This is a genomic window from Nocardia citri, from assembly GCF_054065835.1.
Window position 1 is genome coordinate 230,687 of record NZ_JBSUQM010000005.1, and the last position, 57,671, is coordinate 288,357.

Below are 57,671 nucleotides of genomic sequence, written 5' to 3' on the forward strand. Positions count from 1 at the left end.
GCTCGAGCAGTTCCCGGGCTGTGCTGTGGTCATCTCTCACGACCGTTGGTTCCTGGACCGCACCTGCACCCACATCCTGGCGTGGGAGGGGGATAGCGACAACGAGGCGAAGTGGTTCTGGTTCGAGGGCAACTTCGAGGCCTACGAGGCCAATAAGATCGACCGCCTCGGCCTGGAAGCGGCCCGCCCGCACCGCGTGACCCACCGCAAGCTCACCCGCGACTGAGTGCAGCGTTCGGCGGGGCCAGTTGCTATGTGCACGACCCCGCCGGATTGGGTGGCTCAGCCGATTTGCCACAGCATATTCGGTTGAACCGGCCATTCAATCGCGGCCGAGCAGAGTTGTTGGGGCGGCGAGTTGTTCGAGTGAGCGTTTGCTGATGCGCGGCATCGCAGAGGCTTCCTCCCTGTTCGGTCCGTTCATAAATAAGGCCCGAGTTTCGACGCCACGATGTGGTGTGTGCATAAGTCCACGGCGATAAGGTCGGCGGCGTCATGCGTAGGCGCAGTCCGAGCAATCCACGATCGCCATTGCCGAAGACCCTTCGGCGCGGAGTCGCCGCACCGGGTTGCGGTCCCGGGCGGAGGCGATCACATCTATACATGACGATGTCGAACGGTCGTTCTTTCGAAGGAATTGCGGCGAACGGGCACGGCGCCGTGTCTTCATCGAAGGAAATACGGTCGGCCTACACCCTTCCAAAGATCTGACTATGGTGGGGTTCGTGCATGTGCAGGCGCAGTCCCGGCATTGGGTCGCTACCACCGCGATTGCGTCTACCTGACGTCGTCGGTCCGACCGGATGCTGTGCCGAGCTCAACCACCTCGGCAATCAAGCGGCGAACGCTGCGGTATCGGTGAACACCCTGCATTTCGAAGGGATTTCACCCACGCGTCAGCATGGCACAGCTACTCTCGGACCGGCGTCACTTTGTTGCGGAACCGAATCCGAGGAGTTGGCGAAAAAATGACGGTCTCGTCCGAATTGTCCAAAGCGGCGTGGGCCGCGGGTTTGCCGCAGTCGCTGCGCGGTGAACTCGCACCCCTCGAGGAGGCGTATTTCCGCCACGTCGACGCGGGCGATGTGGACTGCGCGATCACCGGGATCACCCAGATCTTCCGGCGGCATATGGAACTCGCGATGACTCGCCCCGTCGGGCGGGCGCTGGTGCGGGTCTACCATCCTGATGACGGCTCGGGCCTCGGCGCCGCGGTGCAGTTGGTCACCGACGATATGCCGCTGCTGGTGGAGTCGATCACCTCATCGCTGAGCCGGATGGGCGTCAGCGTGAGCGAGGTGATCCACCCGATCTTCGAGGTGACGCGCGATGCGGACGGACGGCTGACCAGCGCCGCGCCGCATGAGGTCGACAGCAACGGTACCGACGGCCTGCGCGAATCGTGGATGCACCTGCAACTGCACCCGTCGACCAGTAGGGCTCTGCTGGATCGGATCGAGCAGTCGATGCCGGATGTAGTCGCGGATGTGCGTCAAGTCATCGGTGATACCGAGGCCATCCAACAGGTGCAGAGCGGTCTGGCCGATGAACTGGAAATGGCGGCGAAGTCCGGCCACGCGCCGTTCCCGGAGACCGATCTGGTCGATACCGCGAATCTGTTGCGCTGGTTGGCCAGTGGCAATTTCACGGTGCTCGGCTATGCCCGCTACGGGCTCAGCGCCGAGCAAGGACAGACGATCTCGAATCCGCTGCCCGGTACCTGCCTCGGCGTGCTGCGCCCCGATGTCGGCACCGATTTCCGGGTACCGATCAACGCCGGTGACGGGCCGCTGCTCATGCTCACCCAGGGCCTGGTGCCCGCGACCGTGCACCGCTCGGTATACCCGTATTTCGTCGGCGTCGCCGACTTCGATGAGTCCGGCACGATCGTCGGCGAGCACCTGTTCATCGGTGTCTTCACCGTGACCGCGGTACATGAGAACGTCATGGATATCCCGGTGATCGAGCGCCGGGTACGTTCGGTGATCGAGGCGAGCGGCTTCGATCTGGATTCATTCTCCGGACAGGCCATGCTCGAGGTCATCCAGTCGTTCCCGCGCACCGAACTGTTCTCCTCTGATGCCGAGACCATGCGCCGTACCGCGACCGCGGTGCTGAATGTCGGTCTGCGCCGACAGGTTCGGCTGTTCCTGCGCTCGGACGGCTATGGCCGGTTCGTCGCGTGCCTGGTCTATCTGCCTCGGGATCGCTACACCACACGGGTGCGGTTGGAGATGCAGGAAATCCTGGTGCGCGAACTGGGCGGTGTCTCCATCGACTACTCCGCGCGGGTCAGCGAAAGTGAGCTGGCCAGTGTGTATTTCACGGTGCGCATGCCGGAGTCCGAGCTCGGGGTGCCGCGCGAATCGGCGGCCCAGGCCGATACCTCCGAGGCCAATCGCCTGCGCATCCAGAACCTGCTCGCCGAGGCGACGCACACCTGGGACGACCTCCTCAACGATGCGGTGAGCACCTCGACCGTGCTGGATCCCGGCGTCGTGCAGCGCTACGCCGAGGCTTTCCCAGAGGCGTACAAACAGGATTTCGCCGCTGAGCGCGCACTGACCGACGTGGTCCGGCTGGAGGGCCTCGCCGCGGGTTCGATCGACCAATATCTGTATCGCCGCGCGGACTCGGTGCCGGGTTCGTGGCGGTTCACGCTCTACATCGGCGGCAGCGGTATCTCGCTGAGCCAGGTACTGCCGGTGCTGCAGAGCCTCGGTGTCGAGGTGGTCGACGAGCGGCCGTATCAGATTCTGTTGGATCCGACCGTCGGCGATGACGGGGGAGAGCGCTGGATCTACGACTTCGGTCTGCTGGCGCGTCCGGAACTGCTGCGCAGTTCGCTGGACCGGGATCTGGACGCCGAACTGCTGGAGTCCTCGGCCAGAGCCGACGCGCTCGAATCGGAGGAGCGCGGCCTGCACGACCGGTTCACCGAGGCCTTCGAAGCGATGTGGTTCGGGCGTGCCGAAGCCGACGGGCTCAACGAACTCGTGCTGCGTGCTCGGCTGACGTGGCGTGCGGTATCGATCCTGCGGATGTACGCGAAGTACCTGCAGCAAGCCGACTTCCCGTACAGTCAGGCGAATATCACCAGGGTGCTGCTCGCCTATCCGGATATCGCGCGACTGTTCGTCGATCTGTTCACGGCGCGGTTCGATCCGGATACCGAATCAGCCGAGCACGCGGCCGACTTGGAGACCCGGGTGCGCGGCCGTATCGATGAGGTCGTCAGCTTGGACGCCGACCGGATCCTGCGTGCGATCCTCTCACTGGTCAAGGCGACGCTGCGGACGAACTATTACGTGACCGACGCCCAGGGAAATTCGCGCGGGTACATCTCGGTGAAGGTGGAACCGCGCGAGATCACCGAATTGCCCCGGCCGCGGCCGCAATTCGAGATCTTCGTGTATTCGCCGCGGGTGGAGGGTGTGCATCTGCGTTTCGGTCCGGTGGCGCGTGGCGGGTTGCGCTGGTCGGACCGGTTGGAGGATTTCCGCACCGAGATCCTGGGTCTGGTGAAGGCGCAGGCGGTGAAGAACGCGGTGATCGTACCGGTCGGCGCCAAGGGCGGATTCGTCGTCAAGCAGCCGCCCGCGGCCACCGGTGATCCGACCGCGGATCGGCAGGCACTCGGCGCGGAGGGCGTCGAATGCTATCGGACCTTCATCTCCGGTCTGCTCGATGTCACCGATAACGTCGACCGCGCGACTGGTGCGGTACTGCCGCCCGAGCGGGTGATCCGCCGCGACGGCGACGACACCTACCTGGTGGTCGCCGCAGACAAGGGCACCGCGACCTTCTCCGATATCGCCAACGATGTGGCCCAGCGCTACGGGTTCTGGCTCGGTGACGCATTCGCCTCCGGTGGTTCCGCGGGTTACGACCACAAGGCGATGGGCATTACCGCCAAGGGCGCCTGGGAGAGCGTGAAACGCCACTTCCAGGAGATGGATATCGATACGCAGACAACCGATTTCACCGTGGTCGGTGTCGGCGATATGAGCGGCGATGTCTTCGGTAACGGCATGCTGTTGTCCGAGCACATCCGGTTGGTCGCGGCCTTCGACCACCGGCACATTTTTTTGGATCCGGAGCCCGATGCGGCGACCTCGTTCCGGGAGCGGCAGCGGATGTTCGCACTGCCGCGCTCATCGTGGGCCGATTACGACACCTCGCTGATCAGCACCGGTGGTGGCGTCTGGGATCGCACTGTGAAGTCGGTGCCGATCAGCCCACAGGCGCGAAAGGCATTGGGGCTGGCCGACGATGTGGTCGCGCTGTCGCCGCCGGAACTGGTGCGGGCGATCCTGCTCGCGCCGGTACAACTGCTGTGGAACGGCGGCATCGGGACCTACATCAAGGCGAGCACGGAAACCAATGCCGAGGTCGGCGACAAATCCAATGACTCGGTGCGCGTCAATGGAAATCAGTTGCGGGTCAAGGTGATCGGCGAGGGCGGTAATCTGGGTGCGACCGCGCTCGGCAGAATCGAGTTCTGCCGCAACGGCGGCAAGATGAATACCGATGCACTGGACAACTCGGCCGGTGTCGACTGCTCCGACCACGAGGTCAATATCAAGGTGCTGCTCGACGGTGTGGTCAGCGCGGGCGGACTGCCCGAGGCCGAACGCAATCCGCTGCTCGCCTCGATGACCGATGAGGTCGCCCAGATGGTTTTGCAAGACAACGTTTCCCAGAACTTCCTGATGGGCATCTCCCGTGCCGAGGCGCCCCGGATGCTGAATGTGCACCAGCGGCTCATCGAAGATCTGGAGGCCCAACGCGGGGTGGATCGCGAGCTGGAGGCGCTGCCCTCAGAGGTGGAGATCAAGCGCAGGCTCGAAGAGGGCACGGGCCTCGCCTCGCCGGAATTGTCCAATCTCATGGCGCACGTGAAGCTTTCGCTCAAGGCCGATCTGCTCGAAACCGATCTGCCGGATATCGCGTACTTCGCCACTCGGCTGCCGGAGTACTTCCCGACACCGCTGCGCGAGCGCTTCGGCACCGCCATCAAGCGGCACCGACTGCGTCGCGAGATCACCACCACCATGGTGGTCAACGAGATGGTCGACTACGGCGGCATCACCTACGCCCATCGGCTCAGCGAGGAGATCGGCGCCAGTTCGACCGACGCCGTGCGCGCATTCGCGGCGGCCAGCGAGATCTTCGATCTACACGATATGTGGGCGCGAATCCGGGCTGCCGACGCCGCGGTATCGGTGCGCGACGAACTCGAGCTGGAAACCAAGCGGACGCTGGACCGCGCTTCACGCTGGTTGTTGAGTAATCGGCCGCAACCGATCGCGGTCGGCGCGGAGATCAACCGGTACAGCCGAGGCGTACGAGAGCTGGCACCGAGGGTGCCCGGCTGGCTGCGCGGCCATCACATCGCGACGCTGACCCATCAGTCCGCCGAGGTGATCGCCCGCGGCGCGCCGACCGACCTCGCGACCGAGGTCTTCGGGCTGTTGAATCTGTTCCCGCTGCTCGATGTGTTGGATATCGCGGATATCACCGATCGCAGCGGTGAGGAGGTCGGCTCGCTGTACTACGCGCTCAACGACCACCTCAAGATCGATTGGCTGTTGCAGGCAGTCAGCCACTTGGAACGCGGCGACCGCTGGCATGCGCTGGCCCGGCTCGCACTGCGCGACGATATGTACGGATCGCTGCGCTCGCTGACCCTCGACGTGCTCTCCGGCGGTGACCCGGAGGAGACAGCGGACGAAAAGATTGCATACTGGGAGTCGAAAAACCAGTCCCGGCTCGGGCGCGCTCGGGCCGCGCTGTCGGAGTTGTTCGAGTCCGGAACCCACGATCTCGCCACGCTGTCGGTTGCGGCGCGGCAAGTGCGAAGCATGGTGAGCGGGGTGGGCGCTCAATCGGAGGTACCGCGTTGACCAGTTCGCTGAACGGTAACGGAAGTGCGCTCGGTGGCAGCCTGCTGCTGCCGAAGCGCTTCCACGCCGGGGTAGACGTCAGGTGGTCGGACATGGATGTGTTCCAGCACGTCAACCATGCCCGCATGGTGACGCTGCTGGAGGAGGCGCGCATTCCGTGGCTGTTCGAGGATGGACGCCCGACTGCACCGCTGCGTGAGGGCTGTGTGCTGGCGGACCTGCGGGTCCGCTACCGCGGCCAGTTGCGGCACGAGGACACTCCGCTCGATATCGCCATGTGGATCGAGCAGTTGCGTGCGGTCGACTTCACGATCGGTTACGAGGTCCGGGCCAATGGCGCGGCCTCGGACTCGCCGCCCGCGGTGATCGCCTCCACCCAGATCGCGGCCTTCGACATGCGCTCGCAGCGCCTGCGTCGGCTCACCGATGCCGAACGGGACTACCTCGCCGAGTGGAAAGAGTGACGGCGTATTCGACTCGGTCACCTGGCAGTGGTGGAATGGTGACGTGGTGATGGCTGAATCTGGTTGCGGCGCAAGGATGGTGGCGCGCTGATGTCGGGACAACGGGTGCTCGACGTTTCCGATCCGGCCGAGCGGGAGAACCTGGCGACGTTTCTGACCCGGGCGGTGCGCTTGGACCCCGCGGCGGCGGTGCGTATGCGCCGTCGCGGGGAGCGATACGTATCTGCCTGGGTGGCAACGGGTTTCGAGGCGCTCGCGGTGCGCACCGTGGTCGCCGAACTCGGCGTCGACGATGTCACCGTCGGTGCCGATCTGGTGCTTGCCGGTTTGCCGTCCGGCAGCCCGATCGACCTCGGCTACTCGATGGATTCGGCTTGGCGCGGTGCGCTGCCGCCGGATGTCGGCTTCGAACATGTCGACGATGTGCCCGCGCGCACCCTCGTCGAACTCGCCGAACAGGGTGCGGCACTGGCCAAGGAGCACAGCAGCAGTCACGGCCCGCCCGCCTCCCTGTTGGACCAGACGGTACTCACGGTTTCCGCGGCCGAGGTTCGGGTGCAGGTTCCGATGCGCGTCGTATTCGCGCTTACCGCAATGGATTTCATTCCGCACTCGGGTGATAAGGCCGACTCGCGCCGCATCCCGTCCACCGAGATCGTTCGCGTCCGCGCCACCAAGACCTGGCTGCGTCTCGATGCGCGCTACGGCTCGGTTGCACGCCACCGAGGTGGTGGCATCCCGCTCACCCCGAGCTAGTCCCTTCGCACCTGCTGTGCGCGTGTGGGGGAGCAGAGCCCGAGAAGAAGTGCGGCTTCCCGGGTGTCGACCGCGGTACGGGATTCAGGACACGCCGAGCGGTCGCAGGACGGCGGTGGTGGCCGCGGTGGCCAGAATTACCACGATCATGGGTTGGTTGCGCCAGGCCAGCAGTCCACCCATGAGAACGCCTGCGGGGAGAGGGCCGCGATCGCCCCGATCAGGGCCGCGCAGCGTGTCGCGTGCTGGAGTCCGGTACAGGCAATCCGAGCCTGGAGACGTTGTGGGCGCTGTGCGTCGCCAGTGGACGCGCGCTCGTCGGCCCGATCGACAGACCGGTCGAATTGGTGTCCGGCGACTACATCGCCTACCCGGGCGACGCACCGCACGGGTTCGAGGCACTCGAACCCCGACACCCGGGCAACGCTGGTCGTCGAGTACACGTGATTGCCGACCGGCTCGTCCGAAGATCTCGGGGCGCGCAATCTCGCACTGATCTCATGCGTGAGCCTTTCGGAGGGTGCCGACGGGCGTCGGGCTGCCCTGTCGTCGAGGTTGTGCGCGGGCTCTTCGGGCCGTGCCCGCGAGCTTCAGGCTGCGCCTTCGCCGAGGTACTGCAACCACACCGGATCCAGCTCCGCGGTGGTCGACAACAGCCGCCAATGCGGACCCTTCGGTGAGACCAGCGGCGAACGCAATGTCCACCCCAGCTCGCTGAGCAGCTTGTCGGCCTTGCGATGGTTGCACGGCGCGCAGCTCGCGACGCAGTTCTCCCAGGAATGTTCACCGCCGCGGCTGCGTGGGATGACGTGATCGATGGTCTCCGCCTTACCACCGCAATAGCCGCAGCGGTAGCGGTCGCGATGCATGAGGGCGGCGCGGGTCATCGGGACGCGTGCCCGATAGGGCACGTGCACATAGCTGCGCAGCCGGATGACGGACGGAATCGTGACGGCGGATTCGGCGGAATGCACCATCGAACCCTCGGGGTCATGGTGGACGGTGTCGGCTTTATCGCAGATGAGAAGTACGACGGCGCGGCGCGCGGACAATGCGGTGAGCGGCTCGTAGGTGGCATTCAGAAGCAACACCCGGCGCTTCAACCAGCTCGCGGCCTCGTTCTGGACGGGCGTGAGGTGTGGAACGTGGTGAGCGGGCTCGTCGGTGCGATGGGCACCCGGATAGTGGTCGGACAAGATGTGCAGCGGAGTAGCCCCCGACCCACGATTGTGGACGTCGGCGGGCTGGAGTTGTCGGTGCGTCCTGGCCTCATGTGATCGGCCGTGCCGCTGCTTCATGGTGACCCCGGTTTCTTCGTAATCAAGATCATGTGGTATCTCGGCAGAGACTGCCACCCAGTTGACCATGGAACGCCCGCCATTGCACGGTGATTTCGCACAATGTCGGATGAACTGTGGTTGAAGGGCCGCCCGTTCGTGACGCGGGCACAATGGACGGCGGCAGATTGGCCCGATCGAGAGGACCCGATGAGTTCCGGCGAGCAGACAGCCACGTCGTTCTACGAGGCGATCGGTGGAGCGGAGACGTTCCAGCGGATCGTCGCGTCGTTCTATCGCGAGGTGGCGGCCGATGAGGTGTTGCGCCCGCTGTATCCCGAGCAGGATCTCGGACCGGCGCAGCGGCGCCTGCGCATGTTCCTCGAGCAGTACTGGGGCGGTCCGCGCACATATTCCGAGGAACGGGGACATCCGCGGCTGCGGATGCGGCATATGCCGTTCAGAATCGGTCCGGTGGAGCGCGACGCCTGGCTGCGCTGCATGCGCATCGGCGTGGCGGAGATCGAACCGGAGATTCTGGATGACGAACATCGCACGGCGTTGCTGGATTATCTGGAGATGGCAGCAAATTCGCTGATGAATGCGGCCTGGTGAGGCTTTCCGGAAGCTTCCGGGGCAGGCCGAGGGTTTCAGCTCTAGCCGTGTGACGCTGAATATTTGCCGGATGTTTATGAATATCGCTGAGCCTGGGCGAATTCACCGAAATTCTTTGGCACTATAGCGGATGTGACTGATACACCTGCCGTGCCGGCGTCGGTGGATCGCGCCGTCCAACCTTGGTGGCGGTCGGCCGTGTTCTACCAGGTTTATCCGAGATCCTTCGCGGACTCCGACGGTGACGGGATCGGCGATCTCGGTGGCGTGCGCGAGAAGCTCGGCTACCTCGAACTGCTCGGGGTGGACGCGCTCTGGATCTGTCCGGTGATGCGCTCGCCGATGGCCGACGGCGGCTACGACGTCGCCGATCCGCGCGATATCGACGCGCTGTTCGGCGGTATCGCGGCAATGGACGAGCTGATCGCCGAGGCGCACGACCGCGATCTCAAGGTCACCATGGACCTGGTGCCGAACCACACCAGTGATCAGCATCCGTGGTTCACCGCGGCGCTGGCCGCCGCACCCGGCAGCCACGAACGCGAGCGCTATATCTTCCGTGACGGCCGCGGACCGGACGGTGCCACGCCGCCGAACAACTGGCCGAGCATCTTCGGCGGACCCGCCTGGACCCGAATCATCGAGCCCGACGGCGCCCCCGGCCAGTGGTATCTGCACATCTTCGCGCCCGAACAACCCGATCTGAACTGGCAGAATCCCGAGGTAGCGGCCGATTTCGAGCAGACGCTGCGGTTCTGGCTCGACCGCGGCGTCGACGGCTTCCGCCTCGATGTCGCGCACGGTATGGCCAAACCGGACGGGCTGCCGGATATGGAGCGCGTCGAGACCAAGATGCTCGTGCACGACGACAGCGACCCGCGCTTCAACAATCCCCACGTGCACGAGATTCACCGCCGCATCCGCAAGGTGCTCGACGAATATCCGAACGCGGTCTCGATCGGTGAGGTGTGGGTCGATGACAACACTCGCTTCGGCGAATACGTCCGACCGGACGAACTGCACCTGGCCTTCAATTTCCGCCTCGTCGAGACGGAATTCGCCGCCGATACGGTGCGGGCCGCCATCGACAATTCGCTCGCGGCTGTCGCACCGGTGGGCGCCTCACCCACCTGGACGCTGTCCAACCACGACATCGAGCGCGAGGTCACCCGCTACGGCGGCGGACCCGTCGGGGTCGCGCGGGCCCGCGCGATGATCATGGTGGAGTTGGCGCTGCCCGGTGCGGTCTTCATCTACAACGGCGCCGAACTCGGACTGCCGAATGTGGACGATCTGCCCGAGGCGGTGCTCCAGGATCCGGTCTGGGAACGCTCCGGGCATACCGAGCGCGGTCGCGACGGCTGTCGGGTACCGATGCCATGGGAGGGCGCGGAGCCGCCGTTCGGCTTCACCGCGGCCGCGCAGTCCTGGCTGCCGATACCGCCGCAGTGGGCGTCCTACTCGGTCGAGGCGCAATTGGAGGCGCTGGACTCTACGCTGTCGCTGTACCGCCTGGCAATCGAATTACGCGGCGTCCGACGGGAATTCGCGGGTCCGCGGATCGAATGGTACGGCAGTCCGTCGGGTTGCCTGGCCTTCCGACGCCCCGGTGGACTGGTCTGTGTGCTGAATGCCTCGCCCGTGCCGATCGCGCTGCCGCCCGGTGACATACTGCTCGCCAGCGCCGCGCCGGTGAACCGACAGCTGCCCGCGAATGCCGCTGCCTGGCTGGTGTGAGCGAGCGAACCGAAGCCACTGCGCGCATCGCGCACGTATGGAGCCGAGCGCCGGTGAGGCGCGGTCGTGCGGACAACAACACGAGTTCGACCAGAGCGCGAACTACTACACACGATCGTCTACCGTAAGTCTCGTGAGTGAGCGAAGCGAGCGAACCATGTGCCAGCGCGCAATGCGCATGACGGAGCCGAGCGCTGGCGAGGCACGGTCATGAGCATTCTCGAGACAGTGCTGATCTTCCTCGGCATCCCGCTGGTGATCTACGGCGCGATCGCCGGATTGTCGTTCCTCGGCAAGCCACTGCCCGGCGAGAAGCCGGTCCACTTCGACCTCGGTCAGAAGTGGACCCAGCCTGCCGTGTTGTGGAGTGCGACCGACGAGGTGACCGGATCGGGCCACCACACCGCTGAGTCGCATGGGCACCATGCGGCAATCGAATCCACCGAGGTGGAGCTGATCGGAGGCCGGGCAAGTGGCAAGTTCTAATTGGCCCGCGGTAATCGAATCCGAACTGCCGCACGGATCGGTGGTCACCAGCAGCGGCCGCGTCTCCGGCGTGCACGAGGCCGGCGCGGTGTTCAAGGAGGCTCCGTTCAGCGATGACGAGCGGCTCGCCATGGACAACGTGCTCACCGAGGCGACCCGCGCGACCAAGGTGCGCTTCAACATCTACATCGGCGATCTCGGCGCGGATCCGGCCGCCGGTGCGGACGCGGTCTTCCCGTCGACCCCCGAGGCCGCGCGTTCGGTGCTTATCGCGGTTTCGCCCAATGACAAGGCCATCGAGGTGCGCTCCGGCCATGAGGTCGCCGATCGCGCCAACGACCGGGTCTGCCAGCTCGGCGTCACCGCCGCGCTGAGCTCGTTCCGGCAGGGCCAGCTCATCGACGGTCTGGTGTCGGCGATTCGGGTGATGGCCGCGGCCATCGGTCGCTGATCATTCCGCTTACGGCGCGTTCACCTCGGTCGAGGTGAACGCGCCGGTTGTGTTTCAACGCCAGCTGTCTCAGTCTCGGCTGTCGAAGGCGCGGGCGCGCAGCGAGCGTTCGATGCCCGCTTTGCCCTCGCTCACCAGACGGCGCAGGGCAGGCGGATGGTCGTCGGCGAGGAATTTGTCCGCCGTCGCGACGGCTTCCTCGCTGATCGCCCAGGCCGGGTAGAGCCCGACGACCACGGTCTGCGCGACCTCGCTGGAGCGGCGCTCCCAGACGGCGGGAATCTCGGCGAAATAGCGTTCCACGTACGGCGTCAGCAGCTCACCCTGGCCGTTGGGTGCGAAGCCGCCGACGATCGAGCGGGCGGTGATATTCGGGACCGCATCATCGGTCATCACCGTCGTCCAGGCCTGCTCCTTCACCTCGGCGATCGGCCGGGCGGTCGCCGCGGTGGCGGCGTGCCGCTTACCCGCCGCGGTCGGATCGTTGGACAACTCTGCATCGATCGTCGCGGTGGCGAGACCTTCGGCATCGATCTCACCGGCGGCGGCGAGCGCGGTGACGAGCCGCCAGCGCAGATCGGTATCGACGATCAGACCCGAGAGCCCGACCTTCGCCGGATCGCCGTCGAGCAGTTCGCGCAGCACCTCGGTATGCCAGGCCGACAGCTTGGCACCGGTGAGTGCGTTGACGAAGGCGAGTTGGTGATCCGAACCCGCCTCGGCTTCCCGGGCGAGTTCCAGCAGCCGGTTGGCGAATTCGGGCCAGCCGATGGTGGTGGCCCATTCCGGATCGGCGTAGCTGCCGATCGCGGTGTTGGCCTGCATCAGGAGTCGTTGCACCACACCGATTTCGGATTCGGCGCCAATGCCGCGCTGGACCAGTGCGACGAAATCGCGGGCCCGGAATTCGGCCTGCCTGGTCATCTCCCAGGCGGCCGACCAGGCCAGCGTGCGGGGCAGCGGTTCGGCGATATCGGCGATGCGGTTCACCAGCACGTCGAGCGAATCGGCATCCAGTCGCACCGAGCAGTAGGTGAGGTCGTCATCGTTGACCAACACGAACTTGCCGCGCGGCGCACCGACCAACTCGGGGACGTCGGTGCGCTGCGCGGCATCGAGATCGATTTCGACGCGCTTGGTGCGCACCAGCTTTCCGTCCTGGTCGTCGTAGACACCGATGGCGAGGCGATGGACGCGACGTTCGCCCGCACCGGGGGCGGCGCCCTCCTGCACCACGGCGAACGAGTTGAACTTGCCCTCGGCGTCGACCTCGAAGTCCGGTCGCAGGATATTCAAACCGGTGGTCTTGAGCCACTGTGCGCCCCAGCCGGACAGATCACGGCCCGAGGACTGCTCCAGCGCCGACAGCAGGTCGTCGAAAGTCGCATTGCCGTACGCGTGTTCGGTGAAGTAGGCGCGCAGGCCGGAGAGGAACGGCTCCAGACCGACATACGCGACGAGCTGTTTGAGCACCGAAGCGCCCTTGGCATAGGTGATTCCGTCGAAGTTGACCTCCACCGCGTGCAGGTCCGGAATATCCGCGGCTATGGGGTGGGTGGACGGCAGCTGGTCCTGCCGGTAGGCCCAGGACTTCTCCACATTCGCGAAAGTGGTCCAGGCACTCTTGTATTCGGTCGCCTCGGACTGGCACAGCACCGAGGCGAAGGTCGCGAACGACTCGTTCAACCACAGGTCATCCCACCACTTCATGGTGACCAGATCGCCGAACCACATATGCGCCATCTCGTGCAGGACGGTCTCGGCACGCCGCTCGTAGGACGCCCGGGTCACCTTGGACCGGAAGACGTAGTCCTCCAAGAACGTAACGGCACCGGCGTTCTCCATCGCGCCCGCATTGAACTCCGGGACGAACAGCTGGTCGTACTTGCCGAAGGCGTATGGCACACCGAAGTTATTGTGGTAGAAGCCGAATCCCTGCTTGGTCTCGGTGAACAGGCGCTCGGCGTCCATATGTTCGGCGAGTGAGGCGCGGCAGTAGATGCCCAGCGGGATGGTGCCGTGATCGTCGGTGTAGGCGTCGGTCCATTCCGTGTACGGGCCCGCGATGAGCGCGACCAGATAGGTGCTCATCCTCGGGGTGGTGCGGAACAGGTGTTTGCCGGGTTCGGCGAGCAGCGTATCGACCACGGCGGCGTTGGAGATGACCTTCCAGCTCGGTGCGGCGGCGACGCTGATATCGAAGGTGGCCTTCAGATCCGGCTGATCGAAGCAGGCGAACATGCGCTTGGCATCGGCGGTTTCGAACTGCGAGTACAGGTAGACCGCGTCATCGGTGGGGTCGACAAAGCGGTGCAAGCCCTCACCGGTGTTGGAGTATTCGCAGTCGGCCTCGACGACGAGTTCGTTGCGCTCGGCCAAGCCGGTGAGGGTGATGCCCTTGGATTCGTCGTAGTCGGCGACGTCGATCGACGTGCCGTTGAGGACGGCGGAGCGGACCCCGCGGGCGACGATATCGATGAACGTGCTCGCGCCCGCGGTCGCGGTGAAGGTGACCGTGCTGCGGGAGAAGAAGGTCTGCTCGCCCGGCTGCCCCGCCCCGTCGGTCAGGTCGAGCTCGATGCGATAGTTCTCGACCTGCACTGTCGAGGCGCGTTCGATCGCCTGGTCGCGAGTCAGGTTAGGTGCGGACATTGGACTCCTTCATGGTTCGAAGAACATGCGCGGGCGGCCCCCGGCGGGCACAACACTCACCACAATGCCACCTCGGTAAGGTTGCCCGCGTGGGACTTTTTCCCATAAACCCTATCGACCAGGATCGGAGCTGCGACGTGAAGCACATCCACGCCGGAAAGGTGCGCGACCTCTACCAGGACGGCGACACTCTGCTGCTCGTGGCGTCGGACCGGGTATCGGTCTACGACGTGGTGCTGCCCACGCCGATCCCGGATAAGGGCGCACTGCTGACCCAGCTGTCGAACTGGTGGTTCGAATACTTCAGCGACGTGCCCAACCACGTGGTCTCCGCGACCGAGGTCCCCGCGGAATTCGCCGGTCGCGGCATCCGCGTCAAGCCGCTGAAAATGCTGCAGGTCGAATGCATCGCGCGCGGCTATCTGACCGGGTCCGGGCTGAAGGAATACGAGCGCACCGGGACCGTTTCCGGCGTCGCACTGCCGCCCGGTCTGCGCGATGGCGACAAGCTGCCCGCGCCGATCTTCACCCCGACCAGCAAGGCGTCCGAGGGCCACGACGAGCCCATCACCTTCGCGGATGTGGTGAACCAGGAGGGCCGCGAGGTCGCCGAGCGGCTGCGCGACCTGACTCTCCAGATCTATACCCGAGGTGCCGCGCACGCCGCCGACCGCGGCGTCATCGTCGCCGACACCAAGGTCGAATTCGGTTGGGACGGTGACACACTCACCCTCGGTGACGAGGTGTTGACCTCCGACTCCTCCCGCTTCTGGCCCGCCGCCGAATGGGAACCCGGCCACTCCCAGCGCTCCTTCGACAAACAGTTCGTCCGTGACTGGTCCACCTCTACCGGCTGGAACAAGGAGTACCCCGGGCCGGAGATCCCCGCTGAGATCGTCGCAGCCACGCGCCAGAAGTACATGGAGGCGTATGAGCTGATTACCGGGCAGGCCTGGAGTGGTGTGCGCGCTGACGTGCGGTGCGCGGATTGATCGCCCGCGTGTGTAGGACCGGTCAGGCGACGTGTTCAGCCAGTCGGTCGAGGTAGGGGCGTTGGCCGGTGCCGAGCTTTTCGCGGGCGGTGGGCAGGTCGAACCATTCGGCGCGGTCGATTTCGGGGAAGGTGGCGAGGCGGCCGGATTTGGGCGGCCATTCCATTTCGAAGGTGCCGGGGACCACCGCGGCTGGGTCCAGATCGCCCTCGACGGCCCAGACGATGAGGTTCTTGGTGGATTTGCCGCTGCCGTAGCGCACTTCGCCCAACGGCACCCACTCGCCCTCGGGGACCGGCAGCCCGAGTTCCTCGAGGAACTCGCGCACCGCGGCCACCTCGGCACTCTCGCGCATCGGCTCGTACTCACCCTTCGGAATCGACCAGGCCCCCGCATCCTTGCGCGTCCAGAACGGCCCACCCATATGCCCGATCAGCACCTCGACCGCACCGGAGGTCCGGCGGAACAACAGAATCCCAGCACTGAATTTGCCTGCCACACCATGCAGTCTGCCGTCTCCCGCCACCCCGGCGCGCACAAGACACGGCGGATCCAGCCAAGACGGGTGGACGGCCGCGGCGTCGGGTATCCACTTCATCCAGGGATGAACACGCCCTCGGGCGTGGACGGCCCGGGTCGGCGCGCGTAGCAACCCGAACGGCCGCCGCCCCATCACCACGGCTCCGGAATCCGTCCAGCGACATCGAGAGCCAAGCCTGGATTCTCATCAGGGATGCTGGTCTGGCCGCATTCGGCTTACCTGGCAGTGTGCCGGACCGTGTCTGCTGGGTCAGCGGTGGTGGCGGAGCAGGGCGGCGCGCAGCGTCAGGTAGTCGCGTTCGGGGAGGCTGGTGGTGTGGCTGGCGGCACGGGTGTAGCAGGTGATGGCTATGGGAAATTCACGTGCCATTTCGTATAAGTGGCCGCGGACGGCGTCGAGGCGGTGGTTTCCTGCTAGTTGGTCTTCGAGGCTGTTGGCGAGGTCGAGGCCGGCGGCGGGGCCGTACACCATGGCCGTGGCGACGGCACGGTTCAGGGTGATCATCGGGTTCTTCGAGATGCGCTCGAATATGTTGTAGAGGGCCAGGATTCGACGCCAGTCGGTGTCCTCGGCGCGCAGCGCCTGCGCGTGTAGAACGGCGATTGCGGCCTGGATTTGATAGGGGCCGGTGAGACCCGAGGCGAGGGTGCTGGTCGTCAAGGTGATGCCCTCGGTGATCAGGTCGCGGTCCCACAGTCCGCGGTTCTGTTCGGCGAGGGGGATCAGTTCACCGTGTGCGCCGGTGCGGGCGGCTCGGCGGGAGTCGGTGAGCACCATGAGCGCGAGCAGCCCGGTGACCTCGGTGTCGTCGGGAAGTAGCCGGTGGATCGACCTGGTCAGCCGGATCGCTTCGTTGGAGAGGTCGGTGCGCTGTAGGTCGGGTCCGGCGGTGGTGGTGTGTCCCTCGTTGAAGATCAGGTACAGCACACGCAGTACCGCGCCGAGTCGCTCATGCCATTGCGCATCACCGGGCCGGGCGAATGGGCGGTCGAGGGTGGCCAGTTTCTTCTTCGCGCGTGTAATCCGTTGTGCCATGGTTGCTTCCGGCAGGAGGAAGGCGCTGGCGATCTCCGCGGTGCCGAGACCGCCGACCGCGCGCAGTGTGAGGGCGATGGCGCTCGCGGACGATAGTGCCGGATGGCAGCAGAGGAAGAACATGGCGAGGGTATCGTCGCGGTCGATGGCTCCCGCGTCGGGCACTTCGCGCTCGAAAACCGTTGTTTCCCTGCGCCGTCGAGCCACTTCGGCGCGCACCGCATCGGCCATCCGCCGCTGTGCGACCTGGATCAGCCAGGCACGCGGATTGTCCGGCGGCCCGTCGGCGGGCCATCGGGTCGCCGCCGCCAGCATCGCCTCCTGCAGGGCGTCCTCGGCGGCGTCGAAATCGCCGAATCGGCGGGTCAATGTGCCGAGGACCTGTGGCGTCAGCTCACGCAACAGGTCCTCGATGGTCGGTTCGCGCATGACGCCTATTGTTCGGTCGCCGGAGCACCCATCACCGCGCGCACCTCGATGTACTCACCGATCGGCTTACCGCCCGGTCCGGGGGCCGCCGAAGCCTGTGCGGCGATCTCCAGCGCACGCTCCGGATTTTCCACATCGACAATCCAATATCCGGCCAGGAACTCCTTGGTCTCCGGGAACGGCCCATCGGTGATCACCGGCGCGTCGCGCCCGTCCGAACTGACCAGCCGTGCCTCGTCCGGCCCCGCCAGGCCCTGCGCGTCCACCAGCTCACCGGATCTAGCCAGCTCCGCGCCGAGCGCCCGCTGGAAGTCGATATGCGCCTGGATCTCCTCCGGCGTCCATTCGGTGATCGGGATGTCGCAGTTGGCGGCGGGGCTATAGGTCTTGAGCAGCATGTATTTCATATCCGGTCTCCTAGCCTGCGGCACGCCCCGGTGGCGCGCTCGCGATGAGGTCGGAGTCGGCAACGTCGATTCGACACATATTCGATTGTGATCCGCATCACAGCGGCGTGGAGGTATCGGCGAGCCGTTGCGGATCGACCTGCTGGCCGATCAACTCCTTGATCCGATCGGTCACATCCCAGATGTTCACATTCATTCCCGCCAAGACCCGGTTATCGGCATCGAGCCAGAATGCGACGAACTGGCGCTTGTCCACAGCGCCGCGCACCACCACTCGCGCGTACTCGCCGGGCGCGGCGAATCCGGTGTACTCCATGCCCAGGTCGTATTGGTCGGTAAAGAAGTACGGCAGGCGGTCGTAGGAGGCCGACTTACCGAGCATGGTCTGCGCCGCGACCGCGGGCTGATTGAGCGCATTCGCCCAGTGCTCCACCCGAATTCGGCGCCCGAGCCGCGGATGCTGCGCGTCGGCGATATCGCCCACCGCCACGATATTCGGGTCACTGGTGACCAGGCTCGCGTCGACTAGGACGCCACCGTCGGTCGCCAGCCCCGCGTTCACGGCCAGCTCGATATTCGGCCGCGCGCCGATCGCGACGAGTACCGCATCGCCCTCGATCACAGTGCCGTCGGTGAGACGGACACCGGTCGCCAGATCCGACTCTCCATGATGAGTGGTGATCGACCCGGCCTGCTGAGTCGTGATCGCTTCGACCTGCGCGCTGAATCGCAGGTCGACGCCGTGGTCGCGGTGTAGATCCGCGAAGACCTGCCCCATCTCGGGGCCCAGCGCCGCCAACAGCGGCAGTTCGGCGGATTCGACAATGGTGACCGCTACGTCGGCGGCGCGGGCGGCAGAGGCCACCTCGAGTCCGATCCAGCCCGCCCCGATGATGACCAGCCGCCGGGCCGAGCCGAACAGAGTGATCAGGCTGTCGGAATCGCCGATGGTGCGCAGCGTGTAAACCTCGCGCGCGTCCATGCCCGGGATCGGCAGACGGCGCGGGGTGGATCCGGTCGCGAGTGCGAGCTTGTCGTAGCCGAGCGTCGAACCATCCGGCAGCGTCACGGTTTTCGCGCTCGGATCGATCGCGCCGACCTCGGTGCCGAGCCGGACGTCGATATGGTGATCGCGGTACCACTGGCCTGGCTCGACGGTGAATTCCTCGAGCGATTTCTTACCGGCCAGATGCTGCTTGGACAGCGGTGGTCGGTCATAGGGCAGATAATCCTCGGCGCTGATCAGCGTCACTGTTCCGGCGAAATCGTTGTTGCGCAGTGCTTGCGCCACTTTGGCCGCGGCCAGCCCGCCGCCGACGATGACGAAATGCTGATCGGAGGTCATGACGGACTCCTTTTCGGGAGAGAACCGGACGCCTGCGTGTCACCCTACTGGGACCCGAGGCCGCCTTTCCGGAAAATCGGTGTCCGGTCCGGGAACGAATCGCACGCCCGTGTGGTTGGCCACGAATAGTGACGCGGTGAATCCGCGCGATACGTGCGTGCGATGAGAGGAACAGGTCTGTGAGCGAGACGACCACGAAGAACGTTGCCGATTTCTGGTTCGACCCGCTGTGCCCCTGGTGTTGGATCACCTCTCGCTGGATCCTCGAGGTCGAGCAGGTCCGCGATATCGAGGCCCGTTTCCACGTGATGAGCCTGTCGGTGCTGAACGAGGGCAAGGAAGGACTGCCCCCGCAGTACGAGGAGTTGATCGCGACCGGCTGGGGTCCGGTTCGGGTCGCCATCGCGGCCGCGCAGGAGCACGGCGACAAGGTGCTCTCGCCGCTCTACACCGCGATGGGCACCCGCATCCACAACCGTCGTGAGGAGTACGCGCGCGACACCCGCAAGGAATCCCTCGTCGCGGTGATGGCGGATTCGCTCGCCGAGGTCGGCCTGCCCGCCGAACTCGCCGCGGCCGCCGAGAGCACCGAATTCGACGAGGCGTTACGCAAGAGCCATCACGCGGGCATGGACCAGGTCGGTCCGGATGTCGGCACCCCGACCATCCACATCAACGGCAAGGCTTTCTTCGGTCCGGTGCTGTCGCGGATCCCGCGCGGCGAGCAGGCCGGGAAGCTGTGGGACGCGGCGGTCACGCTGGCCGACTACCCGCACTTCTACGAACTGAAGCGGACCAGGACCGAGGACCCGGCCTTCGACTGACCTACGGCACGGGTTTCGGCGGCAACGCCGGAACCTCGCCGTAGCTGCTCGGGTACGGACCGGCCGGTGGCGCACCGGCCGGTCGGCTCGGCCGCAGGAACAGCTTGCCGTGCCTGCTGCGGTCGCGTAGGGCCCACATCCGCCAGGTCAGCACCGGATGCGACGACATGGCATTGCTGATCCAGACGAAAAAACCCTTCTCGACCGCGGCCCGGTCGGCCATCTCGTCGAACCCGACCAGTTTGTTCAGGTACTTGCCCGCGGCGAGGGTGCCCATGGCGCCCGGTGCGCCGACATGTCGGTTGCAGTAGCCGTGATTGTCGGCGGTGTACTCCTGGGACCGGATCAGCGAGCTACCGATGATCGGCAGTGACGGCGCCACGAACATGCCGAGCTGGCGCCAGTACGAGGTGTGCCCGGCCGCGATATGTCCGACCTCATGGCCGATGATGAACGCGAGAGCGTCGGGTTCGCGTGCGGCGCCACCGATTTCGAACAGATCGCTGTACACCGCGACAAAGCGGCGGAACCCGTGACCGGAGGCGAAGGCATTGATCTGGCCATTACCCAGCACGACATAGGCGTCGGGCACCTTGGCCATCCCGAATCGGGCCGCCGCCTCGACCACCAGCTGATAGCCCTCCGGAAATTGGGTCGGTGACATCTTGACGCCGTTGACCCGCATGGCCGCGTAGTTCATACCGCGCAGGAACCAGACCACGATCGGCGCGAAGACCAGGATGATCAGGTAAATGCTCGGCAGTTTGCGATCCAGGACCAGATCGATGCACGCCGCGATCGCGATCAGCATCGCGAGCGTGGTGATCACACAGACAACGACCAGCAGTGGAATCTCCCATGGGTGCCGTGCCGGCATGCCATAGGGGGACAGGCCGCGCGGTTGTCGCTGCGCGGGTGTACCCGGCGGGACCGGGGCGACGCCGTATCCGTATGGCGCGGGTGTGTACTGGGACGTGGGGATTCCGGGATACGGCGCCGCCGGGTGCGGCGACGACGGATACCCGGATGCTTCATTCGGTGCGGCGTTCGCGTTCCGAGCCTGCGCCCATCCGCCCAGAGCGGGATAGGGATCGGCGGGTCCGCCCGCCCACTGGGGCGGCTGGGAGTCGTGCGGCTGCATGCGATGAACTCTATTCATTTGCCGGGGACGAGGTTCGGGGCCGTCGGGTGGGTGGCACATCAGTCGATTCGCCGTGCGGGCTGACGGTGTTAATGGTGGCGGCGCGGCCCTCTCGTGGCATCGCGAAACCCGCCTGACACAATCGCTGCCATGCGCGTATACCTGGGTGCCGACCATGCCGGTTTCGAACTGAAGAATCACGTCAAGGCCCATCTGGAGCAGGCGGGCCACGAGGTCGTCGACTGCGGGGCCCTCGAATACGACGCACAAGACGACTACCCGGCCTTCTGCATCGAGGCGGCTCGCCGCACCGTCGCCGACCCGGGCAGTCTCGGCCTGGTCTTCGGCGGCAGCGGCAACGGTGAGCAGATCGCCGCGAACAAGGTGCCCGGCGCCCGCTGCGCCCTGGCCTGGAGTGTGGAGACCGCCCAGCTGGCCCGTGAGCACAACAACGCCCAGCTGATCGGCATCGGCGGCCGCATGCACTCCACCGAGGAGGCGCTGGCGATCGTGGACGCGTTCATCTCGACCAAATGGTCCGAGGAGCCGCGCCACCAGCGCCGCATCGACATCTTGGCCGAGTACGAGAAGACCGGTGTGCCCCCGGCGGTTCCGGCCTACTGACGCACACCACTGGAAATCCGCTGTCTCGCAGGCCACGGCGAGCCAGCGGGCCGGAGAGGATCTCGACCTGCGATGCCTGAGGGCCATACGCTGCACCGGCTCGCGCGGCTGCATCAACGACGCTTCGCCGGGGGAGTGGTGCGTGTCTGCAGTCCGCAGGGTAAGTTCACCTCCGGTGCCGCGCGCGTCGACGGACAGGTGCTGACGCGCGCCGAAGCGTGGGGCAAACACCTACTGCACCACTACGAGTCGGGTCTGGTCGTCCACGTGCACCTCGGGCTGTACGGGGTATTCACCGAGGTACCGCTGCCGATGGGTGAGCCGGTCGGTCAGGTGCGAATGCGGATCGTCGGTGACGCGTCGGCCGATGACCGCCGGTACGGCACCGATTTACGCGGTCCGACGGCCTGCGAGGTGTACACCCACGCCGAGGTGACGGCGCTGACCGAACGGCTCGGCCCGGATCCGCTGCGGCGTGGCGCCGATCCCGATCGGGCCTGGCGGCGAATTCATCGCTCGCGCAGGCCGATCGGCGGCCTGCTGATGGATCAGCGGGTGCTCGCCGGTGTCGGCAATGTGTACCGCGCGGAACTGCTGTTCCGGCACGGCATTTCGCCACAGCGACCGGGTACCGCGCTGACCGCCGCCGAATGGGACGCGATGTGGACCGATCTGGTCGCGCTGATGCGGGTGGGCGTGCGGGTCGGCAAGATGGTCGTCGTCCGCCCCGAACACGACCATGGCGAACCGTCCTACGCCCCCGATCGCCCACGCACCTACGTCTACCGTCGGCCCGGTGCGCCCTGCCGTCTCTGCGGCACACCCGTCGCGCACAGTGTGCTGGAGGGCCGAAACCTCTTCTGGTGCCACACCTGTCAGGCCAACTGAACCCGCCGTGACCGAGCCGCTACCGGAGGTAGCGGTGCACCATCTGTCAGAAGATGAGGACGGGTTTGATGGCCTTGCCCGAGGTCATATCCGTTACGGCTCGTCCGATCTCGTCGAACGGGTACCGGGTGATCAGCTTGTCGATCGAGAGTCGCCCGCTGCGTACCAGCGATACCAAAGCCGGTATGACGGTCTGGGTTTCGCTATCGCCGAGGGTGAGTCCGACGACCTTGCGGCCCGGCAGCATGGCGTTGACGTCGAGCGCTACCTCGGCACCGAACGGTGGTGCGCCGACGATTACCAGCGTGCCGCGGGCGGCGAGAACATCCGCGCCGGTGCGCAGTACGGCGGTATTCCCGGTGGTTTCCACGACAGCGTCGGCACCCCCGGTGATCTCGGCGGTCGCCGCCGCGATATCGCTCGTCGTCGTGTCGATTACGTGCGTGGCGCCGAGTTCCCAGGCCAGCTCGAGGCGTTCGGCGACCCTGTCGACGGCGATGATCGTCGTGGCCGGTGACAGCGTGGCCGCCATGATCGCGGACAATCCGACCGCGCCCGCACCGAGTACGACAATGCTCGATCCCGGACGAGGCTGTACGACGTTCCAGATCGCGCCGACACCGGTCTGGACTCCGCACCCGAGCGGGGCAATCGATTCCAGTGGCACGTCCGGGTCGACGACGATCATGCTGCGCTCGTCGACGAGCGCGAGCCGACTGAATGACGACTGCCCGAAAAAGTGCCCGCCCAAGGGTGTGTGGTCGCGAGTGATGGTGTGGCTGTTATCGGCTCGCGCACCGCCGATCAGGTTGAGCGGCAACCAGGTTGCGCAATAGGCCGGGTGCCCGTCGCGACAGTTCGCACACGCTCCGCACGAAGTGAACGACAGCAGTACGTGATCACCGGGGACGATACCGGTGACTTCGGATCCGACGCGTTCGACGATGCCCGCACCTTCGTGACCGAGGACACCCGGGAGCGGAAACGGCAGCCCGCCACTGGCGACACCGAGGTCGGTGTGGCACACACCGGCCGCGACCATGCGCACGATCGCCTCGTGCTGTCGTGGTTCATCGAGTTCGATCTCGGCGAGGGTGAACGGCGCACCGCCGGATTCGACGACGGCGGCCCGGGTGGTGGTCATGATCGGTTCCCTAAGTTTGTCGGTGTCTGGGGTTGGCGCCCTGGTTGCCCAGGGCGAGGGTTGGCTGATGATTGGTTGCAGCTGTCGTGACTCGCGAGGCAATGGCTGCCAACCGGGCCCTTCTGACGTCGGCCCGGCGTCTGGTCGACGTGGGCGCTGTTGCGTGACAACCAGCCCTTCGACACCAAGCCCCGCAACGTCAGCGCAGTCCCAGTCGCGGCCTGGCATCGTCACTGAGATTTCTGGCGGGTGATCGGCTCAATCGAGGGCTATGACAACGGATTTGACCTTGGTGTAGGACGTGAGGGCCTCGGGTCCGTATTCGCGTCCGAAGCCGGAATTCTTGACACCGCCGAACGGTATTGCCGGGTCGAGCAGGGCCCAGTCGTTGACCCAGACGATTCCGGCCTGCAATTTGTCGGCGACGCGGTGCGCGCGGGCGAGATCGGTGGTGTGCAGGCCGGATGCGAGTCCGTAGCGGGTACCGTTGGCCAGCGCGATCGCATCGTCCTCGGTATCGAATGCCTGCACCGTGAGCACCGGTCCGAAGATCTCCTCTTGCACCACTCGGGAGTGATCGGCGAGGTCCGCGATGACGGTGGGCTGGTAGTAATAACCGCCGTCCAGATCCAGGCGGGCACCACCGCACACCACCCGGCCGCCGTCCCGGCGAGCCAGCGCGACATATTCCTCGACTTTCGCGATATGCCGCTCCGCGGCCATCGGTCCTACCACGGTCGCCGGATCGCGAGGATCACCGACAGGTACGTTCGCGACGGCCTCGCCGAGGATGCCGACAACAGTGTCGTAGAGCGGCCGAGCAACCAGCAGCCGGGGACCGCCCATACAGAACTGCCCGGTATTGACGACGAAACCCTTGATGATCGCGGCGATGGCCTTGTCGATATCGGCGTCGGCGAACACGATGTGTGCGGCATTGCCGCCGAGTTCCATGGTCACCGGCTTCAGCGCCGCACCTGCCGTGCTCGCGGCGTACCGACCGATCTCGGTGGATCCGGTGAACGCGATTTTGTCCACGCCGGGATGTTCGAGCAGCGCCGCACCCACGACCGGTCCGGGGCCGGTGATCACATTGACCACACCCGATGGCACTCCGGCCTTTTCGAACAGCGTCGCCATGAACAGTGCGCTGAGCGGTGTTTCGTCGGCGGGCTTGTGAATGACGACATTGCCCGCGGCGAGTGCGGGCGCGATCTTCGAGCTCGACAGGATCAGGGGAAAGTTGAACGGCGTAATGGCGGCGACCACACCAATCGGATCGCGGCGAGTGTAGGCGAATGCGGGCAGCGGCGTGCGACGGGTGGCGCCGTCGATGGTCTGCGCGAGCGCAGCGCAGTACTCGTACTGTTCGACGGTCGTCGAGACATCCACCGCTCGGCACAGGGTGACCGGCTTGCCCACGTCGAGACTTTCCAGCCGAACCAAATCGTCGGCGTTCTCGCGCACGAGGTCGGCGATCCGGAGCAGTATGCGCGCTCGTTCCCGGCCAGTGCGACCGGCCCATTCGGCACCGGTGAACGCCGCGCGCGCGGCGGTGACTGCGTCGTCGACATCGGTGCGGTCGGCGTCGGCGACCGTACCGATGACCCGGCCGGTCGACGGGTCCACCACCTGGCGGCGGCCACCCGACGCGGAATCGCGCCATTTACCGTCGATGAACAGCTGTCCGTCGATGTGACTATCGTTCGTGCCCATACTTCCTCGGTCCCGCCCCGACGATTTCGACCGGATAGCCGAGACGCGTCTGACGCTCGCTCTCATCAACAGGAAACCTGATTAATTTAGTGATGTTGGCCACTATCCACGACTGACAGGATTCCTGTCAACGGTCTATTCTCGATTCGTCGCACATCCGGTTCGACGCCCGCGACGACACAGGTGAGGAGAGGGCTGATAACGATGTCGGAGGCGAAGCCGTCCGCAAGCCGTCCGCCGCGCAGCCACACCTCGCTGCTGTACGCGGTGAAACGGGTCGAGTTGGCGGTGCGGGCACGCCTGGACGAGGTGCTGCGCCCGGTCGGGATCACCACGATGCAGTACACCGCGATGACGGTGCTCGAGCGGCACGACGGCTTACCGGCCGCGCAACTTGCGCGGGCCTCCTTCGTCACGGCACAGTCCGTCGCTGATGTGGTCCGCGCCCTGGAGAGTCGCGGACTCATTGCGCGCGAACGCAACTCACGCAATCGGCGCGAACTGCTGATCCACCTCACCCCGGCGGGGCGGCGGTTGTTGACCGACGTCGCCGAGGAGGTCGACGCGGTGGAACAGCAGATGATCCGCGGTATGACGGCCGAGCAGGCCGACGATTTCCGCTCGGCATTGAGCCGAGCCTGGCATGCGCTGTCCTGACCAGCCGCGGCGATGACCAAGTCGTCGGTCCTCGCGCGCACTAGTGCTGCTGGCGGCGTTCGACAACACTCACCGACCGGCCGACAGTAGGCGAAGGCTACGAATCCGAGGTCCCCGCAACAGCTTCGCGTTGCGGGACGCGCAGCGCTACCGGTCCGTCGTCGGTGGCGTCGGCATCACACCGCTGCTGCCGATGATCCACACCGCCCCAGCCGACCGGACCGGTCCTATGGTCGCCCGCGCACCGATGCGGTATGCAGTGGCTGGCGGGCCGGCGCCGGATCAGCCTGCGACGGCCTTGATTTCGGGTTGATCGGAGTCGGCGAGGGCGAAGCGGCGCCCACCCGCGGTCTTCGCCGAATACATAGCGCGATCGGCGCGACGCAGCAGATCGGTGAAATCGCAGGAGTCGCCCGGCGGACAGTAGACGGTGCCGACGCTGGCCGAAACCGGCACCGGCCCGGCCGTCGACCACACCGGATCCCGCAGTGCTGCCACGATCCGATGCGCGATCTCGCTGAGGGTGTTGTGCAGCGGGTTGGTGGCGAGTACGAATTCGTCACCGCCGTAGCGGCAGATGACCGTATCCGGCGGGCAGATCTCACGCAGCCTGCGGGCCAGTTCGACGAGTACCTCGTCGCCGACGGCATGTCCGTAGTTGTCGTTGATCTGCTTGAACCGATCCAGATCGATCAGTAGTAGGCCGACGCCGCGGTTCGGATCGGCAGTCATCAGCCGCACCTTGTCCTGCAGCAGCGTCCGGTTGGCCAGATCGGTGAGCGCGTCGTGTGTGGCCTCGTGCCGCAGCCGATGCTGCAGGGCGGCGATCTCCTGCACCCGCAACGACACCGCGGCCGAAATGTGTTGCTCCTGTTGGGCCAGCGCCCGCTCCTGCAGTGCCTGGGCATAGCTTTCGATGGCGTGACTGGCGACCAGCGGCCAGCGGGTGGCGACCAGCGAGCCGGGCGCCCCCGCCGGGAAGCCGAGCAGCCAGCGGGTGGCCTGGGCCAGCATTCTGGTCCGCTCGAACGGCGCCTCGACCAATCGCGCGCCCAACATCCGTGCCGCGGGCACCGGAAAGGGCTCGGACCTCGCCAGCCAGAGCAGTCGCTCGATGATCTCGGCCAAGACCGGCTGCAACTGTTGTGGTGACGCGTGTGATCCCGGTTCCGCGCAGACCGCGCGCGCCCAATCGCCCGCCATCTTCGTTACGCGTGCCTCGGTACCCGCAGACATCGTCCTCACCCGCCGCGGGTGATGTCGGTGTCCGGGTGCCCTGTTCCCGCGCAGGTGCCGACGCCACCCCAATCGTTCCCACTGCTATGCGGTTGTGTCCACCTCGCTTGGTGCACGCTCACCGCCCCCTTTCCAGATACCCCCGTCCGGCAAAAAGGATCCTAGCAAGCCACTCGGCACTGAAAAACGCCGTTTTATAACGAGTTATCGGTACCTCGCGAATAGCGATCGGGTAGGACATCGCTGCCGCCCCACCGGCGTTACATATCAATGTTGTTCGCCGGGAAGTCGCGGACCGACACGCCGACAGCCCGCCGAAACGGGCGGCTTTGCGGCTGCTCCAGTAGCTCGGCGCGATGAGTGATGGCAGTCAGCTACCGCTTGCGGGCGAGGTTGCGGCCGCGTCCGCGTGGCAACGGACCCGCTGAGCGGTTCGATGGGGGGCTGATTGGCGTTTCCGACGCCCGATTCGGTACAGTCGGTTCGCACACGACATCGTGGCGATCCCATCAGATGTCGTATGCCTGCGGGTGTAGTTCAATGGTAGAACCTCAGCCTTCCAAGCTGATGGTGCGGGTTCGATTCCCGTCACCCGCTCCACGCAGGATTCATCCTCGTCGGCACCATCTTTCGCCGCGAGGTCACGGGGTGTAGCGCAGCTTGGTAGCGCATCCGCTTTGGGAGCGGAGGGTCGCAGGTTCAAATCCTGTCACCCCGACAGCATCGGCGGGTCGGAGGCCCTTTCAGCCTCGCCGACCGGCTGGGATTCGACTCTCGACATGGTTCAGCTTCGGCTTGTACGGGTTCGGGACGTCGGTGCAGTCGGGTGCCTGCTTCGGTGCGTCGATGCGGTGGCGTTCGGCGGGGTGTACTCGTGTCCCAGTTGGTTTCAGTGCCTCGGTGCCGTGCTTATCGGATACCGCCGTGTCCGCCTCATCTCGGAAGCTGGAGGTGCTGACCCGGGTGAAGGGGCAGCAGTGTGACCGGGGTGGTTTGCTGGCAGTCGCACCCGCGGATAGCCAGAGCTTCGCTCAGGCGTGTTGCCGTACCGAGAAACTTCGGCGATGTCGAGGATCATCGGGGTTGCGCGGCGGCTCGCCGTTGGCGGCGGGGCAGCCGGGAATCCCGCGACCTGTCCACCCACGCGCGCCGTTCCACTGCGTTCTTGCTGCCCTACCGGTAGCATTCCCGGTGTCGACGACGCGCTCCGTCCAAGTTTCGTATCAGAGACTGAGGTTCGGCCAGGTCCAGTTCGCCACGGCTGGAATGTCTTCGCCGTGCTCGCGGGTCCAGGCGCGGGCACGCCAGCGGGCGTCGACCATCTCCTGCCGCAGCCCCGCCGCCTTCTCCCGCAGGGTCGCAACTCTGTCGATCACATCCATGACCAGGTGGTATCGGTCGAGGTTGTTCAGCATCACCATATCGAAAGGCGTTGTCGTGGTGCCCTTTTCCTGGTAGCCGCGCACGTGCAGCTCACTGTGGTTCGTGCGCCGATAGGCGAGTCGGTGGATCAACCACGGATACCCGTGGAACGCGAAGATCACGGGACGATCCCGGGTGAACAGCGCGTCGAACTCGCTGTCGGACAGGCCGTGTGGATGTTCGTCGGCTGGTTGCAGTCGCATCAGGTCGACCACATTCACCACCCGCAACCGCAGTTCCGGCAGACGTGCGCGCAGAATCGCCGCCGCCGCGAGCGTTTCCAGAGTCGGTACGTCCCCGGCGCTGGCGAGCACGACATCGGGTGCGGTGCCCGGATCGTCGTTCTGTCCGGCCCAGTCCCAGATCCCGGCACCGCGTGCGCAGTGCACGGCGGCATCGGAAACCGAAAGCCAGTCCGCCTGCGGCTGTTTCCCGGCGACCACGACATTGACGTAATGCCGGGAACGCAGACAGTGATCGTAGGTCGACAGCAGCGTATTCGCGTCCGGCGGCAGATACACCCGTACGATCGATGCCTTCTTGTTCAGCACCACATCGAGGAAACCGGGATCCTGATGGGTGAAGCCGTTGTGGTCCTGCCGCCAAACATGTGATGACAGTAGATAATTCAGACTCGCGATGGGACGTCGCCACGGTACCGCCGCACTCGCGTCCAGCCATTTGGCGTGCTGGTTGAACATCGCGTCGATGATGTGGATGAATGCCTCGTAGCAGGTGAACACACCGTGCCTGCCGGTCAGCAGGTAGCCCTCGAGCAGCCCCTGGCACATATGCTCGGACAGCACCTCGATCACTCGTCCGGTGCGATCGAGGTCCACATCGAATTCGCCGATCTCGGCCTGCCAATTTCGTCCGGTGACCTGCAGGATGTCCTGCAGTCGATTGCTGGCCAATTCGTCGGGGGCGAAGGTCAGGAAGTTGTCCGGATTGCGCGCGGTGACATCGCGCAGCCAGGCGCCGAGCACCCGGGTGGCCTCGTGCTGGCTCCCGCCCGGCTCATGGACCTCGACGCCGTAGGAGCGCCAATCGGGCAGCCGCAGATCTCGAACGAGCATGCCCCCGTTGGCAATCGGATTCGCGCTCAGCCGCCGATCACCGGCGGGCACCAGGTCGAGCAGCGCCGATACCGGCCTGCCCGTCTCATCGAAGAGCTGTTCGGGTCGATAGGACCGCAACCACTGTTCGAGCACCGCCCGATGCCCTTCATCGGTTCGCGCGGCTGTCAACGGCACCTGATGCGCACGGAACGTGCCCTCGACCGGATCGCCGTCGACCATCGGCGGGCAGGTCCACCCCTTCGGCGTGCGTAGCACGATCATCGGCCAACTCGCGCATGCACCATCGGTCCCCGCGCGTGCGGCCCGCTGGATCTCCGCGATGCGATCCAGGGCGGTCTGCACGGCACTGGCCATCTCCTGATGCACGGCCGCCGGATCGCTGCCCGCGACGACGATCGGCTCGTAGCCGTATCCGCGCAGCAGCATCAGCAATTCGGATTCCGGGATGCGCGCCAAGATGGCCGGATTGGCGATCTTGTACTGGTTCAGCGCGAGAATCGGCAGCACGGCGCCATCGCGCACCGGGTTGAGGAATTTATTGGCATGCCAGCTGGTGGCCAGCGGCCCGGTCTCCGCCTCGCCGTCGCCGACTACGCAGAACACGGTCAGATCCGGATTATCCAGCGCCGCGCCGAACGCGTGCAGCAACGAATAGCCGAGCTCACCGCCCTCGTGGAAGGAACCGGGCGTCTCCGGCGCACAGTGACTCGGCACGCCGCCCGGGAAGGAGAACTGTGCGAACAGCGCGCCCATCCCGGTCTCGTCCTGGGGCACGTGGCTGTACAGCTCGGAGTACGTCCCCTCCAGCCACGCGCAGGCATTCGGCCCAGGCCCGCCGTGCCCCGGCCCGGCCACGAAGACCGCGTTCAGATCGCGCTGCCGGATCGCTCGATTCGCGTGCACCCAAACCAGATTCAGACCGGGCACGGTGCCGAAATGTCCGAGCAGACGCGGTTTGATGTGTTCGGCCCGCAGGGGCTCGCGCAAGAGCGGATTGCTCATCAGATAGATCTGGCCCACCGCCAGATAGTTCGCGGCGCGCCACCAGGCGTCGAGCGCCTCCAGCTCAGCGTGATCGAGCGGGCCCGGCACGTCCCCGAGCCGATACGGCCGCGGCGCGACGGTCGCACCCCCACTGCTTGCGACATTGTCGGCAGAGGTATCGCTGTCGGTACCAACCATCTGCGTCATGCGACGACTCTCCTCACACTCGGGCATCGGAAGCGGCACCTGGAGGGACCGCCTGTCACCGGGTCCTGCACGGTTGCCGACGTCGATCGCTAACGCCGGATGGAGAATTCACCGTCAGCCTACCCAGGCCGGGCCCCGCCGAATCGGTTCTCACGGTCCCTCGCCGGGGGTGGGTCCGTCTGGTGCCGGATGTCACGTGATCCGGTGCCATCTGTCGTCGCATCACCCGGCTGGGCCGAGACGCGTCGCGATGGATTATGGTCCGCCGCATGCAAACACTGCGCAGGATCATCGGTATCGGCACCATTGCCGCCGCGACATTCGCGCTGGCCGCCTGTAGCTCGGACGATGGCAAGGGCTCGACCGCCACCACGTCATCGGCCGCCGCATCGGCGCAGCCCACTTTCGGCAAGCTGCCCGCGCAGCACACCGGCGCCGAATGCACCGCCGACGACATCGTGGTGGTCGGCGGTTTCGGCGCGGCGCCGAAGATCACCATCCCGGACACCTGCACCCCGCCGACCCAGCTCGTCGTCAAGGATCTGGTCCCCGGCAGCGGGCCGGGCGCGGTCGCCGGTCAGCCGCTCACCATGAATTACACGCTGATCACCTGGTCGGATAAGAAGAAGCTGGACAGCTCCTTCGATCGCGGTAAGCCCTTCCAGCTGACGCTGGGTGAGGGACAGGTCATTCCGGGGTGGGAGCAGGGGCTGGTCGGCGTGCAGGCGGGTGCGCGGCGGCTGCTGATCATTCCGCCGAACCTCGGTTACGGCGCGGGCGGCAACGGCATCAAGCCGAACGAAACACTGGTCTTCGTCACCGACGCGGTCGCCGTCGGCAAGTAATCGCGGGGCGGGGTCGGTGGCGGTGGTGCTGCCTGCAGCCCGCCGCGGCGGGTCAACTAACCTGGTCGAGATACGCACGTTGAGCCGTGCGGCGATTTCGCTCGTGATTACCCCCACACGTCGGCCACAAGCAAGTCGACCAGAACCAACGAACAAGGAGCATGTCCGTGAAGAGCACCGTCGAGCAGCTGAGCCCGACCCGGGTCCGGATCAACGTCGAGGTGCCTTTCGAGGAGCTGAAGCCGGACTTCGACAAGGCCTACAAGGCGCTGGCCAACCAGGTCCGCATCCCCGGCTTCCGTCCGGGTAAGGCCCCGGCCAAGCTCATCGAGGCCCGTCTGGGTCGCGGCGCGATCCTCGAGCAGGTTGTCAACGATGCGCTGCCGGGCCGCTACAGCGAGGCGGTCACTACCTCCGAGGTCAAGGTCATCGGCCAGCCCGAGATCGAGATCACCAAGATCGAGGACGGCCAGGAGCTGGCGTTCACGGCCGAGGTGGACGTGCGTCCGGAGATCACCCTGCCCGCCTACGACGGCATCGAGGTGACCGTCGACTCGTTCACCATCGGTGACGAGGACATCGACGAGCAGCTGCAGTCGCTGCGCCAGCGTTTCGGCACCTTGACCGGTGTCGAGCGTCCAGTCCAGAACGGCGACTTCGTTTCCATCGATCTCTCCGCCACCGTCGACGGCGAGGATGTGCCCGAGGCGGCTACCACCGGCCTGTCCCACGAGGTCGGCTCGGGCCAGCTGATCGAGGGCCTGGACGAGGCGCTCATCGGCCTTTCGGTCGACGAGTCCAAGGAGTTCACCTCCGACCTGGTCGCCGGTGAGCACGCGGGCAAGGAGGCGGTCATCACCGTCACCGTGCGCTCGGTCAAGGAGCGCGAGCTGCCCGCGGCCGATGACGACTTCGCCCAGCTGGCCAGCGAATTCGACACCCTCGATGAGCTGAAGGAAGATCTGCGCAACCGGGTCGAGCGCGTCAAGAAGGTCGAGCAGGCCGGTCAGATCCGCGACAAGGTGCTCGAGACCCTGCTGGAGCAGGTCGAGGTGCCGCTGCCGGAGGCGGTCGTGCAGGCCGAGATCGACGCCGTCCTGCACGATGCCGTGCACGGCTTCGACCACGACGAGGCCAAGCTCGCCGAGGCGCTCGAGTCCCAGGGCTCCAGCCGCGAGGAATTCGACAAGGACACCAAGGAGTCCGCCGAGAAGTCGGTGAAGACCCAGCTGCTGCTGGATGCCATCGCCGAGGCGGATAACACCCAGGTCGGCCAGGAGGAGCTCACCGAGCGGATCCTGTTCCAGGCGCAGCGCTACGGCCTCTCGCCCGAGCAGTTCATCCAGCAGGTGCAGCAGGCGGGCCAGCTCGGCGCGGTCTTCGCGGACGTGCGTCGTGGTAAGGCGCTGGCCGGTGTGGTCGGTAAGGTGAAGGTCACCGACTCCGACGGCAACACCGTGGACACCGCCGAAATGTTCGGCGCCCCTGAGGGTTCCGAGCCGGAGACCGCCGAAGAGGCCGCCGCCACGAGCGCCGAATAATTCCATCGAAGAACAACGTGATCGGGTGCCGTGTGGTTGGGTGATTGCGCGGTGAGCGAGCGTTGCGAGTGAGCCGAAAACACAGCGCGCTCTCGCGTACAGCGCAGTCGAGTGTCAGCGAGATTGCGCCGTGAAGGAGCGTAGCGAGTGAGCCGAAAACACAGCGCGCTCTCGCGTACAGCGCAATCGAGCGTCAGCGAGATTGCGCTGTGAGCGAAGACGGGCGGTACCGGGAGTTCGGTGCCGCCCGGCTTCGTTAATGTTTGTGACAGCGAACCAGTGATGGCTGTGTAGCAATCAGAGCCGGTGAGAAGAGAAGGCAGGTATCCGTGACAATGAACAAGGCAGGGGTCCTCATGAGTTCCCCCACTGCTGGTCTCAACCTCAGTGATTCGGTATTCGAGCGCCTGCTGCGTGAGCGCATCATCTTCCTCGGCACCCAGGTCGACGACGACATCGCCAACAAGCTGTGCGCGCAGATCCTGCTGCTGTCGGCGGAGGATCCGACCAAGGACATCTCGCTCTACATCAACTCGCCAGGTGGTTCGGTAACCGCGGGTATGGCCATCTACGACACGATGCAGTTCGCCGAGTGCGATATCGCCACCTACGGCATGGGCTTGGCCGCATCGATGGGCCAGTTCCTGCTCACCGCCGGTACCAAGGGCAAGCGGTACGCGCTGCCGCATGCGCGCATCATGATGCACCAGCCGTCGGCGGGCATCGGTGGTTCCGCGGCCGATATCGCGATCATGGCCGAGCAGTTCGCGCACACCAAGCGGGAGCTGAACGAGCTGCAGGCGCTGCACACCGGTAAGTCCGTCGAGCAGGTGACCGCCGATGCCGACCGCGACCGCTGGTTCACGGCGCAGGCGGCCCAGGAGTACGGCTTCATCGACCACGTGATCAGCCACGCGGCCCAGGCGAACGGCGCGAAGTAAGCCCGCTCCGCAGTTCGCTCACCCACCCAGACTTTGGAGACGAAGATGGCCAATCAGTTCGACCCGCGCGCCGGCCTCGGCGGCACCGCTCCGGCGAGCCCGCAGTCGCGCTACATCCTGCCCTCGTTCATCGAGCACTCGAGCTTCGGTGTCAAGGAGTCCAACCCGTACAACAAGCTGTTCGAGGAGCGCATCATCTTCCTCGGCGTGCAGGTCGACGACGCCTCGGCGAACGACATCATGGCGCAGCTGCTGGTGCTGGAATCGCTCGATCCCGATCGCGACATCACCATGTACATCAACTCGCCCGGTGGTTCGTTCACCTCGCTGATGGCGATCTACGACACCATGCAGTACGTGCGTGCCGATGTGGCCACCGTCTGCCTGGGGCAGGCCGCTTCCGCCGCGGCCGTGCTGCTCGCCGCCGGTACCCCCGGTAAGCGCGCCTGCCTGCCCAACGCTCGCGTGCTGATCCATCAGCCGTCGCTGGAGGGTGGCATCCAGGGTCAGGTTTCGGACCTGGAGATCCAGGCCGCCGAGATCGAGCGCATGCGTCGTCTGATGGAGACCACGCTGGCGCGTCATACCGGTAAGGACGCCGACACCGTCCGCAAGGACACCGACCGCGACAAGATCCTGACGGCCGAGGAAGCCAAGGAGTACGGGATCATCGATACGGTCTTCGATTACCGCAAGCTCAGCGCCCAGAAGTAGGTCGGCCGCGCCGGACGTGGTGCGCTGATCGCTCGTAAGTTGTTCTATGTCAGGAAAATCCGGCCGGGACATATGCCGCTCGGCACGTGGCCCGGCCGGACTACTTCGCCGAAGGCCGATCGGCCGGCAGGGTGTCGGGCGGAAGGTTTTCCGAAGCGGGCGGTCAGGAGTTCTCGGATGGCCGTCGATCGGGGTGAACGTGTTCCAAGTGGTAAGAACTCGGACGACCCCGCGTGAGAAACATGCTCGAGTTGTCGACCTCCGTCGCACACACCGGGTACGGTCAAGCTAGGGACCTTGGCTCCCGGTTGACGGCAGTGCTCGAACCGTCGGAATGGCTCGAGGTGTTCGTGATTACACCCGAGGGTGGCGGATTGCTGGCAACCTGGATAGACGGTTGCACGCGGACAAGGAAGTAGGGACCCACGAGATGGCGCGCATCGGAGATGGCGGCGATCTGCTGAAGTGCTCGTTCTGCGGAAAGAGCCAGAAGCAGGTCAAGAAGCTCATTGCGGGACCAGGGGTGTACATCTGCGACGAGTGCATCGATCTGTGCAACGAGATCATCGAGGAAGAGCTGGCCGAGTCCAGCGAGGTCAAACTCGATGAGCTGCCGAAACCTGCCGAGATCCGGGACTTCCTGGAGAACTACGTCATCGGGCAGGACACCGCCAAGCGCACCCTCGCGGTGGCCGTCTACAACCACTACAAGCGCATCCAGGCGGGTGACAAGGGTCGCGACAGCCGCGGCGAGACCGTCGAACTGGCCAAGTCCAATATCCTCATGCTCGGCCCCACCGGCTGCGGCAAGACCTACCTGGCGCAGACGCTGGCCAAGATGCTCAATGTCCCGTTCGCCATCGCCGACGCGACGGCGCTGACCGAGGCCGGATACGTCGGTGAGGATGTCGAGAACATCCTGCTGAAGCTGATCCAGGCCGCGGACTACGACGTCAAGCGTGCCGAGACCGGGATCATCTACATCGACGAGGTCGACAAGATCGCTCGTAAGAGCGAGAATCCGTCGATCACCCGCGATGTCTCCGGTGAGGGGGTACAGCAGGCGCTGCTGAAGATCCTGGAGGGTACGCAGGCGAGTGTGCCGCCGCAGGGTGGGCGTAAGCATCCGCACCAGGAATTCATCCAGATCGACACCACCAACGTGCTTTTCATCGTTGCGGGTGCGTTCGCGGGTCTGGAGAAGATCATCTCCGATCGCACCGGACACCGCGGCATCGGCTTCGGCGCCGAGGTGCGCTCCAAGGCCGAAATCGATACCGATGACCACTTCGCCGAGGTGATGCCCGAGGATCTGATCAAATTCGGTCTGATCCCGGAATTCATCGGTCGCCTCCCGGTTGTCGCGTCGGTGACGAACCTGGACAAGGACTCGCTGGTCAAGATCCTCTCCGAGCCGAAGAACGCGCTGGTGAAGCAGTACGTCCGACTGTTCGAGATGGACGGCGTCGACCTGGAATTCACCGATGACGCGCTGGAGGCGATCGCCGATCAGGCGATCCTGCGCGGCACCGGTGCGCGTGGTCTGCGCGCCATCATGGAGGAGGTCCTGCAGCTGGCGATGTTCGACATCCCCAGCCGCGACGACGTCGCCAAGGTGGTCGTGAACGCCGATACCGTCAACGACAATGTGCTGCCGACCATTGTGCCGCGTAAGGCACAGCGCGCCGAGCGCCGGGAGAAGTCGGCGTAATCGCTGGACGAACCGAGGCAGACGAAGCCAACTCGCCCTGGCCCGGGCACGTTGCTGTGGCAATCGCGTTCGGACCAGTTCGATGTGTATCGGCCTGCCGATTTGGGTACTCGTGTTACACGGTTGAGTAACCAGCCCAGTCCTGGTCCGTGAATGATCGGGGCGAAAAGTTCCCGCCGACAAGGGTTCTGCCCGGCGGATGCGACGGACCGAGGTCCTCATGTCGACAGTTCTCATTCCCTCAGATCAACGTATCGCTGCCGCGAACGGATCCGGACCACAGCGGTCCGCCGGTCGTCTGTGCGTAGTCGTGTCACCACCCGTGGACGCGGTCACCTTGTGCGCCGTCGGCGGCGAAATGGATTACCTGACGGCTGACGCCTTTCGGCGGTCCCTGCTCGAGGCGCTGCCAACAGCGGGCGCGGTGGTTGTCATCGACCTATCGAAGGTGACGTTCTTCGGCGTCGCGGGGCTGCGGGTATTGATGCAGGCCCGATCCTGGTGCAGCGACAGCGGGCGGCGACTCCAGTTGATCACGGGCCCGCGCTGCGTGGATCGGCTACTAGAGGTCGCGGGTCATGCCGCGGTTTTCGACATCATCCCCAGCCTCGCCGCGGTGGCGCGGGGCAAACTGGCAGAGCTTGCTCGCGCGAGCGCCTGATAGTCGAAAACGCGGGTGCGGCAGCCGAATTCGGTTGCCGCACCCGCGGTCTGGGCGGGCTCGGGATGCTTCGTTGCGCGTATCGTCCTGGCTCCAGTAGGCGCGCATGGCGACGATTTCGCCCTCACCGCTCATGAATTGAAACGGGTTCTAATTCGGAGCGTAGCGGTGCTCGGCGGTCACATGAGACGGAATCCCATCGGGTAGGGCAGACGTACTGGCGCAGATGGCCCCCCGCGCCAGTACACATCGAACTGTGAATCGCGCACCGAGCGGTCCGATCGTCGCCCCTCGGCTATCTTGTTGGCGCGCCAGCGTTTCGGGAACGGTGACGACCGCTTGTCACCATCACTGTGGCGACCGATCGCGCCCGAACTCGGAATCGCCATTGACTCCCTGGTTCGCCATTGAACCTTCTGTCCCGCACTGTTGCGTCTGCTTTAGGTGTCGCCGTAGACCCTCCAGGTGTTACCACCCTGCGGACCCCTGGAAAACTTGTCGCTATTTCCCGCTGTTCGAACCCGGTGTGTCGAGCTTGTGTGGTGCTCGTCGTGCTGTTTACTCGGTCCGGTCAACCAGATGTTCGATGTTCGAGTGACGAGTGAAAGCGGAGGAGACATGGCACTGCCTACCATGACCGCGGAACAGCGCACTGAGGCGTTGGCCAAGGCGGCTGCGGTCCGCAAGGCGCGCTCCGAACTGATCGGCAAGGTGAAGGCCGGCAAGGTTTCGGTTGCCGACCTGTTGAAGAAGGCGGACAGCGACGACCTGGTCAAGAAAACGAAGGTCGCTGCCGTGATCAAGGCGCTGCCCGGTGTCGGACCGGTCAAGGCCGCCAAGCTGATGGATCAGGCGGAAATTCCGGAGGACCGCCGTATCGGTGGACTCGGCGCCCGCCAGCGTGCGGCGTTGCTCGAGGCGCTGAAGGACTGACACGTCGTCCGCAGCGATTGCTTGCAGGTCGCTCGAAAGGGTCAGCCGCACCATGACCGGGAAACGAACGCTCACGTCCGTGGCGTGGCTGTGCGTCGAGAACGGCCGCTTGCTCGCGGTCCGGACCGAGGGACGCGACGCCTTCTATCTGCCGGGCGGTAAGCCCGAACCCGGAGAAACCCTGGCGGGAGCGCTCGTTCGGGAGGTCCGCGAGGAAGTCGGTGTCGAACTGGAGGCACACCGGATCACGCCCGTGGTGATCATTACGGCTCCCGCCCACGGGCGTCCCGGAACGCTGGTCGAGATGCACTGCTTCCGCGCACCCGGTCACGGCACGCCGGCTCCGGCGGCGGAGATCGCCGAGATGGCGTGGCTCGGGCCCGACGACGGACACCTGTGCGCACCGGCCGTTGTGCAGGCCCTCGACCATCTGACCGAGGTCGGAGGTTGGCACGGGTCCTGAGCACGCCCACTTCGCACGGAGAACGCCCCACGGCATGCGCTGTGGGGCGTTACTGTTTCGGGCATCTACCTGGTCATATGGCGGCGTGGAAGGCGGAAGGTGATCGGGTCGGGATCGCGCAACCGCGGCCCGCGCGCAGTGACCAGGAGCACGGCCAGGCCGAGGGCGACGATGAGCGACGCACCGATCAGGCTGAGGATGAAGCTGGCCCCGCCCATATCCGCGGGTTTGTGGAAGGCGTGGTAGATCAGATGCGGAATGCCGAAGACCAGCCAGCCGAGGCCCGCGACATGGGCAAGTGCGCTGCCGCCGAGGAATAGCGCGGCCAGGGTCACGGCGGTCAGCGCCAGGAAGAACGAGCCGACATCGGAGACCAGGTGGTGGTTGTACGGGCCGTCGGCGCAGATCCACTGCATGCCGAAACCCGGAAAGCTGGAGTACCAGGAGTGCGGCGCGAAGACCGCCCACAGTCCGACGATCGCGCCCTGAAATGCCAATACCCCCAACATGATTCGCACCGCGAGCCATCGATTGCGCTGCTGTTCGAACCGCCTCCGCAGGTGTAGCCCGCCGGATTTGCCAGCTACCGTGATCCGCATCGGTCTCTCCGTTCGTCGCCGAACCAGGGATCGGGTGCTGCCACCGTAAGTCGGATCGCGGGTCACGATCAATAGGCGGCGAACTCGTCGGTAACGGTGAGCCGGTCGGCGCCGGAATAGATGTTCATGGTGTCGCCGCGCAGGAAGCCGATCAGGGTGAGGCCGGATTCGGCGGCCAGATCGATGGCCAACGAGCTGGGCGCCGAGACGGCGCCCAACATCGGGATGCCCGCCATCACGGCTTTCTGGACGAGTTCGAAGGATGCTCGACCGCTGACGATGAGCACGAGATCGTTTGCGGGGATCCGGTTTTCGAGAACCGCCCAGCCGAGTACTTTGTCGACGGCATTGTGCCGGCCGATATCCTCGCGCACGGCGAGTGCGGTGCCGTCCGGGGTGAACAGTCCCGCGGCGTGCAGACCGCCGGTTGCATCGAAAACCGTTTGGCGAGTGCGTAATCGGTCCGGCATGGCGGCGAGGGCATCGGTGTCGACGGTGATCGAAGTGTCCGGCAAGGGAAATCTGGTATGGGTGCGGACCTCGTCGAGTGCGGTCTTGCCGCAGAGACCGCACGCGCCGGTGGTGAGGAAGTTGCGGCTGTGCACCGGGACCGGGGTGCGCAGCTGGACATCGAGGACGTTGTAGGTGTTCTGGCCGTTCTCGTCGGTGCCCGCGCAATAGCGGGCGCTCACCACATCCGCGGCGGCTTCAATGATGCCCTCGCCCAAGAGGAATCCGTGCACCAGCTCGATATCGCTGCCCGGGGTGCGCATGGTGACCGTGAGCGACTGGCCGTCGAGGCGCAGCTCCAATGGTTCCTCTACCGCAACGGAATCCGGGCGTTCGATCACGCCGCTCGGTGAGATACGGCGCGTCTTGCGGCGCGCGGTTACTCGACTCACGATGGCTGGCCCACATAGACGTGCGGCTCCACCCGGATGGTCACAGCCTTGGAAACCGGCGTATTCGACTGTGCCGCAACATGATCCAGCGGAACCAGTGGATTGGTCTCGGGGTAGTAGGCGGCGGCATTGCCGCGCGGGGTCGGGTATTCGACGATGCGGAAGCCGGTAACCTTGCGTTCGATGCCATCGGTCCATTCGGAGATCAGATCCACCAGATCGCCGTCCACGAAACCGAATTCGGTGATGTCGTCGATATTCATCAGGACCACCTTGCGGCCGCCGTGCACACCGCGGTAGCGGTCGTCCAGGCCGTAGATGGTGGTGTTGTACTGGTCGTGGCTGCGTAGCGTCTGCAGGATCAACCGGCCCTCGGGGACGGGTACCCAGGTCAGTTCATTCACCGCGAAGTTGGCTTTGCCGGTGGCGGTGTGGAATTCGCGGGAGTCGCGCGGCGGATGCGGCAGGACGAAGCCGTTGCGGTTGCGCACCCGCTTGTTGTAATCGGCGAAACCGGGTACGACCCGGGCGATCGCATCGCGGATTTTGTCGTAGTCCTGCTGGTACTGCGCCCACGGCACCGGGTGATCGGGGCCCAACAGCGTCTGCGCGAGTTCGCAGACGATGGCGACCTCACTGCGCAGGTGCTCGCTGACCGGCTCGAGCCGGCCGGTCGACAAGTGCACCATCGACATCGAATCCTCCACCGACACTTGCTGTTTGATGCCGTTGCGCAGGTCGAGATCGGTGCGGCCGAGGGTGGGCAGGATGAGTGCGGTCGCGCCGTGTACGACGTGGCTGCGGTTGAGTTTGGTGGAGACGTGTACGGTCAGCGCGCAACTGCGCAGCGCCGCCTCGGTCACCTCGGTATCCGGGGTAGCGGAGACGAAATTGCCGCCCATGCCCAAGAACACCCGCGCCGCCCCCGCGCGCATGGCACGGATGGCATCGACGGTGTCATAGCCGTGTTTGCGCGGGCTGGTGATGCCGAATTCGCGGTCCAGTGCGTCGAGGAAGGTGTCGGGCATCTGCTCCCAGACGCCCATGGTGCGGTCACCCTGCACGTTGGAGTGGCCGCGCACCGGGCATACGCCCGCGCCGGGTTTGCCGATCATGCCGCGCAGCAAGAGCAGATTGGTCGCCTCCTCGATGGTGGCGACGCCGTGCTGCTGCTGGGTCAGGCCCATCGCCCAGCAGACGATGATGTTCTTCGATTCGGCCAAAAGTGTTGCGGTGCGGTGCAAATCGTCATCGGTGAGGCCGGTTGCCGTCCGCACGGTGGCGAGATCGACGGCGCGCATATTCTTTTCGTATTCGGCGAAGCCCGCACAGTGCGTATCGACGAATTCGCGGTCGACCACTGTGCCCGGCGCGCGGTCCTCGGCCTCGAACAGCAGTTTGCCCAGGCCCTGGAACAGCGCCATATCGCCACCGAGGCGGATCTGCAGGAAGTCGTCGGCGATGGCGACACCGCTGGTGAAACCCTTGACCGTCTGGGGGTCGCGGAAGCCGAGCAGTCCGGTCTCCGGCAGCGGGTTGACCGCGACGATCTTGGCGCCGTTGGCCTTCGCCCGCACCAGCGCGCTGAGCATGCGCGGATGATTGGTGCCCGGGTTCTGGCCCGCGACAATGATCAGATCGGCTTTGTTGAAGTCGTCGATCGAGACCGAGCCCTTGCCGATGCCGATGGAGTTGGTCAGCGCGGTGCCGGAGGATTCGTGGCACATATTCGAACAGTCCGGCAGATTGTTCGTGCCGAAGCTGCGCACCAGCAATTGGTAGAGGAATGCGGTCTCGTTGGCGGTGCGGCCCGAGGTGTAGAAGAGGGCTTCGTCGGGCGAGCTCAGCGCGCGCAGGTGCTCGACAATGAGCCGGTAGGCGTCGTCCCACGCGATGGGCGCGTAATGGGTCGCGCCGGGGCGTAGCACCATCGGATGGGTGAGGCGACCCTGCTGGCCGAGCCAGTAACCGGACTTGGTCGCCAGCTCCTCGATCGAGTGTTCAGCGAAGAATTCGGGGGTGACGGTGCGCAGTGTCGCCTCCTCGGCGACGGCCTTGGCGCCGTTCTCGCAGAATTCGGCCGGGCGGCGGTGTCCCGTCGGCTCCGGCCAGGCACAGCCGGGGCAGTCGAAGCCGTGCACCTGGTTGACGCGGGCCAGGGTGCGCGCGGTACGCAGCAACCCCATCTCCTCGACCCCGCGTTTGAGCGCGACGGCCACGGCCGTCACGCCCGCAGCCTGCCTCTTGGGCGGGGTCACTGTCAGCTCGGACTCGTCGATGTCCTGTGTCGGCCCGTTGCGGTGCATAGTGGATATTGTCCTCTTCTCATATTTTTGTCGCGGACCCCCCCTTTGTCCGGATCCCCGCATTGCGATTATCGGGTCGTGCCCCCGCACCGGATTGTCGGTGCCCGGTATTCGTTTGCCACACGGCGACGCGACCTGGTAACCAGCGGTTTTCGCCGGATTCGGGCTCTGTGGGAAGCCTGCGCATCGGCGGGGCAGGGCTCGCCATATCTGCGGATCGAATTGCCGATCTGAGGCGTGGGCGGATGGAGACGCCTGCGGCAATACCGCTGCGCGCCGGCGGGGAGCGTCGGCACGCGGCGTCTCGGCGCGTGAAGTCCAGCATTCGGTCGCGCTGCTGGTCGCGGTCGGATGCCTGTTCGGCCGCTTCTCCCTTGATGCCGGGTTTTGCGGGTAGCGCGCTTGGGTCTGCGCGACCGGACTCGGCGTTGGTGTGAGATGGTCAGGATCGGCTGCGTTTGCTCGTGGCTGGTGTCGGGTGCTCGGGGCGGTCCTGCGTGCGATAGGTCAGGATGCGTTGGCCTATGCGCAGGCTCCAGCCGGAATGCAGTTCGGTGGGGGTAGTGCCGATGCGGGTCCATTCGTCGGCTCCGGGGGCGGCTATGAAAGTGCCAGCGGGGGTTGCGGCGTCGCGGACGTAAACCTTGCCGCGGTCGACCGAGACGTAGGCGTGCACTCGCGAGACGTGGCGGTCGCGCGGGACCGCGATGGGGGTAGCCGTGCCCGCACGCACCGTCTCGTCGATCATCGGGCTGCGCCCGACGACGTACGCTCGGTCGAGTGGATAGGCGGAACCATCCGCGAGAACCAGCGTGCCGACGGGCTGCCCCGCCTCCGAGTTGTTCGCGCCGCCGATCGGTCGCAGTGGCCGCGGTCGTACCCCCTGCAACGCCGGAATCTTGTGCAGTGCAATTGGTTCCGGCCGCGCTGCCATCCCGGCTCGCGTTCCGGTGTTGTCCTCCGGTTTCCGGGCGGACATGGCCGGGGTACTGATCCCCTCCGCACCGGTCTGCCCGGATCCATCGGACAGTGCCGAAACCTTTGGCCGCGCCTGCGACAACGCCGCGCCCGGCCGGGCGGCGGCCGTCGATTCCATGGGCCCGGCCTTATCGGTCGGCTCGCCGAATCCCTCGGCTTGTGCCGCCGATCCCCGCGAGGTGCGGTCGGAATCTGTCGACCTGGTGGGTCCTGCTTTTTCCGTTGGCTCGTCGGAGTCGGGGAGGGCTTCGAATCCGGCTGCGGCGGTGGGTGGGGGTTCGGCGGCGGGAGAAGGGGCGCCGGTGGTGCGGGCTCGGGTGGCTGCGGATTTTCCGGTGCGGCGGGCTGCTATGCGTAGGACGAAACCGCCGCCTGCGACGATGCCGGCGCGCAGGTCGGTGCGTGGCAGTTCGTGTATCGGGAAGGCGGTGTCCGCGCCGACCGCGATGCTCCGCACCGGTTCTCGCACAATTTCGTCTACCCAGGTGAACGCGCGGGCTCCGGCGAGTCGCCGCGTGCCTTCCGCGCCCTGGATCTCCGCGCTGACCTGTCCGCGCAGGAGTACGACGGTGCCGTCGGCAGTCGGTGCGATAACGCCGAAGGGCGCAGGTTCGGAATTACCGCCGAAAACCACTGCGGCCAGCCGTTGCGCGATCGCCGCTCCAGGATGCCGCGCATCCGACACGGCCTCGATCGCACCGAGTATCCGGTCCGCGGAAGGGGTTTCGCCTGCGAGGTACACGACTACCGCACCGAAGCGCGCGATCAGACCATTGCCCGGCGCAATCCCCACGGTCGACGGGGCATTCCGCACGCCGCCTCCTTCCCGGACCACCACCGGCGTCCAGCATAGAGCCTGCCGAGCACCCGAAACGGCCCCTCGAGCAACAGCAAAGGGCAGGCGCGCAACGATCTGTGTCCACCCAGTGCCCCGAAGTGCGCTGCGTCACTCGCCCCCAGCGCATGCGGCGTCATGGCCGGAGACGAGTCGAACTACGTTCGGCACGGTGCCCGAGCCGGCGGGCGACACCTGGCGCGACCGCCTCACGGGGCGACGATCGGTCACTCTGGGCGCTGCGGGCGCTGATCAACGGCATCCTGGCGACTCCGGTCGGATGAGTTCCGTGGGAAAATCATCCATGCGGATGATTCGACCGGCGGTCGAGGACGACCTGCCGATACTGCAAGATATCGAGCGTGTGGCGGGTAAACCATTCGCCGACATCGGCATGACTGCCGTTGCCGATGACGATCCGCCCTCACTGGATACGCTCCGGGAATTCCAGCAGGCGGGCCGCGCCTGGATCTATCCCGATGACGCCGGGCGCCCGATCGGCTATCTGATTCTCGGCATCGTCGACGATAACGCCCATATCGACCAGGTCTCGGTGGATCCGGATCACGCGGGCAAGCGGATCGGCAAACAGCTCATCGACCACGCGGTCCGCTGGGCGAAATCCCAAGGGATGCAGGCGATCACGCTGACCACCTTCATCGATGTGGCCTGGAACGGCCCGTACTACGAACGTCTCGGCTTCCGCTTCCTGGCGCCCGCCGAGGAGACCGCGGAGCTACGCGAAATCCGTGCGGCCGAGGCTGCGCACGGCCTCGACCTGTGGCCGCGCGCCGCCATGCGCGCCGAACTCGACCTCTGGCAACTGGATTAAGGCTGGCGCGCGAAAGCGGCCTGCGCGGCGGGTAGGGCTGCCGCCCGGTCTTCGGGGACGAGACCGATCCGGGTGCGGCGGTCCAGCAGGTCGTCGGTGGCGAGCGCGCCTTCGTGGGTGATCGCGAAGGCGAATTCGGCTGCGGTGACGTCGATTCCGGGCGCGACCGGTTCGGCGAGTGCGGGATTGCGCTCGGCCGGTTCGAGTATGGATGCCGACTCGCTACCGTAGCGCTCGACCAGCACAGCCGGGGCGGCGATGCGGTCGCGAGCGGCGCCGGATACCGTGCCCACCAACGGAAGTCGCTTGGTGCGGCACGGTCCGGCGGTGAGGTTGCCGTGCGCGATCGCCGCATCGACGGCATCCTCGGCCATCCGGCGGTAGGTGGTGAGTTTGCCGCCGACGATGGTGATGACACCGGTGGGGGAGCGCAGCACCGCGTGCCTGCGGGAGATATCGGCGGTGCTGTTGTCAGCGGTACGCAGTAGTGGGCGCAGTCCGGCGTAGGTGCCGCGTATATCGTTGCGGGTCAATGGCTCTCGGAGTGCGGTGTTGATGGTGTCGAGGAGGAAATCTATTTCGGTATCGGTGGGCTTCGGTTCGTCGGGAACCGGGCCGGGGGCATCCTCGTCGGTGAGACCGAGGTGGACCCGGCCGTGGGCGGCGGGGAAGGCGAAGACGAAACGACTGGTGCTGCCGGGGACGGGGACGGTCAGCGAGGCGGTCAGTCCGCCGAAGGATTCGGCATCGAAGACCAGGTGGGTGCCGCGGCTGGGGCGCAGTTCGATGCTCGGGTCGACCTGATCGGCCCAGACGCCGGTGGCATTGACGACGCTGCGAGTTCGGATGGATAGGGTCTCGCCGGTCCGGGTGTCGTGCGCGGTTGCCGAATCTCCGGTCACGTCAAGGGCTTCCACGCGGGTGAGGATCGTTGCGCCGTATGCGGCGGCGGTGCGGGCCAATGCGACCACCAGCCGCGCATCGTCGACCAGCTGTCCATCCCAGGCCTGCAGGCCGCCGCGCAACCCGTCGCGGCGCACGGTCGGTGCCGACCGCAGCACCTCGGCGGTCGCGACGTGACGCGAACGCGGCAGTGTCGCGGGCGAAGTGCCCGCGCTGCGGCGCAGTACATCCCCGGCGACGAAACCGGCTCGAATCAAAACCCGCTGCGCGATACCGATTTCCGGCAGCAACGGCACGAGCTGCGGTAACGGACGAACGAGATGCGGTGCGGTGGTTGTGATCAGAATCCCGCGCTCGACCGCGCTGTCCTGTGCGATGCCGACCTGCCCGCTGGCCAGATACCGGAGTCCGCCGTGTACCAGCTTCGAACTCCACCGGCTCGTGCCGAACGCCAGATCGTGCCGCTCCAGCAGTACGGTCCGCAGTCCGCGCGCCGCGGCATCGAGCGCGGCGCCGGCTCCGGTCACGCCGCCGCCGATCACCAGCACATCTATTTCGCCACCGTCGCCGAGCAGTTGCAGCTCGCGGTTGCGGCGTCCGGCATTCAGCGCGGAATTGCCGTGGGCGCCAGTCGAATTCGCAGTCATTACACTCCCTTTCGATGGCAGACGGATCGCCGGTGCCGAGGTGTTCGGCAATGGGGTTCGGTCATCGCGCCTTCTCGGCGGGCGCCAGGTAGCCGTCGATCGCGCGGGCCAATTCGGTATCCAGCGCCGTACCGGCCAGCAACGGCGCGACCGTGCCGGCCGACTGCACCGCCGACTGCGCGATCAGTAGCAACATGGTCGCCATCTGTTCCGGATCGCCACCGCGAATCGTGCCGTCCCGATGGCCGTCCCGGATGCCCGCACCGAACAGCTCGATCAGCGCGCGCTGGTTGCGGCCGAGGCGGCCGAAGACGTAGGTGAGCATGAGGTCGGTATCAGTGCGGAAGATCTTGCCGAACAACGGATTCGAGCGAATCTTCGCCGCACCCGCGGCCACCCCCTCGACCAAGCGGGTGCGCGCATCGCCGGCGGCCGGCATGGTGTCGGCGATGATCGCGCGCAGTTCGCGCACCAGCAATTCGGCGACCAGTGATCCGGTATCGGGCCAGCGCCGGTAGACCGTCGGTCTGCTGACACCGGCGCGGCGGGCCACCTCGGTGAGCGTGGTGCGACGCACCCCGAACTCCTCTACGCAGGCTCTGGCCGCATCGAGGATCGCGAGATCGGTGGCCGAGAGCGCGTCATCGGGGGCGGACGCTGTGGAGGTCATCGGATATCACCACCGGGTGTCGGCGGCATCGAGGTGCCGGAAAGACGGATACCTTATCATTACTGCTTGACAGTCTATGTCAAACTGTAACGTATGGCCGAGACGCAGCAGGACATCGTCGAAATCGGGCCGTCCGCGACCGGGGCACCCACCGAAAACCCGGGCGCGCCGTCGTATGCGGCGAGTATGGTGTGGGACGCCTGGGGCATCCCCGCCGGACACAAGCCGCTTTCGGCTTCGATTCGGAACCTGTTGACGCAGGTATTCGGAGTGTCCGGTGACCCGGTGGCGCGCCGCGATGAGGGCGATGTGCCGCTACGCGAGTCGACACTGACGCCGGCTCAACGGGACGGGTTGGTCGCGGTGGTCGGCATGGGCAGCATTTCGGTCGACCACCACGATCGTCTGCTGCACGCGGGCGGTAAGAGCACCCCCGACCTGTTGCGCCGTCGTGCCGAGGGGCCGCAGGACGCACCCGACGCCGTCGTCTTCCCTGCCGATCACGAGCAGGTACTCGCCGTGCTCGGCTACTGCGCCGACAATGCCATCGCGGTCGTTCCCTTCGGCGGCGGTACCAGTGTGGTGGGTGGCGTCGATCCGGTCCGCGGTCGCTTCGATGCTGTCATCGCGCTGGATCTGCGCCGCCTGGCCGGTATTTCGGAGATCGATCCGGTCAGTGGCACCGCCACGCTCGGCGCCGGACTCACCGGCCCCAGGGCCGAGGAACTCCTTGCCGCCCAGGGATTTTCGCTCGGTCACTTCCCGCAGAGCTTCGAATTCGCCAGTATCGGCGGATTCGCCGCGACCCGGTCCTGCGGGCAGGCATCGGCGGGCTACGGCCGCTTCGACGACATGGTCCAGCACCTCAAGGTCGCGACACCCAGCGGCACCATCGAACTAGGCCGTGGACCCGCCTCCGCCGCGGGCCCGGACCTGCGCGAACTATTCGTCGGGTCGGAGGGGACGCTGGGGGTGATCACCGAGGTCACACTGCGGGTGCATCCGGTGCCGGAAACCGTCGTCTACCAGGCTTGGTCTTTTCCCGACTTCGAAACCGGATCCGCCGCACTGCGTTCGGTGGTGCAGGCGGGTGCCGCGCCGACGGTGCTGCGGTTGTCCGACGAGGTCGAGACCGGCGTGAACCTGGCGCGCTCGGCCGATATCGGCGGCGAGGCGGTGGCCGGTTGTCTGGCCATCACCACCTTCGAAGGCGCCGATGCGCATGTCGCGGCCCGCAGTGCCGAGGCGAGGGCACTGCTCGCGGCGGCGGGCGGGACCGTTCTGGGACAGACCCCGGCCCAGCAATGGGAGCACGGGCGTTTCGCCGCACCCTATCTGCGCGATGCACTGCTCGATCTCGGTGTGCTGTGCGAAACCCTGGAAACCGCGACGACCTGGTCGAACCTTGCCGAGCTCAAGGCGAGGGTGACCGCGGCGCTGACCGATGCGCTCGCCCGGCAGGGCACCCCGCCGCTGGTGATGTGCCATATCTCGCATACCTATCCGACCGGAGCGTCGCTGTACTTCACCATCATCGCCAAGCAACTGGACGATCCGATCACCCAGTGGCACCTCGCGAAAGGTGCGGTCGGTGAAACGATCGTGGCCGCGGGCGGCACCATTACCCACCATCATGCGGTCGGCACCGACCACCGCCCCTGGATGCCGAACGAGATCGGTGATCTGGGCGTGCGCGTACTGCGCGCGGTGAAGCGGGAACTGGACCCCGCGGGCATCCTCAATCCGGGAAAGCTGGTTCCGTGATACAGGATGGGTGTCCCGTCCGCGCGATCACCGTGGTGACCAACCCGCAGTCCGGTGTCGGCCGAGGGCACGAGGTAGCCGCGATCGCGCTGGCGCGCTTCGCCGCCCGCGGGGTCCAGATCACCGAGGTGCGCGCACCATCGGCCGCCGAATCCGTACGCCAGGTGCGGAATTCGATCGCCGGCGGCGCAAAGCCGGATGCGGTGGTCTGCGTCGGCGGCGACGGCTTGATGAATGTCGTCCTGGAAGCCATCGCGCAGACCGGCGTGCCGCTCGGCCTGATCCCGGCGGGCACCGGCAATGATCTCGCGCGCGAAATCGGTGTGCCCACCGGCGATCCCGTCGCGGCCGCGGACCTGATCCTCGGCGGCCGCACCCGCACCATCGATCTCGGCCGCATCGAATCGCCCACGCCGACAGCCCCAGCCAAATGGTTCGCCACCGTCACCGGTACCGGTTTCGATGCGCGAGTCACCTTGCGCGCCAACGATATGCACCGGCCCAAGGGGCCGATGCGCTACACCTTCGCCGCACTGGCCGAGATTTCCGGCCGATTGACGGTGCCCTACCGAATCGAGCTGTCCGGAGTCGCTCCCGGTGCGCTCGACAATCCCGACGCCGACACCCTCATCGAGACCGAAGCCGTCATGGTGGCCGTCGGCAATACCCGCACCTACGGCGGCGGCATGCTGGTCTGCCCGGACGCGCTAATGGATGACGGGCTACTGGATCTGACTGTTGTAGGCCCGGTTTCGCGGCTGGATATGCTCCGCCTGCTGCCCGCGCTGTCGGCGGGTAAGCGCATCGAGCACCCGAAATCCAAGCAGTATCGCGTCGCCCGGGTGACGCTTACCGCTCCGGGCGCGCCCGTCACCGCCGACGGCGAACCGGCAGGGATGCTCCCCGTCACCCTCCGCGCGGTCCACGGCGCACTTACTGTGCTGGTCCCATGACCACTACGGTCGACCCGCGAGACCGACGCGGCGTGGTGGTCGATGGTTCGGTCCAGGAGGACCGTCGAAGACCGGTTCTCTGAATTGGAGGTGTCCGGTCGCTCACGTTCATCCCCATGACGATGTCGCACTCGCACTCGGTCCCGGAACGGCCGTCACCGCCGCATCCGACCGGTGTCGCGTCCCCGGTGTGTGGACAGCGGAAGCCCCGTCACGGGCGGACAAGGCGTCGTTGCGGGCGACTGCGTCGGGAACCCTTCGAGAAGCTGAGAATTAGTTGTGGATTCGGGGCTCGGGCCCGTTGCGGCGGTAAGCTCCACATGTAGGCGGAGTGTTCGGTGTCCCTCATCCACCGGAGGCTCCGCCTTTTCTATGCCCTGGCCCTTTTAGGAGCTCAGCGGGCACCACCACTAGAATGCCGGGGTGACCAGCGCAGCCCCTGACAGCCCGCGTAATCGTGCCGATGCCCTCCCCAAGAGCTGGGTCCCCAGCGAGGTGGAGGCCGAGATGTACGAGCGCTGGGTAGCGGCTGGCTACTTCGCGGCCGATTCCGCCGGCGACAAGCCCGGTTACTCGATCGTGCTGCCCCCGCCGAATGTCACCGGCAGCCTGCACATGGGCCACGCGCTCGACCACACCCTGATGGACACCCTCTCGCGGCGCAAGCGCATGCAGGGGTACGAGGTGCTGTGGCTGCCCGGCATGGACCACGCGGGCATCGCCACCCAGACCATCGTGGAGAAGCAGCTCGCGGTCGACGGCAAGACCAAAGAAGACTTCGGCCGCGAACTGTTCATCGACAAGGTCTGGGACTGGAAACGGGAATCCGGCGGACAGATCCAGTGGCAGATGCGCGCGCTCGGCGACGGCGTCGACTGGAGCCGGGACCGCTTCACCATGGACGACGGGCTCTCGCGGGCCGTGCAGACCATCTTCAAACGCCTCTATGACGCGGGCCTGATCTATCGGGCCGAGCGCCTGGTCAACTGGTCGCCGGAACTGCGCACCGCCATCTCCGATATCGAGGTCAAATTCGAGGATGTCGAGGGCGAGCTGGTTTCGCTGCGCTACGGTTCGCGCAACGATGATGAGCCGCATGTGATCGTGGCCACCACCCGGGTGGAGACCATGCTCGGCGATACCGCGGTGGCGGTGCATCCGGAGGACCCGCGATATCAGGATCTGATCGGCAGCACCCTCGAGCATCCGATCACCGGACGCCGGATCCCGATCATCGCCGATGACTATGTCGATCCCGGATTCGGTACCGGAGCGGTGAAGATCACGCCCGCGCACGACCCCAACGACTTCGAGATGGGCCTGCGGCACAACCTGCCGATGCCGAACATCATGGACGAGCGTGGCCGAATCACCGGCACCGGAACCGAATTCGACGGTATGGATCGATTCGAGGCGCGGGTCAAGGTGCGCGAGCGGCTCGCCGCGGAGGGCCGGATCGCCGCCGAGAAGCGGCCGTACCTGCACAGCGTCGGACATTCCGAGCGCAGCGGCGAGGCGATCGAACCGCGGCTTTCCATGCAGTGGTGGGTCAAGGTGGAATCGCTGGCCAAGGCCGCCGGTGACGCGGTTCGCAACGGCGACACTGTGATTCACCCGACCAGCCAGGAGCCGCGCTGGTTCGAATGGGTCGACAATATGCACGACTGGTGCATCTCGCGGCAGCTGTGGTGGGGCCACCGCATCCCGATCTGGTACGGCCCCGACGGCGAAGTGGCCTGCATCGGTCCGGACGAGACCGCGCCCGAGGGCTGGGTGCAGGATCCGGATGTGCTCGACACCTGGTTCTCCTCCGGCCTGTGGCCCTTCTCCACCATGGGCTGGCCGGATGCCACCGCGGAGCTCCAGAAGTTCTATCCGACAAGCGTTCTCGTCACCGGCTACGACATCCTGTTCTTCTGGGTGGCCCGAATGATGATGTTCGGCACCTTCGTCTCCGACGATCATGTGCTTACCGCGGGCAAGGACGGCGCGACGCAGGTGCCGTTCAAGGATGTGTTCCTGCACGGCCTGATTCGCGATCAGTACGGCAAGAAGATGTCCAAATCGCGCGGTAACGGCATCGACCCGCTGGACTGGATCAACTCCTACGGCGCGGATGCCCTGCGCTTCACCCTGGCGCGCGGCGCGCAGCCCGGTGGCGACCTCTCGGTCGGCGAATCGCATGCCCTCGCCTCGCGCAGCTTCGTGACGAAGCTGTTCAACGCCACCAAGTTCGCGCTCATGAACGGCGCGCAGCCGGGCGCGCTGCCCGATCGCGCCGACCTCACCGATGCCGACCGCTGGATCATCGATCGGCTCGAAGAGGTTCGCGCCGAGGTGGATTCGGCCTTCGACGCCTACGAATTCGGTAAGGCATGTGAGGCGCTCTACCACTTCGCCTGGGACGAACTGTGCGACTGGTATCTGGAACTGTCCAAGGTGCAGTTCGCCGCCGGTGGCGCGGGCGCCGAGTCCACCGGCATCGTGCTCGGCAATGTGCTCGATGCGGTGCTGCGGCTGCTGCATCCGGTCATTCCGTTCGTCACCGAAGCGCTCTGGCGGGCGCTGACCGGCGGTGCGTCCGTTGTCATCGCCAGCTGGCCCGAGGCCACCGGTGTGGCCGCGGACGGCACCGCCGCACAACGGATTTCGGATGCGCAGCGCTTGATCACCGAGATCCGTCGCTTCCGCAGCGATCAGGGGCTGGCCGATAAACAGAAGGTGGCGGCCACGTTGATCGGGCTGGATACCGCCGGTCTCACCGAACTGCACGATGCGGTGACCAACCTCGCCCGGCTCACCGAGCCCGGTGCCGAATTCGCGGCGACCGCCTCGGTCGAGGTGCGTCTGAGCGGGGCCACCGTGACGGTCGAACTCGACACCTCCGGTGCCGTCGACCTGGTCGCCGAGCGCCGCCGCCTGGAGAAGGACCTGGCCGCGGCCGAGAAGGATTTGGCAACCACCACGGCCAAGCTCGGTAACGAGGCATTCCTGGCCAAGGCGCCGGATCAGGTGGTCGACAAGATCAAGGGACGTCGCGCTGTCGCCGAGGCCGAGGTCGCGCGCATCGGCACCCGGCTCGCGGAACTGAGCGGCAAATGAACGCCGAACCGGAGCCGCAGTACGCCGATGACGAGGATCCGAAGCGCCGGCTCGGTTCCGGGCCGTCTCCGGTGGATCTGGCCGAAATGGCGTTGGTCGAGGCAGAATTGGACCAGCGCTGGCCGGAGACCAAGATCGAGCCGTCGCTGCGCCGCATCGCGACGCTGATGGATCTGCTCGGCTCACCCCAGCAGAGCTATCCGGCCATCCACATCGCGGGTACCAATGGCAAGACCTCGGTGAGCCGGATGATCGACGCGCTGCTGACCGCACTGCACCGGCGCACCGGCCGGATAACCAGCCCGCATCTGCAGCTGGCCACCGAGCGGATCAGCATCGACAACGCGCCGATCACCCCGGCCAAGTATGTGGAGACCTACCGCGAGCTGCTGCCCTATATCGAAATGATCGATAAGCAGTCCGCCGCCGCGGACGGTCCGGCGATGAGCAAGTTCGAGGTGCTCACCGGCATGGCCTATGCCGCGTTCGCGGAGGCACCGGTGGATGTCGCGGTCGTCGAGACCGGGATGGGTGGGCGCTGGGACGCGACCAATGTCATCGACGGGCAGGTCGCGGTGATCACGCCGATCGGTCTGGATCACACCGATTTCCTCGGCGACGATCTCGCGTCCATCGCCGGGGAGAAGGCCGGGATCATCAAACGCGCCCCGGAGAGCCTGGTGCCGGGCGAAACCGTTGCCATCATCGCCGAACAGGAACCCGAGGCCATGGATGTGCTGCTGCGCCGGGCCGTCGAGGTCGATGCCGCGGTGGCCCGTGAGGGTTCGGAGTTCCGGGTGTTGGCCCGTCGAATCGCGGTCGGCGGCCAGCAACTCGAATTGCAGGGCCTCGGCGGGGTTTACGACGAGATCTTCCTGCCGCTGCACGGCGAACATCAGGCCCGCAACGCGGTGCTCGCACTCGCCGCGGTCGAGGCGTTCTTCGGCGCGGGTGCCGATCGGCAGCTCGATATCGAGGCGGTCCGCGCTGGTTTCGCGAGCGTCACCAGCCCGGGCCGGATGGAGCGCATGCGCAATGCCCCGACCATCTTCATCGACGCCGCGCACAATCCGGCGGGTGCACGGGCGCTGGCCGCGACGCTGACCGCGGAATTCGACTTCCGCAAGCTGGTTGGTGTCGTCGCGGTGCTCGGCGATAAGGATGTGGGCGGCATACTGGACGCGCTGGAACCGGTTTTCGACGAGATCGTCGTCACCAACAATGGTTCGCCGCGCGCCCTGGATATCGAACAGCTCGCCGACCTCGCCGTGCAGCGCTTCGGTGACGAACGAGTGGTCACCGCCGAAACCCTGCCCGATGCGCTGGAAACAGCCATTGCCATCGCCGAGGAGGTCGGCGATGCGGGTGAGATGGTTTCCGGTGCGGGCGTCGTGGTGACGGGCTCGGTCGTCACGGCAGGAGCGGCGCGGGCGCTGTTCGGGAAGGATCCGGCGTGAGTGGTAAGGAGTCAGCGTGAGCGAGTCAACCGGCGACGCCGAGCCCGAGCGGGCCGACGGCGAGCCGCAGGTTCCCCCGCCCGCCACCGACCCGTGGAAGGGTCTGCGCGGTGTGATGGCGGGCACGTCGATCCTCGAGGCGATCACGGTGCTGCTCGCACTGCCAGTGGTCGCTTCCGTCGGTGGCGGTATCGGCTGGTTCTCCGGCAGTTACCTCGTCATCCTCGCGCTGGTGATGATCCTCGGTGCCGGATTGCAACGCCGCCCATGGGCCATCCCGTTCAATCTGGCCCTGCAGGTCCTGCTGATCCTCGGCGTCTTCGTACACATCTCCATCGGCGTGATGGGCGTCTTCTTCGCCGTCGTCTGGGGCTTCATCCTGGTGCTGCGCGCCGATGTCAAGCGCCGGATGGAACTCGGCCTGCTGCCCAGTCAGCGCATCCAGGGCTCTTCCTAGCCGCCGGTTCGGTAGCCAGGGGCAGCGCCCATTAGGCTGTGCGCCGTGACTGAGCAGACGTTGGTACTCATCAAGCCGGACGGTGTGGCCCGTGGCCTCGTCGGCGAGGTGCTGGCCCGGATCGAGCGCAAGGGCCTCGAGATCGCCGCCCTGGAGCTGAAGAAGGTATCCGACGAGTTGGCGCGCGGCCACTACGCCGAACATGCCGAGAAGCCGTTTTTCGGTTCCTTGATCGAGTTCATCACCTCCGGCCCGGTCGTCGCGGCCATCCTGGAAGGTCCACGCGCCATCGCGGCGTTCCGGCAGATCGCCGGCGGCACGGATCCGGTCGAAAAGGCCGTTCCTGGCAGCATTCGCGGCGACTTCGCGCTGGAGACCCAGCAGAACCTGGTGCACGGCTCTGATTCGCCGGAATCGGCCAAGCGGGAAATCGCGCTCTGGTTTCCCGAGTTCTCTGCCTGATACCGGGCCTAGGCGTGAGCTGTGCGCAGCTCGGTCGGCGTCGCCGCGGACGGAGCCGAGCGCTGGCGGGTGAAGGGCGTGAGCTGTGCGAACAGGCAGCTCAGTCGGCGTCGCAGCGGGCGGAGCCGAGCGCTGGCGAGGTGAAGTCATGCGGCGATGGCGAGCCGTCACCGCACTGTGTGGGATACTGGCAGTGGTTGCTGACCGTGCCGACTGTTCGCGCAGGTACGTGGACGATCGGTGCGGGGCGGTAACCGGATGACGCTGCGGTTCGATGCCGATCATCGCTGCCACGAACAGCTGGCCCGTTGCCAGGGCCGGAAGTTCGCGTCGGCACGCTGGATGAGCGCTCGCGCCGTGGAGTTCAGCCAACAGCCAGGCGCCGCGTGACCAGTTAGCCCGACCGACGAAAACCATGGGTGTCAACCGGGCATGCGGGGCGAGACCACTTGACCTTGCGCCAACCGCGTGAGGTGAACGGACAGTGCCCCCGCGTCGGCCGCGTCACTCCTGCCAGGAGGGACGCGCCCGGGGACCCGAGGAGACTTCGTGGCCGATCAAGAGCCGCTGACAACAACATCACAGGATGCCGAACAATTGCCGGAGCGAATCCGAGTTCACGCGCTTGCCAAGCGGCTGGGGGTAACCAGCAAACGCATCCTGGCCAAGCTCGCCGAGTTGGGTGCCGACGCACGTAGTGCGCAATCGAATGTCGATCGAGCCGTAGCGGAGTCGGTCCGCGATGCGCTCGGCGCGGTGGAATCCGAACCCGAGGTCCGCGAGGCCGCCGCGCAGGAGCCGGTTGCACCCGAGCCCGAGGTGGCCGCCCAGCCCGAGCCGGTTGCCGCCCAGCCCGAGCCGGTTGCCGCCGAGCCGGTTGCCGCTTGGCCGGAGCCGGTTGCCGCCGAGCCGGTTGCCGCTCGGCCGGAGCCGGTTGCCGCCGAGCCGGTAGCCGCCCGGCCCGAGCCGGTTGCGCCCGAGCCGGGTCCCATCTTCTCCGCAAGTGACCAGCCTGTCATGCACCAGTCGGCGCAGCTGTTCACGCCACCGGTTCCGCCGGAGCCGCATATCGCGACGCCGGTCGTCTTCGAGGCCGCCGCCTCGGTCGCCGCACCGCTGTTCCTACCGCCGGATGCCGCGGCCGCCGAACATGCGCGGCGGCAGCGGCGGGCCGAGCGCGAGAGCCGTCGCGCCGAGGAGGCGGCGGTCGAAGCTGTCGAGGAAGAGTCCGAAACCACCGAGGACGAGTCGACCGAACAGCAGGGCGAGGCGGATCAGCCGCGTCGTCGTCGGCGTGGTCGCCGAGGCCGCGGCCGGGGCCGGGGTGAACAGCACACCGACGGCGACGTCGATGCCGAGGATGCCGAAGAGACTGCTGAGGAGGAGCAGTCCGCTGAGCACGCCGCCGAGGGCGACGCCGAGGCCGAGCCCAGCGAGGACACCGAGACCGAGGACGACGAATCCGGTGTGCCGGAGGGGTCGAGTCGCCGTCGCCGTCGCCGTCGTCGCCGCAAGGTGGCGGGGGAGGGCGCGGAGACCGAGGGCGTCTCCGATGACGACCCGCCGAATACCGTCGTGCACGAGCGTGAGCCACGCAATAAGAGCCGCACCCGCGCCACCGTCGACGAGGTGCAGGGCATCACCGGCTCTACCCGGCTCGAGGCCAAGCGCCAACGCCGGCGCGACGGTCGCGAGGCCGGTCGCCGTCGCCCGCCGATCCTGACCGAATCGGAGTTCCTGGCCCGCCGCGAAGCGGTGGACCGGGTCATGGTGGTGCGCGAGAAGACGTTCGCGGATCATCCGACCGCGACCCAGGTCGCGGTGCTCGAGGACAACATCCTGGTCGAGCACTTCGTCACCAATACCGGTTCGGCGTCGATGGTCGGCAATGTCTACCTCGGCAAGGTGCAGAATGTGCTGCCCTCGATGGAGGCGGCGTTCATCGATATCGGCCGCGGCCGCAACGGTGTGCTCTACGCC

At 66.1% G+C, this 57,671-nt stretch carries 46 protein-coding genes and 2 tRNA genes (2 of these 48 running past the window's edge); 31 read left to right on the forward strand and 17 right to left on the reverse strand.

Annotation, left to right across the window (positions count from 1 at the left end; genetic code table 11):
• The 4 genes from ettA to ACW2Q0_RS10595 all read left to right on the forward strand — a co-directional run.
• A protein-coding gene (gene ettA, locus ACW2Q0_RS10580) for an energy-dependent translational throttle protein EttA (protein ID WP_457188676.1) crosses the window boundary here: on the forward strand, positions 1-226 show its final stretch. Its footprint begins 1,451 nt before the window's first position; only the last 226 of its 1,677 coding nucleotides appear in the window; its start codon lies beyond the left edge, outside the window; its stop codon occupies positions 224-226.
• A gap of 742 nt (positions 227-968) precedes the next feature.
• Positions 969-5,906 (forward strand): NAD-glutamate dehydrogenase, encoded by a 4,938-nt coding sequence (locus tag ACW2Q0_RS10585; protein ID WP_457188678.1) that lies wholly within the window; start codon positions 969-971, stop codon positions 5,904-5,906.
• Between the two features lie 8 nt (positions 5,907-5,914).
• Positions 5,915-6,370, forward strand: coding sequence for an acyl-CoA thioesterase (locus tag ACW2Q0_RS10590; protein WP_457188877.1), 456 nt, complete (start codon positions 5,915-5,917; stop codon positions 6,368-6,370).
• 90 nt (positions 6,371-6,460) lie between these two features.
• On the forward strand, positions 6,461-7,126 hold the full coding sequence (locus tag ACW2Q0_RS10595) for a hypothetical protein (RefSeq protein ID WP_457188681.1): 666 nt from the start codon (positions 6,461-6,463) through the stop codon (positions 7,124-7,126).
• 590 nt (positions 7,127-7,716) lie between these two features.
• On the opposite strand, the gene ACW2Q0_RS10600 is transcribed toward ACW2Q0_RS10595, so the two are convergent.
• A complete protein-coding gene (locus ACW2Q0_RS10600; RefSeq protein ID WP_457188879.1) occupies positions 7,717-8,424 on the reverse strand; it encodes an HNH endonuclease in 708 nt (235 codons plus the stop codon).
• 189 nt (positions 8,425-8,613) lie between these two features.
• On the opposite strand from ACW2Q0_RS10600, the gene ACW2Q0_RS10605 reads away from it, so the two are divergent.
• The 4 genes from ACW2Q0_RS10605 to ACW2Q0_RS10620 all read left to right on the forward strand — a co-directional run bounded on the left by ACW2Q0_RS10605 (position 8,614) and on the right by ACW2Q0_RS10620 (position 11,692).
• On the forward strand, positions 8,614-9,018 hold the full coding sequence (locus tag ACW2Q0_RS10605; RefSeq protein ID WP_457188683.1) for a globin: 405 nt from the start codon (positions 8,614-8,616) through the stop codon (positions 9,016-9,018).
• A 132-nt stretch (positions 9,019-9,150) separates the two neighbouring features.
• Positions 9,151-10,755: a glycoside hydrolase family 13 protein gene (locus tag ACW2Q0_RS10610; protein ID WP_457188685.1), complete on the forward strand. Its 1,605-nt coding sequence runs from the start codon at positions 9,151-9,153 to the stop codon at positions 10,753-10,755.
• Positions 10,756-10,965: 210 nt separating this feature from the next.
• Complete coding sequence (gene ctaJ / locus ACW2Q0_RS10615) at positions 10,966-11,241, forward strand: aa3-type cytochrome oxidase subunit CtaJ (protein ID WP_457188687.1); 276 nt, start codon at positions 10,966-10,968, stop codon at positions 11,239-11,241.
• The gene (locus ACW2Q0_RS10620) at positions 11,228-11,692 is read left to right on the forward strand and encodes a DUF5130 domain-containing protein (protein ID WP_457188689.1); all 465 of its coding nucleotides are present in this window, start codon (positions 11,228-11,230) and stop codon (positions 11,690-11,692) included. The genes ctaJ and ACW2Q0_RS10620 overlap by 14 nt, the downstream gene beginning before the upstream one ends.
• Positions 11,693-11,761: 69 nt before the next feature.
• Here ACW2Q0_RS10620 and pepN read toward each other — a convergent pair whose 3' ends face one another.
• Entirely contained in the window at positions 11,762-14,344 is a 2,583-nt protein-coding gene (gene pepN / locus ACW2Q0_RS10625) for an aminopeptidase N (RefSeq protein WP_457188691.1), read from the reverse strand.
• Between the two features lie 137 nt (positions 14,345-14,481).
• On the opposite strand from pepN, the gene ACW2Q0_RS10630 reads away from it, so the two are divergent.
• Positions 14,482-15,336: a phosphoribosylaminoimidazolesuccinocarboxamide synthase gene (locus tag ACW2Q0_RS10630; protein ID WP_457188694.1), complete on the forward strand. Its 855-nt coding sequence runs from the start codon at positions 14,482-14,484 to the stop codon at positions 15,334-15,336.
• Between the two features lie 22 nt (positions 15,337-15,358).
• On the opposite strand, the gene ACW2Q0_RS10635 is transcribed toward ACW2Q0_RS10630, so the two are convergent.
• The 4 genes from ACW2Q0_RS10635 to ACW2Q0_RS10650 form a co-directional block, all read right to left on the reverse strand.
• Positions 15,359-15,835 carry an NUDIX domain-containing protein gene (locus ACW2Q0_RS10635; protein ID WP_457188881.1) on the reverse strand — a complete coding sequence of 159 codons (477 nt, stop codon included), beginning with the start codon at positions 15,833-15,835 and terminating at the stop codon, positions 15,359-15,361.
• 291 nt (positions 15,836-16,126) lie between these two features.
• The gene (locus ACW2Q0_RS10640; RefSeq protein WP_457188696.1) at positions 16,127-17,341 is read right to left on the reverse strand and encodes an RNA polymerase sigma factor; all 1,215 of its coding nucleotides are present in this window, start codon (positions 17,339-17,341) and stop codon (positions 16,127-16,129) included.
• Positions 17,342-17,346: 5 nt separating this feature from the next.
• Entirely contained in the window at positions 17,347-17,748 is a 402-nt protein-coding gene (locus ACW2Q0_RS10645) for a YciI family protein (protein WP_457188698.1), read from the reverse strand.
• Between the two features lie 97 nt (positions 17,749-17,845).
• Entirely contained in the window at positions 17,846-19,093 is a 1,248-nt protein-coding gene (locus tag ACW2Q0_RS10650; RefSeq protein ID WP_457188700.1) for an NAD(P)/FAD-dependent oxidoreductase, read from the reverse strand.
• A gap of 179 nt (positions 19,094-19,272) precedes the next feature.
• Between ACW2Q0_RS10650 and ACW2Q0_RS10655 the strand changes: the two genes are divergently transcribed.
• Positions 19,273-19,917 carry a mycothiol-dependent nitroreductase Rv2466c family protein gene (locus tag ACW2Q0_RS10655; protein WP_457188702.1) on the forward strand — a complete coding sequence of 215 codons (645 nt, stop codon included), beginning with the start codon at positions 19,273-19,275 and terminating at the stop codon, positions 19,915-19,917.
• Position 19,918: 1 nt separating this feature from the next.
• Here the strand turns inward: ACW2Q0_RS10655 and ACW2Q0_RS10660 are convergent, their stop codons facing one another.
• Positions 19,919-21,058 carry a M48 family metalloprotease gene (locus tag ACW2Q0_RS10660; RefSeq protein WP_457188704.1) on the reverse strand — a complete coding sequence of 380 codons (1,140 nt, stop codon included), beginning with the start codon at positions 21,056-21,058 and terminating at the stop codon, positions 19,919-19,921.
• 150 nt (positions 21,059-21,208) lie between these two features.
• Here ACW2Q0_RS10660 and ACW2Q0_RS10665 point away from each other — a divergent pair, with 150 nt between their 5' ends.
• Together ACW2Q0_RS10665 and ACW2Q0_RS10670 are read left to right on the forward strand one after the other, a co-directional pair.
• Entirely contained in the window at positions 21,209-21,682 is a 474-nt protein-coding gene (locus ACW2Q0_RS10665; RefSeq protein WP_457188706.1) for a ribose-5-phosphate isomerase, read from the forward strand.
• 72 nt (positions 21,683-21,754) lie between these two features.
• Entirely contained in the window at positions 21,755-22,570 is an 816-nt protein-coding gene (locus tag ACW2Q0_RS10670) for an Fpg/Nei family DNA glycosylase (RefSeq protein ID WP_457188708.1), read from the forward strand.
• A gap of 46 nt (positions 22,571-22,616) precedes the next feature.
• Here the strand turns inward: ACW2Q0_RS10670 and ACW2Q0_RS10675 are convergent, their stop codons facing one another.
• A complete protein-coding gene (locus ACW2Q0_RS10675) occupies positions 22,617-23,714 on the reverse strand; it encodes an NAD(P)-dependent alcohol dehydrogenase (RefSeq protein ID WP_457188710.1) in 1,098 nt (365 codons plus the stop codon).
• Between the two features lie 258 nt (positions 23,715-23,972).
• The gene (locus ACW2Q0_RS10680; protein WP_457188712.1) at positions 23,973-25,430 is read right to left on the reverse strand and encodes an aldehyde dehydrogenase family protein; all 1,458 of its coding nucleotides are present in this window, start codon (positions 25,428-25,430) and stop codon (positions 23,973-23,975) included.
• 204 nt (positions 25,431-25,634) lie between these two features.
• Between ACW2Q0_RS10680 and ACW2Q0_RS10685 the strand changes: the two genes are divergently transcribed.
• Positions 25,635-26,087: a MarR family winged helix-turn-helix transcriptional regulator gene (locus ACW2Q0_RS10685; protein WP_457188714.1), complete on the forward strand. Its 453-nt coding sequence runs from the start codon at positions 25,635-25,637 to the stop codon at positions 26,085-26,087.
• Between the two features lie 282 nt (positions 26,088-26,369).
• On the opposite strand, the gene ACW2Q0_RS10690 is transcribed toward ACW2Q0_RS10685, so the two are convergent.
• Complete coding sequence (locus tag ACW2Q0_RS10690) at positions 26,370-27,323, reverse strand: diguanylate cyclase domain-containing protein (protein ID WP_457188716.1); 954 nt, start codon at positions 27,321-27,323, stop codon at positions 26,370-26,372.
• 526 nt (positions 27,324-27,849) lie between these two features.
• Between ACW2Q0_RS10690 and ACW2Q0_RS10695 the strand changes: the two genes are divergently transcribed.
• A tRNA-Gly gene (locus ACW2Q0_RS10695) sits at positions 27,850-27,923 on the forward strand.
• A 44-nt stretch (positions 27,924-27,967) separates the two neighbouring features.
• Positions 27,968-28,041 (forward strand) — tRNA-Pro (locus ACW2Q0_RS10700).
• A gap of 505 nt (positions 28,042-28,546) precedes the next feature.
• Here ACW2Q0_RS10700 and ACW2Q0_RS10705 read toward each other — a convergent pair.
• Entirely contained in the window at positions 28,547-31,006 is a 2,460-nt protein-coding gene (locus tag ACW2Q0_RS10705) for a phosphoketolase family protein (protein WP_457188883.1), read from the reverse strand.
• A gap of 278 nt (positions 31,007-31,284) precedes the next feature.
• Between ACW2Q0_RS10705 and ACW2Q0_RS10710 the strand changes: the two genes are divergently transcribed.
• The 8 genes from ACW2Q0_RS10710 (at position 31,285) to ACW2Q0_RS10745 (ending at position 38,824) form a co-directional block, all read left to right on the forward strand.
• Complete coding sequence (locus ACW2Q0_RS10710) at positions 31,285-31,860, forward strand: FKBP-type peptidyl-prolyl cis-trans isomerase (RefSeq protein ID WP_457188718.1); 576 nt, start codon at positions 31,285-31,287, stop codon at positions 31,858-31,860.
• Positions 31,861-32,027: 167 nt separating this feature from the next.
• On the forward strand, positions 32,028-33,401 hold the full coding sequence (tig, locus tag ACW2Q0_RS10715) for a trigger factor (RefSeq protein ID WP_457188720.1): 1,374 nt from the start codon (positions 32,028-32,030) through the stop codon (positions 33,399-33,401).
• A gap of 356 nt (positions 33,402-33,757) precedes the next feature.
• The gene (locus ACW2Q0_RS10720; RefSeq protein ID WP_457188722.1) at positions 33,758-34,342 is read left to right on the forward strand and encodes an ATP-dependent Clp protease proteolytic subunit; all 585 of its coding nucleotides are present in this window, start codon (positions 33,758-33,760) and stop codon (positions 34,340-34,342) included.
• 45 nt (positions 34,343-34,387) lie between these two features.
• Positions 34,388-35,056 carry an ATP-dependent Clp protease proteolytic subunit gene (locus ACW2Q0_RS10725; protein ID WP_364501262.1) on the forward strand — a complete coding sequence of 223 codons (669 nt, stop codon included), beginning with the start codon at positions 34,388-34,390 and terminating at the stop codon, positions 35,054-35,056.
• 430 nt (positions 35,057-35,486) lie between these two features.
• On the forward strand, positions 35,487-36,767 hold the full coding sequence (gene clpX, locus ACW2Q0_RS10730; RefSeq protein ID WP_063044679.1) for an ATP-dependent Clp protease ATP-binding subunit ClpX: 1,281 nt from the start codon (positions 35,487-35,489) through the stop codon (positions 36,765-36,767).
• Positions 36,768-37,077: 310 nt separating this feature from the next.
• Positions 37,078-37,428, forward strand: a complete 351-nt coding sequence (locus ACW2Q0_RS10735) for an STAS domain-containing protein (RefSeq protein WP_457188726.1) — start codon at positions 37,078-37,080, stop codon at positions 37,426-37,428.
• A gap of 618 nt (positions 37,429-38,046) precedes the next feature.
• Positions 38,047-38,361, forward strand: coding sequence for an integration host factor, actinobacterial type (mihF, locus tag ACW2Q0_RS10740; RefSeq protein WP_040687687.1), 315 nt, complete (start codon positions 38,047-38,049; stop codon positions 38,359-38,361).
• A 52-nt stretch (positions 38,362-38,413) separates the two neighbouring features.
• A complete protein-coding gene (locus ACW2Q0_RS10745) occupies positions 38,414-38,824 on the forward strand; it encodes an NUDIX hydrolase (RefSeq protein ID WP_457188728.1) in 411 nt (136 codons plus the stop codon).
• A 65-nt stretch (positions 38,825-38,889) separates the two neighbouring features.
• Here ACW2Q0_RS10745 and ACW2Q0_RS10750 read toward each other — a convergent pair whose 3' ends face one another.
• The 4 genes from ACW2Q0_RS10750 to ACW2Q0_RS10765 all read right to left on the reverse strand — a co-directional run bounded on the left by ACW2Q0_RS10750 (position 38,890) and on the right by ACW2Q0_RS10765 (position 44,423).
• Complete coding sequence (locus ACW2Q0_RS10750; RefSeq protein WP_457188730.1) at positions 38,890-39,423, reverse strand: hypothetical protein; 534 nt, start codon at positions 39,421-39,423, stop codon at positions 38,890-38,892.
• 68 nt (positions 39,424-39,491) lie between these two features.
• The gene (gene fdhD / locus ACW2Q0_RS10755; RefSeq protein WP_457188732.1) at positions 39,492-40,325 is read right to left on the reverse strand and encodes a formate dehydrogenase accessory sulfurtransferase FdhD; all 834 of its coding nucleotides are present in this window, start codon (positions 40,323-40,325) and stop codon (positions 39,492-39,494) included.
• Positions 40,322-42,631 carry an FdhF/YdeP family oxidoreductase gene (locus ACW2Q0_RS10760; RefSeq protein WP_457188734.1) on the reverse strand — a complete coding sequence of 770 codons (2,310 nt, stop codon included), beginning with the start codon at positions 42,629-42,631 and terminating at the stop codon, positions 40,322-40,324. The genes fdhD and ACW2Q0_RS10760 overlap by 4 nt, the downstream gene beginning before the upstream one ends.
• Before the next feature lie 442 nt (positions 42,632-43,073).
• The gene (locus ACW2Q0_RS10765; protein ID WP_457188736.1) at positions 43,074-44,423 is read right to left on the reverse strand and encodes an FHA domain-containing protein; all 1,350 of its coding nucleotides are present in this window, start codon (positions 44,421-44,423) and stop codon (positions 43,074-43,076) included.
• 325 nt (positions 44,424-44,748) lie between these two features.
• Here ACW2Q0_RS10765 and ACW2Q0_RS10770 point away from each other — a divergent pair, with 325 nt between their 5' ends.
• Complete coding sequence (locus ACW2Q0_RS10770) at positions 44,749-45,276, forward strand: GNAT family N-acetyltransferase (RefSeq protein ID WP_457188739.1); 528 nt, start codon at positions 44,749-44,751, stop codon at positions 45,274-45,276.
• On the opposite strand, the gene ACW2Q0_RS10775 is transcribed toward ACW2Q0_RS10770, so the two are convergent.
• Both ACW2Q0_RS10775 and ACW2Q0_RS10780 read right to left on the reverse strand, forming a co-directional pair.
• The gene (locus ACW2Q0_RS10775) at positions 45,273-46,826 is read right to left on the reverse strand and encodes a glycerol-3-phosphate dehydrogenase/oxidase (protein WP_457188740.1); all 1,554 of its coding nucleotides are present in this window, start codon (positions 46,824-46,826) and stop codon (positions 45,273-45,275) included. The genes ACW2Q0_RS10770 and ACW2Q0_RS10775 overlap by 4 nt on opposite strands.
• Before the next feature lie 61 nt (positions 46,827-46,887).
• Entirely contained in the window at positions 46,888-47,496 is a 609-nt protein-coding gene (locus tag ACW2Q0_RS10780) for a TetR/AcrR family transcriptional regulator (protein WP_457188742.1), read from the reverse strand.
• A 186-nt stretch (positions 47,497-47,682) separates the two neighbouring features.
• On the opposite strand from ACW2Q0_RS10780, the gene ACW2Q0_RS10785 reads away from it, so the two are divergent.
• The 7 genes from ACW2Q0_RS10785 to ACW2Q0_RS10815 all read left to right on the forward strand — a co-directional run.
• Positions 47,683-49,260, forward strand: a complete 1,578-nt coding sequence (locus tag ACW2Q0_RS10785) for an FAD-binding oxidoreductase (RefSeq protein ID WP_457188885.1) — start codon at positions 47,683-47,685, stop codon at positions 49,258-49,260.
• Positions 49,257-50,213 carry a YegS/Rv2252/BmrU family lipid kinase gene (locus tag ACW2Q0_RS10790; RefSeq protein WP_457188744.1) on the forward strand — a complete coding sequence of 319 codons (957 nt, stop codon included), beginning with the start codon at positions 49,257-49,259 and terminating at the stop codon, positions 50,211-50,213. Before ACW2Q0_RS10785 ends, ACW2Q0_RS10790 begins: the two co-directional genes overlap by 4 nt.
• A gap of 423 nt (positions 50,214-50,636) precedes the next feature.
• Positions 50,637-53,315, forward strand: a complete 2,679-nt coding sequence (locus tag ACW2Q0_RS10795) for a valine--tRNA ligase (RefSeq protein WP_457188747.1) — start codon at positions 50,637-50,639, stop codon at positions 53,313-53,315.
• Positions 53,312-54,772 (forward strand): bifunctional tetrahydrofolate synthase/dihydrofolate synthase, encoded by a 1,461-nt coding sequence (gene folC / locus ACW2Q0_RS10800; RefSeq protein WP_457188748.1) that lies wholly within the window; start codon positions 53,312-53,314, stop codon positions 54,770-54,772. The genes ACW2Q0_RS10795 and folC overlap by 4 nt, the downstream gene beginning before the upstream one ends.
• Before the next feature lie 115 nt (positions 54,773-54,887).
• Complete coding sequence (locus ACW2Q0_RS10805) at positions 54,888-55,229, forward strand: DUF4233 domain-containing protein (RefSeq protein WP_457188887.1); 342 nt, start codon at positions 54,888-54,890, stop codon at positions 55,227-55,229.
• Between the two features lie 45 nt (positions 55,230-55,274).
• Positions 55,275-55,691, forward strand: a complete 417-nt coding sequence (gene ndk / locus ACW2Q0_RS10810) for a nucleoside-diphosphate kinase (RefSeq protein WP_457188751.1) — start codon at positions 55,275-55,277, stop codon at positions 55,689-55,691.
• A gap of 549 nt (positions 55,692-56,240) precedes the next feature.
• On the forward strand, positions 56,241-57,671 hold the 5' portion of the coding sequence (locus ACW2Q0_RS10815) for a translation initiation factor IF-2 N-terminal domain-containing protein (RefSeq protein WP_457188753.1). 1,842 nt of this gene lie beyond the right edge of the window; 1,431 of the gene's 3,273 nt are visible here — the first part of the coding sequence; the start codon lies at positions 56,241-56,243; the stop codon falls past the right edge of the window.

What these genes read in the sequence shown, in the direction of transcription:
- mihF (WP_040687687.1), top strand. Translation starts at nt 38,047, where the DNA reads ATGGCACTGCCTACCATGACCGCGGAACAGCGCACTGAGGCGTTGGCC.
- ACW2Q0_RS10805 (WP_457188887.1), top strand. Translation starts at nt 54,888, where the DNA reads ATGGCGGGCACGTCGATCCTCGAGGCGATCACGGTGCTGCTCGCACTG.
- ACW2Q0_RS10675 (WP_457188710.1), bottom strand. Translation starts at nt 23,714, where the DNA reads ATGACCACCACCCGGGCCGCCGTCGTCGAATCCGGCGGTGCGCCGTTC.
- ACW2Q0_RS10710 (WP_457188718.1), top strand. Translation starts at nt 31,285, where the DNA reads ATGCAAACACTGCGCAGGATCATCGGTATCGGCACCATTGCCGCCGCG.
- clpX (WP_063044679.1), top strand. Translation starts at nt 35,487, where the DNA reads ATGGCGCGCATCGGAGATGGCGGCGATCTGCTGAAGTGCTCGTTCTGC.
- ACW2Q0_RS10750 (WP_457188730.1), bottom strand. Translation starts at nt 39,423, where the DNA reads ATGCGGATCACGGTAGCTGGCAAATCCGGCGGGCTACACCTGCGGAGG.
- ACW2Q0_RS10605 (WP_457188683.1), top strand. Translation starts at nt 8,614, where the DNA reads ATGAGTTCCGGCGAGCAGACAGCCACGTCGTTCTACGAGGCGATCGGT.
- ACW2Q0_RS10690 (WP_457188716.1), bottom strand. Translation starts at nt 27,323, where the DNA reads ATGTCTGCGGGTACCGAGGCACGCGTAACGAAGATGGCGGGCGATTGG.
- ACW2Q0_RS10660 (WP_457188704.1), bottom strand. Translation starts at nt 21,058, where the DNA reads ATGCAGCCGCACGACTCCCAGCCGCCCCAGTGGGCGGGCGGACCCGCC.
- ACW2Q0_RS10770 (WP_457188739.1), top strand. Translation starts at nt 44,749, where the DNA reads ATGCGGATGATTCGACCGGCGGTCGAGGACGACCTGCCGATACTGCAA.
- ACW2Q0_RS10600 (WP_457188879.1), bottom strand. Translation starts at nt 8,424, where the DNA reads ATGAAGCAGCGGCACGGCCGATCACATGAGGCCAGGACGCACCGACAA.
- ACW2Q0_RS10745 (WP_457188728.1), top strand. Translation starts at nt 38,414, where the DNA reads ATGACCGGGAAACGAACGCTCACGTCCGTGGCGTGGCTGTGCGTCGAG.
- ACW2Q0_RS10685 (WP_457188714.1), top strand. Translation starts at nt 25,635, where the DNA reads ATGTCGGAGGCGAAGCCGTCCGCAAGCCGTCCGCCGCGCAGCCACACC.
- ACW2Q0_RS10665 (WP_457188706.1), top strand. Translation starts at nt 21,209, where the DNA reads ATGCGCGTATACCTGGGTGCCGACCATGCCGGTTTCGAACTGAAGAAT.
- ACW2Q0_RS10705 (WP_457188883.1), bottom strand. Translation starts at nt 31,006, where the DNA reads ATGGTTGGTACCGACAGCGATACCTCTGCCGACAATGTCGCAAGCAGT.
- ACW2Q0_RS10725 (WP_364501262.1), top strand. Translation starts at nt 34,388, where the DNA reads ATGGCCAATCAGTTCGACCCGCGCGCCGGCCTCGGCGGCACCGCTCCG.
- ACW2Q0_RS10775 (WP_457188740.1), bottom strand. Translation starts at nt 46,826, where the DNA reads ATGACTGCGAATTCGACTGGCGCCCACGGCAATTCCGCGCTGAATGCC.
- ACW2Q0_RS10595 (WP_457188681.1), top strand. Translation starts at nt 6,461, where the DNA reads ATGTCGGGACAACGGGTGCTCGACGTTTCCGATCCGGCCGAGCGGGAG.
- ACW2Q0_RS10645 (WP_457188698.1), bottom strand. Translation starts at nt 17,748, where the DNA reads ATGAAATACATGCTGCTCAAGACCTATAGCCCCGCCGCCAACTGCGAC.
- ctaJ (WP_457188687.1), top strand. Translation starts at nt 10,966, where the DNA reads ATGAGCATTCTCGAGACAGTGCTGATCTTCCTCGGCATCCCGCTGGTG.
- folC (WP_457188748.1), top strand. Translation starts at nt 53,312, where the DNA reads ATGAACGCCGAACCGGAGCCGCAGTACGCCGATGACGAGGATCCGAAG.
- ACW2Q0_RS10650 (WP_457188700.1), bottom strand. Translation starts at nt 19,093, where the DNA reads ATGACCTCCGATCAGCATTTCGTCATCGTCGGCGGCGGGCTGGCCGCG.
- ACW2Q0_RS10680 (WP_457188712.1), bottom strand. Translation starts at nt 25,430, where the DNA reads ATGGGCACGAACGATAGTCACATCGACGGACAGCTGTTCATCGACGGT.
- ACW2Q0_RS10760 (WP_457188734.1), bottom strand. Translation starts at nt 42,631, where the DNA reads ATGCACCGCAACGGGCCGACACAGGACATCGACGAGTCCGAGCTGACA.
- pepN (WP_457188691.1), bottom strand. Translation starts at nt 14,344, where the DNA reads ATGTCCGCACCTAACCTGACTCGCGACCAGGCGATCGAACGCGCCTCG.
- ACW2Q0_RS10640 (WP_457188696.1), bottom strand. Translation starts at nt 17,341, where the DNA reads ATGCGCGAACCGACCATCGAGGACCTGTTGCGTGAGCTGACGCCACAG.
- ACW2Q0_RS10585 (WP_457188678.1), top strand. Translation starts at nt 969, where the DNA reads ATGACGGTCTCGTCCGAATTGTCCAAAGCGGCGTGGGCCGCGGGTTTG.
- ACW2Q0_RS10785 (WP_457188885.1), top strand. Translation starts at nt 47,683, where the DNA reads ATGGTGTGGGACGCCTGGGGCATCCCCGCCGGACACAAGCCGCTTTCG.
- ACW2Q0_RS10670 (WP_457188708.1), top strand. Translation starts at nt 21,755, where the DNA reads ATGCCTGAGGGCCATACGCTGCACCGGCTCGCGCGGCTGCATCAACGA.
- ACW2Q0_RS10780 (WP_457188742.1), bottom strand. Translation starts at nt 47,496, where the DNA reads ATGACCTCCACAGCGTCCGCCCCCGATGACGCGCTCTCGGCCACCGAT.
- ACW2Q0_RS10720 (WP_457188722.1), top strand. Translation starts at nt 33,758, where the DNA reads ATGAGTTCCCCCACTGCTGGTCTCAACCTCAGTGATTCGGTATTCGAG.